This window comes from Flavobacterium sp. Root901, from assembly GCF_001429765.1.
GTDB lineage: Bacteria > Bacteroidota > Bacteroidia > Flavobacteriales > Flavobacteriaceae > Flavobacterium.
Map to the genome: position 1 here is coordinate 461,372 of NZ_LMJB01000007.1, position 57,671 is coordinate 519,042.

Genomic DNA, 57,671 nt, shown 5'->3' on the forward strand with positions numbered 1-57,671 from the left:
AGAGATGTAAGGCTTGGTGTTAAATTCTTTGAGCTGGATTGGCTGAAAAGATCCCTTGCACTGCGAATACAGAAAGCAACCCCTTTAGACTTTTCAATTAATAAATCATTACTGATGTCTATATTCTTCAATTGGCATTCCTCGATGAGTTGATTTCTCACTCCGTTTAAGGTTGTCAGAATATCAATCCTATCCCAGATCGCAGTTTTTGGAGTTTCAGTAAAAATTCTTTCGTAATTCATATTAGCTTAAAATAATATCTACCGGCAATAAAGTTTATCCTTACATTTTGCTAATATAAAACTATTCTTCACAAATAAATACCGTTTCACTTAATATATTCTTCTGACTGGAAACGCAATATGGTTATGCATGCAAACTTATAGGACAGCTATTGGAAGACTACAAATTGAATAACTTCGTAAAAGCAAAACATCAATATCAAAATCAGGTAGTTACACCTGTTAAAGATTCAAATTTTAACAATATTTTTACAGGGAAAAACAACAAACTATGCTAATTAATAAAATCAACCTTGAAGTAAAATTGTGGGGCAGCATTCACAACGTAAAAGTATTATTGGAAGGAAACATCATCAATATGTGGGATTATGATCGAAAAAAAAAAATCAGTACCAGAGAATTAATTGATTATCCTATAGATGAACAATTAGATGTTCGAATTAAAACAAGAGGCATGAATGGTTCAAGCGCTGTCTTGACAATAAAATTTAATGGACAAATAGTCGGAACTATTGACTGACAAACGAAGACGGAAGAAACCAGAAAGAACTCAGCATATCCCTTAACACGCCAACAACATGAGAAAAGTATTTCTTTTTTTTCCTTTTTGCTTTATCTTACATCGGACACAGCCAAGCCATTATTGAAACTTTAGACGGCGAGGAACTTCAAATAAATTTCAGCAAATATGTACCTGATTTTTCAATAATCACAGCAATCAATACTTCGGCCGTAACAATACAGCTTAAAGGATACGTGCCTTTAAAACGTGGAGATATTGTTCCTGATCGATCTTTGATTCTCGGATATAAAATAAAACCTTCTGAAGGAGTAGGCAGCATTTTTTCTAAGGGACAAATTAATTCTAGCATGAATTTTAATGCAAGCTATGCGTTTATGAAAGAAATATCGGGAAAGGATTATTTTTTGAATTTTCAAAGTGCCTACAACATTGAAAAATCAACTATGTATTATCCTGACGAAATATATGAAGATCAAATTCATAATTTTAATTTTTCAGGTGCCGTGTTTAATGTATCTGTGAGCACACTTTTTAAAGGTTTTATTTTTCCTACATTAACATTTGGATACGCAAGAAAAAACAATTATGCAGATCTGGATAAAATTGAAATAACTGATTTTCAATTTATAGAAAATCCCTCAGAGAACAATATTATAAGAGGTTATGGTCCTGTAGTCAATGCCCACGTCGGCAATTATAAGAAATTTGATCGTTATCCATTAAAAATGACCGTTTCTTTTATTCCTGGCGAAGATAAAAAAAACAACAATAAATTATTACCTGGAGGAACTTTGTATTACAGTGCTGATTTTGGAAACACAAAACCAGTTCATAAATTAGGCTTAATTGCCTTTTTAACGAAACAAAACAACGAAACGGGAATAAGATCATCATTAATAGGCATAGGAATGCAGGTAAAAGATTTTACCAACAACCTTAATTCAGATAATTCAGTGGCAAAACGAACTGAGATAAATATAAGTGCTAGCATATCTCTGCTTTAAACTTATAAAAACATTCGATACTTATTCTTTCAAGATACCGAAATTTAATAAAGATTTCAGATGCTCAAAAAAAATAAAGAAATCAAAAGATTTCTAAAACAATCTATATCATGACATGGAAACCAAAATCATTTCCCCTATTCAAAAGCAGCAACACAAGTAGACCAACATATTACGAAGTGTATGGCACAAATTAAGTGGCGACTTTTAATTTAAATCCAGATGCCGCACACGAAAATATTATTTTTTAAGCTAAAAGTATGTTTTTTGTAAATAGCGGCCAGCTGCTCGACAAAACCACTGTTTTCGTTCATAAACCTGTCTATTCCATCTTCAATAAATCCCACTTCCTCAAATCTGTAATTTCTGAACACAAAATCCTTCCTTTGGTCATCTCTTACCTCGACCAAATAGCTCTCGAAAGAAAGCCCAAGCTCTTCCAAAACAGCATCATTGTTTCGATCAAATCCACCCCAGTTTAAAGTCATTATGAAATTTTCGGGATTTCCGTTAAAACATCTGTTCATGAGAGCATTCAGATGCGGTTTTTTTCCATTCCACTTAAAGGTGCCAAGAAAGAACTTCTCATGAGCATTTTTGTTCACTCTTATAATATACTTTGGCAGATGTTCGTTTCTCTTTCCTGATATGGCAATAAGGATAAAAGTCAGCAGAATATGGGTAGTATTGAGGATTTCAATCCCAAAATCGTACCCTTCAAGAGATTCAATATCGTCAAAGAAGATTCTCAGGTGGTTCTTCCATACCTCATTATACTTTAATGCTTTTGCCGAATTTTCTTTCATTTGGAGAAATTTGGCCCTGCCGCTGATGACAAAACTGTCTCTTAAGATAGCATTACTTGCCCCGCTGTCCCCCATCATCTCGCTTATTATCTTCTCATCCGTTAATAAGGTATTTGCTTTCAGAGAATCAGATCGGATGATCTCCAAGATTGTCCAATTTTCTGCTGTGAGTATTTTGACCAGTTTTGCAGGACTACCGCTTTCACATTCATCAGAATAGAAATAGGGCTTGAGCGTACCCAGAATATCGTTTTCCAATACCTCATCTACTGCCTCTTGATCCTTGATTTTAAAAAACTTGAGATAATCTTCAGTCTGCTTATAAATTTCAGGATCTGTTTTTAAGATTTCCCAATAATTCTTGGTAGGTAATCTATGAAAAGCAGAATATATCATAAATTTCGGAAGTATCATTGTTGCGAAATGCTCATAATCAGGTTCCGACCCTATCATTGCAGCAGACATTTCCGCTAGCCTTTTTTTATAATCGCTCTCATTGGTTTGTGGAGCAGCCATGACAAACAGCACATAATCCTCAAAACCTTTGAGTCTGTAATTCTGATGGTGGTTCTTCAAACCTTTTTTCAATTTTTTTTCATCGTTGTACAAATTGCATTTATGAACAGGACTTAACAGTCGTCCCTTGCTTGTCTTACAGGGAACAACCCTCTTGGCCGAAATTACCTTGTACTCTCCGTCGACCTCAAGATGGTACCCCTCAACAGTAATACCAGATTCATTGAAGAATGCTGAAAAAGGCACCAGAAGCTCCTCCCAGCTTGTAGAAGCAATGACCGCTTTTATTTCCCCCGCATTTGCCTTGTACTTCTCTTTTACGGCTTCGACATACTTGTAGATTTCATGGATGGCCTGGCGCTCGGCCTGATTGGACCTTTTAATTTCGATTATGATGTAGTTGTTCTCCCTGTCCTTGGCCAGTATGTCGATAAAACTTTTGGTTGTAGCTCCTTTGGCAATATAATGCTCCTTGCCTATTAATTCGTATTGCGGATTAAGGATCCCTAAATTTTCAGCTAGGCTGTCCCTGATGAGGGCTTCATAATTATTCATACAATCTGATATGCTTTCAATTATTTTTTTCTTATAAAAACCTGTAAGATATTGAAAATAATCAAAATGAAGCACTCAATATTTCAAATTTCAAGGCTTGATTAGAAAACAGTAAAAATGCACCTGTTTTCACTGGACGCAGCTGATAAAATTGAAAACATTTCCATGAGGAAAATCGTTTCTTATGAGTTATTTTAATATATATTTTCTTTCTTTCCACCTTGCTAGAATGCGGAATAGCTATAATTACAAAACACCTATTCTTATCTAAAACCAGCGCTAGTTTGAGAAACATTTATACATTATCAGGAAGATCTCATCTCTATATTTTTAATTGCACCAACAGCCGCTCTTCCCAATGAAGCATCGTTTACCATTGCTTTTAGTACAGCAAGGTCTTTGCTGTTTCCATATAGCCCGATCTGATCTGTGGCATACCTATAGATAAAGGCTGTATCATCCTTAAATTTTGAAACAGGAAATGCGTCCTTTGTCTGCAGGCATGTTCTGCACGCGTATAAGATATGCTCTGAAATAAAGGATTCCAATCTGTTGATGCTTTCATCGAAATATTCCCTAAAGTTTAAATGCATCAGTCCGTCATTAAAGACTTTCAGGCTGTCTACAAGGTATGGGGAGTAATTCTCGAAAAGCACTTTTATAGCAGGGGCACATTTTTCCATTATTCCCTTATTGTCCAGGTCTTTCCTGTTTACCCAGTAAAATATCTCCGTAAAAGCTGACAAAAATTTTTCTCCGACAGTGCTTCTGCGATCAATCAGGCTGACAAAATCAAATTTATGCTTGGCCAATATTATACAGGCAACAATATGATTTTTCATTCTCTCCTGTGACATTGTTGCTTCAAGAACTGGTTTCTCAAAAATTTTTGACAACTCGGAACAGCATTGCTCACCCAGTATTTTTTCTGCGGTCGAAATAAGCGGCGATAAAAAAAGGTCATATTCTTCTTCATGTTTCAATGCCATTAAATAGAACGCCTTTTGTTCGGCCTCGTCTAAGTTTTCAATCACATTTGTAAACGCAGAACAATAGGGATGATCAAACTGCGCATTGAACATGTAGGAAGCCTGCCTCCAAGATTCTTTGCTGTCCTGGTTCGCCAATGCATCACGCATATCGGAGAGCACGATCTGTTCATAATTTTCAGAATTGGATTCAAAAGCCCCCAGGGCATTAAGGGCTTCAAAAAGATTGGAAGAAAGAAATGGATCGGTGACACCCGTTTCTGATTTAGCCTTCTCTACGGCTTCAATCAGGCACTGCCTTTCGTTCTCATTACTATGGCAGAAGGGAACTGCTTCCACAATTTCATATTTTAGTGTCCTTGGCCAATGTAGCCAATGATTGGACAAACAATGTAGAATCATGCCATACAGAGCTTTCGCGCTCTCGCTGAATCGGCACAGGACCAGAAGCAGGTAAAACTGTCCTGTTTTTATCTTGCCTTTTCGGCTTAATTGTGCTATGGAATCTGCAGAAAAATTTTTCTCGCTTTTCATTAACATAAATCCCGACCCTAGACATGAAAAAAACCATGACAATCCCGTAACAGCCACTGATTTACCCTGAAACGGACTGTAGACAGCCTGAAAAGACCCGCTTCGCAGACTTATCTTTTTTTGTGCCGCTTCATCCTTCATTTTGTTGAAGATCACCTCCAGATGTGAATCCATTGTAAAGACTATAGAGAACATCTCTTCGAGCAACCTTCCATTGAATATTTCATAAATTACGATCTCTACAAAGGCAAGCTCATCGTATCTCCATTTCGGTACTGATCCCCTTTTTATAAGCACCTCGGGGTGACTTCCTTCTTCAAGCACAAATTGAATGCTGCTGATTTCATTTCGCATTTTCAAAAGGATCACCTTTAATTTATCAGCTGCCCAGCAACGGCTAAACTCTCCGGCTTCGCCATTCATGATCAAAATAAGCAGATCGATGTCTGAAATGTCGTCCAGTATCTTTTCCTTAAGCACATTATCTTCTATCGATCCTAAAATAAGAAGCCTTTTTTCATCATTCTTTGGGGCATTGAACTCTTCAATTACCATTTTGGGATCTTCGTAGAATCTTGCGATGCTCTCAGCAGTAAAAAACATCAGGAGCATTTCATGGCTGTAACTTATCCTAGCAAAATTACTAACTATTATTTTACTGCTCAAGCAACCCTCCAGAACAGCGACTTCGATTCTGTATTCCCGCATGATATTCTCTGCCTGGCTCAGGGAAATACTGAAAGAAATCTCTTGTGACATTTTTTTTGCAAATGCTGCAAGCAGAAAAATGCCTTCCTTCCCCAAGCTTCCTAGTTTTCTTCTCACATATAGCTCAAAAAGGCGATACCTACTTATCTTTTCGATCCCAAAAATGCCTATCTCCCCTACCATCCTAGCTTCCATGGCGGTAGTCACCATATCTAAAACAGGTTTAAGCTTGCCTACAGAATTCGAATATTTTGCCGCAATGTCGACCTTCAATCGGGCATCTGGCCTATATACTTGTATAATTTTGGCATCAAGCGATAGTAAACTTTCAGTCGCCTGCTGGGTACTTATTAAAAATAAAATTTTATGCTTATTGGAAAGTTCTCTTATCTCTGCAACAATTCTTTCTGCACCTCCCGCTGAACATTCATTTAGTCCGTCAAGCGCTAGAAGGATTTTCTTTCCTAAAGCCCTGCAAGCATCTATGAAAGACATGGCAGAATCAAAGCCGTAATCTGCCGCCAATTTCTCAATAGCGGCAGAAAGGCCCGAAGCGCAATATTTGGCCTCCAGGATTACCGGAACAATATCCTTATTGATCATGGCCATTGCCCAGCTTTTTATTATAAGCGATTTGCCATTACCTGACTCACCGGTAATTAATCTGCCTTCCTCTCCAATAGCCTCTTTGAACAATAACGCGGTGGAAATCTTCGACTGGCCAATTCCTACCTCCGAGTGAACGAGATATTCAAGGTCCGGTTGATTGCTTTTTTTTACGACTTCCAAATAATGCTTTATTTTTTCGTCGCTATCATTAAAAACAAGTATCGCTGCTTTTTTATCCGGATTTCCGAATTCGGATTTTAGAAATTCCTTAATCTCAGAGAAACGCTTCGGATCTTTTGCATAAATCGAGGCAATTTCACTTATAAGATCCGATAAGTAAAGAACGTCCCTCTGCATATCAAAAATATCCTGGTAGCCATCAATAACAGTCCGTCGCTTCCTCCTGACGGCATCCAGCAACAGGAATTTTATGCCCCCCGTAAAGCGCTTATGCAGGTCATGATCCTTGAATTTTTTCAGCGACTTTCTGATTTTGTCTAATGTTGTGTCGGAAGTTATCTGAAATGCGATTTTAGATGAATTGTCATCTCCAAGATCGACCGCAGGAAAATTGACCTGCTCTTTGCCAAGGTCTTTGAGTTGGTATTCATAGATCATATTCAGAAGCCTCTGGCAAATACCCTCGGAGACTTTATTAATATCGGTGTAGCAAAGAGCGGTGGAAAAGTTAATTTCGAGTAGCCATGCCTTTATGTATTTTTGAACTTCCTTGATTTCTTCGTACTGTTTGGGCATTGTTTAAAAATTTGATTATAAAATTAAAAAAATCTCTAAAACTTATCCAGTTTTATATTACAGTATTCGGATTTTATATTTTTTTGTGCATTTTTACCAAACTATCAAATGGCAGTTTATTTAACATGAACGGAGCTATAAGGCTCCGTCATCCACAAATGAATAATAGGTTTCAGGAGTAATAATCAGATGATCCAAAAGTGTGATATCCATAATTCTGCCTGCTTCTTTTACTTTTCGGGTTATCTGCTTATCCGCTTCGGAAGGCTTCACCTGGCCTGAGGGGTGGTTATGAATCATAATAAGCGATACGGCATTAGCTTTAAGAGCTGCGGCAAAAATCAGCCTAAGGTCTACAGAGGTGCCAGCAATTCCTCCCGAGGATACTTCATACATTCCCAATACCTTATTGGACTGGTTCAGAAGCAGGATCTTGAACTCCTCGAAAAACTCGATTGTATCGGGATTCCAGCATTGGAGCGCCAATTGGTAAACTGTTTTGGAAGATTTGATATAAGGTCTTTCCGAAGCTTTCACCTTTGTTTTGTAGATAAGCTGGATTTCTGATACGTGATTCCAGTTCTGAAGTGTTTTTGAAGTTTCCATGATTTCCAAGTTTTAAGATTAATAATGGAACCTGAACCGGGAATGAGAAAGCGAGCGAAAAAAGCAACGCAATAAAGCAGGTTTTTCTCCTGCATTTATGGGGGAATTTTTTTCGGCGAACCGCCTTTCCTTCCCGAACTTTGTTTCGGAATTAAGCCTGAACCCTGAGACATATCCCCGCCTACAAGTGTCTGCTCGCCGATAATGCACAAAAAAGCCGAAAACTAATTTTCGGCTCTCTCTTCTTTTTTTATTTTAAGTCGCTTCTTTATCTGATAGAGGTTCTGATTCAGAAGCTTCAAAATCTGCTTATGATGCGGAGAGTTCTTGTTTTTATCTCCCCTGCACTGCAGCACTTCGAGCGAGGGAAGCGCCACCTCTATGGTCTCCACAGGCCTGTTTTCAAATTTCGCAGAAAGGATAAGCGAGTTTCTCTTTTTGTAGTATTCATTGGCAAATACGCAGTGGCGGAGCATATCGCCCTGCTCAAGAAAATCTTGCACGCTTTCCATTACGCAGATGGAAAGATTCTCCTTATTGAACTCCAATCCGAAAAACTGCCTTTTCTGCTCTTCGTAGGCAATCTGCGCCTGCTGTATTTCTTGGCGAAGTTCTTTTATGTGCTTACGCCTTTGGATGATACGTTTTTTCTCCACAAGCCTGTCGTGGACTTCTTCCAAATTCTCAGGGCATACCAAATCAGAATTATTCAAATCCTTTTTGAACCATCTGAGAAGGCTAATGTAATCCTCCCAAATGGAAAAATCCTTTACCTTGTAATTGTTTTTAATGCAGGTTTTAACTGCCTGCCAGTTCTCCCTGATGCGCTGAGTGTGCGACACGAGATAATGGGCAAGAAAATCGGTCTGCCCAGTTTTGAGAAGCGTTTCTGCATGGGAATCTTTCAGAAGAGCCGTAAAAAGCACCTGTGGGGCAATGCCGTAGAAACTGCCCTTGAAACCGTTTCGTTTCAAAACTGAAATCGCTTTTGAACACGGATAAACCTTATAGGGATTGATGCGGTATTTGGGAGAGCTTTCGAAACTTTTCGGGCGGATTTCCAAAGGGGTGTAATATTTCCATGCATCATATGCCTGCGAAAAAATGTTGGTGCCGAGCGAGAGCGTGCGCACCTCCCCTTTTTCGTTTATCCAATGCTGCATCACTTCCTTATGGTAATAAGTGGGCATGAAATTCTTTTTCATATTCTTGTGCGAGCAGATAATTCGCACGACCTGAAATCCCCCGCAAATATCCAAAACAGCGAAGTATTCGATTTCCCTGAAATGCGCCTGATTGCATTGCTGCATTTTAAGCTTTCCTCTGCATGCCGTACAGCTGATATACTTTTGACAGGACGCTTTCTTGGCATCAGGCTTCCAGGAGTGGGCGCAGTCCAAGCAGTGGAATTTTCCTCTTGAGAGCACGCCCCATTTGATGAAAATGTTCTTCTCTGCCCAAACCTGCATCTTTTTCGATACAGGGGCAAGAGTTCCGCTAAGGGAAGTTATATGCTTTTCGATGATGGTTTTGGGTATCATAGGTCAAAAAGCGTTAAGGTTTTCGATTCAGGTTTTGGAGCGGTAACCGCCGTTTTTGCAACGGCGGTATTCTGCACAGCTTTGGGAGCGGAAGTGAACAGATCAGCCACAGCAGGCTCTTTCAATGCAACTCTGCAGTTTACGGGCTGAGGCTGTCCGATGCTGTCATCGGTGTAGTACTTGACCGCCATGTCAAATATTTCCTGATTGTCAAAGGCGCACAGCCCAGTTTTTTTCACCTCGCCGAAAATGTAATTTAGACAGCTTTCCAAGTTTTTTGATTCTTTAGAGAAGTCCTTTGCAAATACGGCATCTGCAAGGGCGGTCTGATTGAGGTAGTTTTCTATAGCGGTCTTGAAGTTTTCTGAAGCTTTCATAAGGGAAGATTTAAGATTATACAAATAGTCTTATTCAAAAGAGGTTCTGTAGATGTCATAGCAGTACTCTTCAAAACAGAGCCAGCACATAAAGGTGTAGTGAGGCAGACCGTATCTGTCTTTTACCGCTTCCCCAAGGGAATCTTCCATTTCTTTTCTGATGTCTTCCAAATCATCCAAATGCTCGATGTACAATTTCTTGCAGTCGGCGTGATAGATAAACTGGGATATCATACCGCTGATGCATCCGCCTCTCTGCATGTCTTCAAGGAATGCTTTCAGCTGCTGTTTTTTTGTTCCGACATAAGACTGCATTTCAGAAAGGATTATCTTTTTGAACGCATCGTGAACGTCATACTCGGCGTATATTGATTTTTCTAAGGCTTTCATAACTCATTTCTTTAGGCTTATATAATTGAAATAGGAATTAAAATGGCAGGTCGTCAGGCTGTTCCTTTCTGTTCTTTTTCGCAGGAGCTGACTGCTCCTGTACAGCTTGCGCATCTGAGACAAACACCAGTATTTTGATGTTGCTTGTATGAAAAGTGAGACTTGCCATAGCTTTGCCCTCAGAATTGAGATAGGCGTTCACTCCTATCCTCCCAAAAAGCTCCACCATCGCGCCTTTTTTGAGCCATTGCGCAACACCCGAACTGAGCCAGTACGAACAGTCGATATAGGTTACTATTTTTACCGCTTCGGCGCTTCCTTTGGCTTTGTAGCTGTCATTGACTGCAATTGAAAAATTTACCACCTCCCTGTCATTGGCTGTTTTGGCAACAACTGCATCTCTTGTTAATCGTCCTGTGATCTCCATGATTTCTAAATTTTAAATGATTACTGTTTTTAAAATTCTTTTCCACTGCCTTTCCCAAACAATTGTTTTCAAAAGAAAAAACGGAAAAAAAGAAAGCGGCAATAAAGCGGGCATCAAGGATACGGAGGGCTATAAGTCCCGAAGGGCGGCAGAGCCGTTATGCGCCTGCAGGATCCGGCGCACGCTAACTTGGCTTCCTTTTTATCCGTTTCGAATGAAAACTGTAATCTCTAAAAACTTTGATTATATTTGATTCAAAATCTTTCTATGAAACTGAAATTCGAAATCTGGACTGAAGAAAATTCTTTACTGGAAAACACAAAAAATTTATTTATAACTTCTGTCAACTGTTATAAAGCACAAGCTTATAATGCATCTTTGCTTATGGCATATCTGGGATTTTTGGTAACATTGAAAGAAAGAGTTATGAGTGCAGAAAAACCAGCTCTTTTTCCTGACGGCTTATGGAAGAATATTATCTGGAACTTAAAAAATGAAGATAAATGGGAAGAAAGCATTTTTGACGCTTCAATGCAGAGAGAAAAAATGAGTGGTGAGAAACCTCCTGTTAGAACCCAGGATCCCGTTTTTGCTATAAACGATAATATTAGAACGCAAATCAGATACTGGAAAGACAGAAGAAATGACTGTGTCCATTATAAGGACAACATTATTACCAATTTTCATGTTGAAAATTTCTGGACGTTCCTACAGTCAAACCTTCAAAAAATCACCATCGAGGGAGGTAGAATAACGCTACTCAATAAGTTTAGCAGGCATTACGACAGATCTTATACATCAGCTGATGAAGATGTTATGCCTCTGATCAAAGAAATAAAGGGGGCAGTAAATAAAGCTGAAATGCACGATTTCTGGAAAGATCTTCTTTTTAGAGTTTCTGACCTGTGGGACTACAATAACGAACTTACATTGATGCAGAAAATAATACAAATGAATGATCCAGACATCACGCAATCTCTCATTACTTACTTAAAGTCTGACGAGACTTATACGGAGGCTTATATAAATGAATATCCTGCTATCATTGCAATGTTGGGTTACAGCGAGCAGGAAATCAGAAACTTCTGGAATACCAAAATAAAGAGAATGTCCAATGCCATGGGAGTATACGCGTCAATGTTACGCAATAACTTAATCCCCATAAACCAAATAGAGGAAGCCAACCAAAAACTTGTCTCTTTATATAAGTACTGCCAGAGTACAGATGATCATTATGTCCTATCTTCAAATGGATACGGAGAAGCTTTATTCGAGCAACTTTTTATCGTAAAAAACCCAAATCAGCGGGAGTACTGGAAATTCATGAATAAACATTATCTGCTATACACCAAATATTTGGAATTATACCCACTTAAAGGAGAGGCCGTCAGAATATTATGCGAAGAGTTTAATAAAGAGCATTACAAGTCCTATTTCCTAAGAGACAGTATTGACCGCCTCTTTATGCGAAATCAAACAAAAATGAAGGAATTTAAACAGATTGCAGAGAATCTTGATTTAGAATTGCCGACAGAAATAAGCTCACTATATGTTTAAAATTAGAACTAGCAATATCTGTATTCCTCACTTATTAGTTACTAATTCGGTTATAATTGAAAATATTTTTTTAATAGCTATGAGTTAAAAATTGTAAACAAAAGACAATTCTTAAACAAGTCTAAAGATTTTTTATTAATTCATTTTTAGTATTTCTCTGATATTTCAAATCTGAATTTTGCAAGTTCATTAGATTCTTCCCTTGGCAATGCAATCATATCAAATTTAATCGCAATTAGAAAAGTTTTAGATAACACATTAGAATGTATATCGGTATAATTTACATTAAGTTCCAATTGGGGAAATTCATGTTCATTTAATCCGCGATGATTTTCAGTACTTATCTGATTGACCATAAAAAGCCAGTATAGATTAATAAAGTAGTCTGGTATTACGATTTCGGTTTCTCTATTTTCATTAACGTAAGGCAGTATAAAGTTAAAACTTCCTCCCCTGTTGTCCTCTTCAATGTCAAGGGCCCAGGAAATGTTCAGCGGAAGTGAGTCGATTATAATAAAATCGTCATTTTCTTCCCAATTAACATCACTGTCTCTACATATTATCTTCTTAGCATCTTCAATATTAAAATACCAATTCCATTTTACATTTTTCGCGACTCCAAAACCGATATTATCAATACCAATTTTTAGCTCATTAAATCCTGAAATACTTGTATTCTCCTCTTTTCTATCTCTGAAAGTATAAAGGAAAACAGTTTCGGTCTGCTGGTCGTAATCTCCCCGGTATATATAGAAGGAAAAATCAGCCATATTCAGATCAGGAAAATAGCTATGTACACGCTGGGTACGCATTTCATTGATTGTCAGCAGTGCAATAATTGCTGTCAGCAATGTTACACATGCTATAAAAATGTTAATCCAGTCAGCCGTTGTAATACTTTGTAAAATTTCCAAATGATATCTAGTTTATAGTTTGATTATGATTACCTGCGATTTCAAATACAAATCTTTTTTCACTTTATAACACATTACTATTGCAGTAGGCTAGTTATCCGCAGGATCATGTGTAGAAATAAATTCACCAACTGTCAATATGCTAACCTTATTATCAGGATGATTGTACAGCAATTTACCGTCACCGATGTCGAAGTAAATCGGTGCGGCAGCTGATAACCAGCTTTTTCTTGCATGTTTCCAAGTGAGCTTCAGCTTGTTTTTATCCTGAATAATTTCATTTCTCTCTTCAAGAAAATCAGCTTCCAATATTTTCAAATTCGCGTTGATGTAATTGTCGATTTCGGCTTTCAGATCCTTCATCTGCTTATCGTCTGCAGCATCCTTACCCTCCAAAAATGAAATAATTCTTTGTAGCTGTGCAATTTCGTCTTCCAAATATAAGTACTTTGAAGCAACAAATTTCAATTCTTCCTTCACAACCGGCTTTAAACTTTCAAGCTCAGCCAATATTTCCTTACGCTCAAAATCAAGTTTCTCAATTTCGCATGTGGTATTTCCTCGCAAATCCAGATAATGCTTATTGCGTTTAAGATCAGCTAGTAGCCTGAAAAACATCTTCTTGCTAACAAGTGCATCATCATTAGTAATCTCGATAAGGGACGGATCTACAGCTAAATTATCGCTCTGCCAGATATTTATAATCTGCTCTGCAAAAGTTTCCGCATTTTTATTACAGCTTTTAAAAATATCGGTCACTGACATCAACTGTCTCAATTCATATTCCCTGGATTGGATTTCTGAAGCCCTTGCGTTTTGGTTCTGCTTTAAATTAAGCAGTGCCTGGGAGTTGTGCTTACTCAGCAGCCTTTTCTTTTCAGCATAACGGTTATCAATCTCTGCCAGCTGTTTTCCTGCTACATCTTCGGTAATCAGATTGTTTTTAAAACTCTGCGCATTTATTACCCAGATCATTTTTTCGTAAAATCTTTCCCGTATTGAAATAGTTGATGAAGAAATAGCAGAATTTTGAAATTCGATAACAATCCCATCTGATGTAAGAATGTCTGCGATGTGTCTCTCATCGTTTTTTTCTATGATGGTCTCCTGCCAGTCAAATGGAAACTGGCTCTTCCAAACCCGATGCCATTCGGTTTCACCCTCTTTCCACACATCACAATCGGCGTTAGAGACATGCTGCCAATGCCAGATGTTAATTTCACCGCATCTTCCACGCACTTTCTCTCCGCAGAAACCGCAGACGGCAATCTGCCCCGAAGAAGAAGGACTAATTTTTTTCCCATCGATGTCTATCGCATGCTGCATAATCGTAATAGTGAAAATTCTATTATTGACGTTAGAAAATCATTAATTAATATTCCCAAATATATCCTTTTTTTCTTTATGAAATGCATCAGGCATAGCCCAGACAAATGCCAAGAAACTAATTAATAAGCACTTATAAATGCGCCATCAGATATGCGATGCTAATATTTCGTAATAGTGCTGACGGCTTGATTAAGAATGTCTTTATGAGCAGTATTATACTTTTAAATACTGCTGAACAATCAACATTTTTACTTCTCTATTTCTGCTCTTTTTTTAACACCAAATAAACCTGCGCAGGATCGTTCAAGAGGCGTTCTATTTCAGAATGAATAATATCTTGGACATCCTGTTTAATCTGCAGATAATTCCGCTGAATCATAGACTCATCAATTTTGCGGACCGGCGGGATTTCTTTAAAACTTTCTTCTTCTTTTCTTAAAGAATCATGATCATTAATAATCTCGCTGTGAAAAGTTTTAAGTTCAATTTTACAGTCGGGATTATCGGCTACCATGCCCACAAATTCTCCCGAACTGAGCGCTGAAATTTTAGAAGGAGGCACTGCCGATTCCAGCTGCTTGGAACGGCTGATGGAGGTGTCGTTGCTGCTGATTGAAAGGCTTTCCCTATCCTGCAGAATTTTGCCAAAACGCTCCGATAACTGTTTGGAGGTATCACCTGTTACCTGTCCGGAAATGATGTTTCCTGTGATATTCATTATGACATCTGCCTGCTCCCTTCCATAGTCCTTTCGAAGCTGGCTGAAATCCTGGATGCCTAAACACGTCGCCACTTTATTGCTTCTTGCCGTAGCAATAAGGCTGTCCATGTTGTTGAGATAAATGGTTGGAAATTCATCGAAAATCAGACTGGATTTGAGCCTGCCTTTTTTATTTACCAACTTTACCAGCCTATTAACATACAGTGACAAAACTGCTCCGTAAATCTGTATCTTCTGCGGATTGTTTCCCATGCAGACAATCTTGGGCTGGTCTGGATTATTAATATCCAAAGTAAAATCATTACCTGACAGCACATAATACAACTGGGGAGAGGACAAACGTGCCATAGCAATTTTAGCTGTGCCAATCTGCCCCTCCAGCTGGTCATTTGCCTCCTGCAGGTAAGCACTGACAAAAGGATTAATCAGCACCTCAATTTCCTTTTCTGTTCTGAGCAATGTAAAAAGATTATCGTAGTCTACCTGCATAAGTTCAATGACATGAGGCAGGGTACAGAATTCCCCATCACTATACTTTCTGAGATACCAGATGACAGCGGAAAGAAAGTTAATGGGAGACTCTACAAAAAAGTCTCCCTGCTTTCTAATCCATTCCCTGTTGAGCCCCATCAAAATAGTGCGGGCAGATTCCGATGCGTCTGTAATATCTTGCATTCCTTTTGGATCTAAAGGATTGCATCTGTGCATAATTTTATCAAAATTTATAAAGTAGCATTGGGGAATTATTTTATAGGCCCCTTTATTTTTTTCAAATGTATTGTAGACAATTTTGGAGAGATCATCATACTTGAAATCATACACAAACATGGTGAATCCTTTCTTTATATGCTGGGTTATAACATGCCTGATGACAAAATAGGATTTTCCGGAACCGGGGCTTCCTAAAACCAGCAGTCCCCGAAACGGATTTATAATATTAATCCAGCTTTTTCGGATCTTATTTTTCAAATAATAGCGGGCAGGAAGGTTAATGGAGTATTCATTTTCCAAAAGCCTTTCTTCCTGAGGAAAAGTTTCATTCTCTTTATTAAAAACATCGCCATTCTGAAATTTTGTTTTTATTATTCTGGATAACAAAGTTCCTCCTGAAAGCATCAACAGAAACCCCAGAGATGTTAGGCTAATATAGATTCCAGCTTTGTATACTCCGTTAATTGGAAAATAAAAAACAGCCGCTGCAGCAAAGTAAACTAATAGACCGTTGAAAATATAAACTAAAGCAGTTCTATAATTCATTTTCTGGTCTTTTTTCCCTTTCGCTCCTATGAGAGAAACTGCCAATAGCAACAGTGAAAAAAGTTTTGATTTATGGAAATCATCAAAAAGTCCAGTTCTGGAAATCCTGTCTACTATTTTCTCCATGATTTCACCTGCAAGATGCCAGCGCTCAAAAGCTTCATAGCAGAAAAAATAAAAATGCAATACCAGTATAATGACACTGATTAATCTTGTCATATCCAGTATTTTTCTCAGTGCTTGTTCATTCTCTCCTGTCTGCATAGCCATTGTCTTTAAATTTATAAATTATTAGAACGTCTTCTTACTCTTTTCTTTTTTGATGCTTTTTTAAGCTGATTTGGAACATAAAAAACATCATTCTCAACCTTGGTTATTAACTCTATCATCTTTTCAACAGCAGATTCGAAATCAAGGGATTTCAAATCCTGCTGCAGGTCTTTGAAAAAACTTTCATTATTTTTTTCCTGACCAATAGCTTTATTAGATTTAGGTATCTCAGAAAGAACTGAAATAGGCTTTTCTTTTTCATTTTCAAAAGATAATCGACATCGGCGCTCTATCAATTTAGCACTGTAGGACTTTCCTAAATCGCTGCCGTTAAATACGCATTTTGAAGTGTGGTCCACATAAGTGATCCCATAAAGCTGTCCCCCGGCACTTTTTCTGAAAACCACGTTTATTCCTTCCTTTCTCAGCTCCAATTCCAAATCAGAAAGCGAAACGCTTCTGCTTAAAAGTATAAGGTCAACAGCATTAGCAATTCTCTTCTTATGGGATGCCGTGTTAGCATTCTGCAGAAACTTCATCTGTAGAAACTTTAAAGTCGGTTTACTATAAAATCCGCTTGATTTCAAAGGAACACCAACTGGTTTTCGATTCTCGTCCAGCGTTCTGTACAACAGACCATTTGTTTTGAATATTCTTGAATTTTCCTCTCCCCTGTCCGCCATTACATTATACAGCCCCAGCACTGCATTCAGCTCGGAGAGGCTTTTGTATTTATATGCCGGAAGCACATGATCAAGAACCGACTGTACGGCGCTTTTTGATTCTGTTTTGCCGTATTTAATCTTTGAAAGTACAATAGGTTTGATAAGCTCATGTCTGGTATTTTTCTTTTCCTGAGCCTGAACCAAACCGAACATTTTTTCAATCTCCTTTCGCGCTGCTTCAGACTGGTTTCTTCCTATATTCTGCATATCAATCCTGCTGCCGTTTTCTCTAACTTTTATAGAAACCAAATGCAGATGCGGATGTCCCGCATCATAATGCCTGTAAATTAAATAAGGCTGGTTTCCAAAACCTATTTTCTGCATGTACTGCGATGCTATTTCAAGCATCTTTTCATTTGATAATGCAGATTCAGAAGGATCAAAATTCAGTGAAATATGTACGCTGTTCCTCTTTACATTTTCATTAAGTGCATTCTGTTTCAGAAGCCTGTTTAGCTTCATCACATCCGTTAATTTTGTAGCTTCAAGAGGATAATTTCCTTCTCCTATGCATTCGGCAATTCCTTCTTTCACTTTATTTTCATTGTAATTAAAAATATTATGCACAGAATTCCCCGTCTTAATTACTGCAACCATTTTTCAGTAATTCTTTGGAAGTGGATTTTAATTTCCTCGACCTTGTCCAAAAGCATTTTGCGCTCTAATTCCGAGTTTAAAATCCATGCTTTAAACTCCGGAATCTGCCTCAGGGTATGGAGTTTTTTTACAGACTGATTGAAGTTGTTTCCAAGAGAATGAAGTTCGCTTTTCAGCTTTATAACTTCAGCCATAAATTCATCAAGAGACTCACTTCTATACTTCACTGTAATGGGCTTATTGAATAAATGCATACGGATGTAATCGCTGAGTTTTCTGCAGGTGCTGGCTTTCCATTTCCGTTCTATTTTCTGATATTCTTCAGGGGTAAAACGAAGCCCTACAATCCGTGTTCTGTTTGAAGTTTCTTTTTCCATCATTTATCTTTTTCATTATTTCTTCACATATTTTTAAACTTGCAGTTTCACTGCCTACGAGTTCCGAGTAAAGGGCAGCAAGATTCGGTTGTTTAACAAACGGACATCTTGCCGATTGCAGAAACGTGGCAATCTTTCCGATTTTCAACATCATTTTAAAAGCTGGCTGCAAAAATATTGATGATGCATCAATAAGGAAGCAGTTGTTTTTACAAGACGAAATTACATAATGGGTTTGGATTTCACTTATCATGGACATATTATGTACATGAGAATTTAAAGGCTCCTTTATAACTTTACAGGAATTAATTATTAATCTAAAACGTGAAAATTATGCTGACAACAAATGATGTAGCCAAAGTTTTTGATACTATCTTGAGTATCCCAGGCATGAATGAAGTAGTGAAAATTGATCTGAAGATTTCACGCAAGAATGTACTGCTTTTAAAGCATGTAGTTGAACGCGGATCGGCCGTGCAGGATGATTTCAAATCCTCCGCTTTTTTAGGAAGCATACCCGCCGACAGCCTTGAAGAATTAAAGATTTTAAGCGACGAATGCCTTCAAAAAGCAGGCCTGAATGAGCTGCATGAAAAATTGCAGATCTTCAATCAGCCGGCCAAGTAAGATTTTATCAGATTAAAGCAAAAGGCACCTTTTAAATTTATTTTATGGGTGTCTTTTTTTATTGCTCCATATCAATTTAAACAGATGATTTTCAACTTTTAACTTAGATTGAATGTTATTCAAAAATCTCAGCCTGTTTTTGGTAACAATACAGCCAGCCAGCCTGCGTAATTTTGCTTCATACTTTCCGAAGGCGATTCAAAGCATTACACTCCAAGCCAAAAACAAAAAACAAAGAAACAGACTTAAATAATCAATAAGAATCAAATTTTTGTCTGCGTATCTGAAACCTCAAATCTAATTGGTCAAAACTATGAAAGCACCCGGCAAAATAAGCAGCCTATTTATCGAAATTGTATGTCTATTGTATATGCTGCTGCTGGTTTATGCGGCTATGAACAAAGGGCTTGATTTCGAAAATTTTCAAGTGGAACTTGCACAGTCACCATTGCTGAGCGCTTTTGCATCCTGGATATCGTGGACTGTGCTGATCATAGAATTTGGCATTGCGATATTCCTTCTTTTTCGAAAGACCAGAATAAAGGCTCTTTATGCCGGATTCTGTTTGATGAGCATGTTTACTGCGTACATTTTTATAATGCTCAACTACAGTTCTTTTCTCCCTTGTTCATGCGGCGGCATTTTAGAGAAGATGAGCTGGAAACAGCATTTGATTTTCAACCTGTTTTTTGTTGCACTGGGAGCAACAGCCCTATTGCTGGATTATCGTCTCCGCACAAAAACAGATGCTTTAAGACTGACTCTGGCAAGTCCGCTAAAACTAATGATAAGCTTTGCTGTATGCATTTCAGCAGTACTTATTTTGTTTGTGTCTTCGGAAGAAATCATGCAGCATAAAAATCCATTTATCAGACGATATCCGCATCACCCCGTAACATTGATCAAAACTGTTGATTTAAAATATAATTCATACTACTTGGCCGGTCATGGAAATGGAAAGATATATCTTGGAAATCCAACTGCTGCCTTAAGCATATTAATGATTGACAGCAGATTCCGCCAGCATATGATAAGAGCATCGCTGGACAGAGGAGGCTTCTTCTTCAAATCTATCAAGCTGACCGTCACTCCTCCTTATTTTTTCATCCTTGATGGCGGATCTCCTGCAGTTTTCCGTGGAAAAATTAAGGACTGGAAAGCCAGTTTGCTCACTCCTCCCCCTCCCTATTTTAATATTGGATTTCCTATTGACAGCAGCACAATTGTATTTAGGGGTATTAGTTCCAAAACCAGCAATAATATCATCGGCCTATTCCGCTTTGGAAAAAAAGCAAATGCAAAAACACTTCCCCAGCTTCTGGAGAAACAGATTGACGGAGTATTTGATACAGATGGAATGCTGCATTACAGTCCTGAAATGAAACGGATAATTTACATCTATACGTACCGTAACCAATATATAGCAGCGGATGAAAACGGAGTCTTGAATTTTCGTGCCCATACGATCGATACATTTTCCCGTGCGCAGATAAAAGTCGCCTATCTGAAAGAAAAAACAGAGCGCGTTATGGCGGCACCTGGTGTAAATGTAAATAAAGCCAGCAGTGTCTGCGGCCCTCTTTGGTTAATTGAATAATATTTTGATTGATATTTAATTTGTAAGCTTGATTTGTATAACTTTCTATGAAACGGTGACAGCACATTTTACAGTAGTACTGCTGTTTATAGTTTTTAGTTCTACCATTTCTAATAACCTTTTTCTCTTTGCATTTAGGACAGTTTAGATCATCACTAATTCTGGAACACCATGTCGCATTTTTATTCATATTAGCACGTTTAAGGCAATATTAAAACAAAAAAGATGAGCAGTAATGCTCATCTTTAAATTATTTTTAATGATATTTATTCTATTTCAACAGGTTAAAAATCTAAAATATCATATCACTAACTTTGAAACAATACCCAACATTAACCAAATTCCAAGGTGCTGTCTAGCATCTTCTCATCCTCCACCATACATGTAAATGTCGTTAGCTTTTATATTTTTCTCCTTAATAAATTCAACTTTATTATTCCTACTACTTAATACAAAAGTTCCTAAATAGTTTTCAGGGGGAGCTTTCATCCAAAATTTCCCTATCAAAGTAACTTGTCCGTCACTTTTATTAATAGTATACCAACTACTATCACAATCAATTAAAGTAAAAAAATTACTATTATCATACAAATAACTCTTTGCACCAACACCTATATCTCCTTGTATTTTAATTTCGTCAATATCCCCTTTACTACAATTTATTGTTAAGTAACGATCGTATTCTCTTAAAATAGGATTACTTTTTTCAATTCTAATTGTAATATTATTTACACTAATATTGTCCTCACATTCAATCTTCTTGCCACAAGAAATGAGAATAAATATCAAAAATATAATGTTCCTTTTCATTTTTTTTAGTTTAAATAATTCTATTTTTTATCTTGTATTCCTCTGAAAACGGCATAATCTAATCCTGCTGCGTACCAGCTCCAATTTGTTAAATTTATTTTCCACTTGGAATCCAAATCAAAGTCAGCAGCTTGATTATTTTCTACTAATTCACTAAAATCATCGTCACTAGTATAACCAAGACCTGGTACGTAATCACCTTTACCAGGATCCCAATTGTATTCATCGTGATAACTAACCTCAATAGAACCTGAAATTGTATACCCATTGAAAACTGAAGTATTACCCCTACTAACCTTAAACGAAACATTTGTTTTAATTATGTATCCTCCACTTCCATATAATAAATCAGGTTCGTCATGTCGTGCATAATAAGAATTATTCCATGTACCTTTTAAAGTTATTGTCTCTCCTAATTTCATCTTACTAATTTGATCATTAAATTTTACACTAAATAAGTTCAGTATATTTTCTGCAATTCCTTTTCTAACGCTTAAATTAGACATAAGAAACGAAGACGAAACATTTTTCCCTTTTGATTTTCCTCCTTTACCTTGTAAAAAATACTCCATATTGTTAGCTGCAAAATTCATCCCCACTGCTCTAGCATTCTTTATCATACTTCTACCATGTGCAATAGTTATAGGACATTTATCGCAAGTACTTCCATCTTGATTTAATCCTTGACTAGCCATAGTTTCTCCAAATGATACTTGATCACCCTGACTATTAACATACATATTTTTATTCCAATCATAATGTTCTCCATCAGCACCGCTAGGATCCTTCCAATATGCTGGATTATTGTCAAATGCAGAGTATGGAGATTGACTATGATGTAAAATTGGATCTTGAACTATCCATCTTGCTATAGCAGGATCATATTGTCTTGCGTCCATTGCGAACATCCCAAGCCCAAGCTCGTCTTGAAGCTCTTTTCCATTGTATTTATACTGCTCTGCAGCTGAACTTCCATATGCAAATTTAGGGATATTATTATACCCTTGGTGCTCGAGTCCAAAAGCATAATAATTATTCTCCTCAATGATATCGGTAAGTCCAGAACTAACATTTTTAGCATAACTCAGCCTTACGTTCCCAAGATGATCTTTGTACTGGAAAACATATGAAAGCGTTCCTGCATTGTTAGCCACATAACCTTCCTGCGTTGGAAAAAACTGAAGGTCAAATGTTCCTGTGTTAACTTTTTTATATTGAAAACCGCCCAAATACTCCGTTGTTGTTGTATTGGAAGGGGAAGTTTCTAAAACTGTTTTCTGGATCTTCTCCCCGGCGGCATTGTAAAGATAAGTAATATTACCACCCGGTAGTGTTATTTTTACTGGCAGGTTTAAATGATTATAAGAAATACTGGTTGTGATTCCCTTATTGGTATCAGTAAGCATATTTCCATTGGCATCATATGAGTAATCATCCACAGTATCGGAAACCGTATTCACCGCATCGTCCTTGAACCCAAATTGGTCAATCGCAGCTGCATCGGAGACTTTCATTAATCGGTTTCCAGAATCATAATCATATTTTAGATCATCCATCATCCCGTAATTGGACGCTAACGCTGCAGATGGATTAGCAGTTATTGCTCCCCTTCTCTGCAATTTGAGAATATTACCGTTCTTATCATATTGTATATTATCCTCACTGAACAGCCCCGCATTATCCACCGCACTCTTGAGCCTGTTCAGGGCATCATAGCTGTAAACATAGTTTCTGACGCTTTTATCATTATTATCACTTGCCCACAGCGTCTGGCTGATGTTCCCATTGTATAATTTTTTGGATGCGTCAGCAATCCCGTCGTAATTGATCTGAAAAGCGAACAAATCTTTTGGATCCGATCCGTTAGTTAACTGGTTTATGTTATTAATTCCCTTGAGCCAGCCTCTGATATTATAACTATAATCCACTTTCTGAAGCGGTGCAGACTGGGTGTTTCCTACTTTTTTAGAGGTCAGCTGTCCAAGTGCATCATATTCATTGAAAGCCAGCAGCTGTGTATTTCCTGCTGTGGTCTGTCTGACAGATTCTAACCGGTCCTGATCAGTATAAGAATAATCGTCACGAATCGAAATTACCGTACCGCCCGAAACCCTCTGGTGCGTGGTTATCGCATAAATAGTTTTTCCTGTGAAATCAAAATTAGTCTCAACCTGCTTATTTCCTCCTTGGAAATTGGATGTATAACTGCGTATGGCTCTGGCTTTTTCATCATAAAGTGCATAAGCTGTTTCAGCTCTTAGCGGAGCGGTGCTCCCTTCCAATACTCGGGTCCAGCTGCCTGTAGCAAGACCGGTGGGTTTTGAAGTCGAATTATTAAAAAATACAGTCTGCCCCGCCGCCGCCGTAAAGGAAACAGGCGCCCCCGGATAATCATAGTTATCATAATAATTTACTGTCAGGATATGGTAAACGCTCGCTGGCGCAGCCGCAGAGTTAGTCGGCCATGCCAGATTGGTGTAGCGGATATCAACATTGTTAACTGTAATTAATGCCGCAGATTTTGTTTCGCTAAAATTTGCTGCAGTATTATTTCTAGCTTTCTGGATATCAGTCCTGTCCAGGGCCGTGACAGAAACTGCAGGCATCCATCCTGTTATTACCGGCCTGCTGAAGGCATCGTATTTTGTTACTACCCAGCCTGAAGACGTTAAATTGCTGAATGGCGAATTTGCAGGTCCTGTAGCTACTACACGATCCAGTTTATCATAAACAATAAACTCCCATTGTTTCCCCGGAAGTTTTTTTTCCACCAGACGATTAAGATGGTCGTATTTATACTGATAACATAGGTCGTTCAAAACTTGTCCGGTAATAACACCATCAGCTTTAGGAGTGATCACATAAGTAAGGTTGCCGTAGATATCATACACATAGTAAGTATCATGTTTTTCATTAACTGCACCGGCACCGACTTTTCCATAAGTTCTTTTCAGTACCAGCTGACCTTCTTTATTCTTAAATTCTATAATGCATCCTGAAGTTTCTGATAAAGGGACAGCGGCATTCTCATCATATACTAAATTTTTATATAATTCACCTTCCGCATACGTTCCGGCATCAGAAAGACTTATATCATACAATTCATTGGCCGTATTCCAAACAGTCACAGCTTTAAAAAAACGAACTTCAGCAGCTACATTAGACTGGTAGTCCAATTTTATCTCGTGGCCTTTACCCATTTCCCATGATGTACCGGGAGCAGCCTGTTTCAGAACCCGGTTTAACGGAGAAGCCTCCAATTGCTGTTCCGAATATGGGTTCGTAGTATATTCATATTTAGCAGTATTATAAAGAGTTCCAAGCGAAGATAATGAAGCTGTCATGCTCATAAGAGGATAAGATAATGTAGAGTTTGAAAGAGTATAAGGAAGATATTCCTTTATCTGTCTTCCGTAATTATCATATTCTACAGGAGTTATAATATCTGAGCCATCCCCCCCCGTGCCGATAGCGGTAGTTTGTATTGGACGGCCAAGGCCGTCAAAATAGGTAACTTTCTGAACCTTTTCCTCTTTTTTAAGTGCATTCAAAGCACTTGCGGAAACAGGTTTCTTTGGAGAAACAACATAAATGAAGTTATCATCGCTGAAGCTCTGAGCTGTTATCCACTGTCCAGCAGCAGATAACAAAAACAGTAAGAGTAAATATTTTTTTATCACGATTATCTTCTTTTTTTACTAGTGATTATTAATTTTTCCATATTGTAACCAGCTGAACACTCTGGACAGGAGCCGGCAGTACGAAAGAGCCGGTTTTAGAAAGCTGTCCAGGGGCCATATTGATCTCAACAATTCTAGGCTCCACATTATAACCATCTGCAAATACAAGATTAAAACGAAGCGTATAACCCGTAGGATTAGAAACCGCTTTAGCCACAATAGCGAGAGTTTTACTCGCCGATATCCATCCATACTGATAGGTAATCACCTGGGTACAGGTACCGTTCAGATTAGCATTTGCCAGACCGTCAGCATTAAATTTGGCAAGTCCCGCCTCATCTGCCGCTGCCTGGGTATTCCCGGTTGCCGCACCTGCAGGCTGGCTGTAAAATACTCCCGAACCATATTGTCCTTCAGGACAATTTTGTCTGTAAAAGGTATTACTGTAGGCAATACTGTTATATAAGCAGGCTCCCATTAAATTTGCATATTGACGGCCGGCCGACAAGAATTTATCATGACCTAGTTTATCGGCGTCAGCCTGTGAAATGGTTGATGTTACCGCTCCTGCAGCCTGACTGTATACCACGCTCGAACCGACTGCACCTGAAGGACAGCCCCCTTTTGTAAAGCTGCCGCTTTCAGCGGGACTGCTGTAGGTACAGCTTCCCAAATTATTGGCATTGGCCTGTCCGCTGGTATTAAACAGCGCAAGACCTTTTGCATCTGCATCTGCCTGAGAAATGGTTGAAGTAGCAGCACCTGCAGCCTGGCTGTAAGCCACAACAGATCCAGTTCCTGTACCGCAATTGTTTCTTGTGAAAGATCCGCTTCTGGCCGCACTGTTAAAAAAACATGTCCCAGCTGCATTGGCATTGGCCTGGCCGTTAGTGTTAAACAGCGTAAGACCTTTTGCATCTGCATCTGCCTGGGAAATAGTCGAAGTAACAGCACCTGAAGCCTGGCTGTAAGCCACACTGGATCCCACTGCACCTGCGGCGCAGTTGTTTTTTATGAAAGATGCGCTTCTGGCTGCACTTTTATATATTACTGCATATGGATCAGCAGCAGAGCAGTCAACCAGTCTGTCCTTAAATCCATAGCAGTATCTCTGAAGAACATTTAAATTACTGTCTTTTACCAATGAAAGTCTTCCAAAAATATCATACTCATAATACGTAGTAAGACCTTTTGGATCAGTTATGCTCGTCACACCTACAAGAGGAAGATATGTATAACTGTACATCATCGCATCTGACATCAAAACACTGCCCCTTAATCCATTAACAGCAGGCAAATTTACCTCACTGTAACTGTCTAAAGCTGTGGTCGATATTCCGAGTGCTGAAGCAGTCTGTAAGTAAGTAGCATTTTCAATCTTGGCAATTATTCTAGTTTTATTATATCCCCATAAAAAAGTCGTATAAGCTCCATATTTATTGTGATATTGTATAATATTGCCTCTGCTGTCATATAAATCCACAACTTTATCCAGTTCATACTGATTTGTGGATTTTGCTTTTTGGGAACTGACCATCATTTCTCGAAACTGTCCATTTAACTGCTGTAATGCATAGACACTCTTCTGACTGGAAATAATTTCATTATCTCTTGACACAATTGTTTCCAGCACCGGTATGAAATTTTTAGCAAGCATACCAGTTTCTAAACTTCCTGAATAATCAAAGGGATATTTAAAATTAACTGATTTTGTATAATCTCCGAGTGTACTTTTTTCACTCTGAAGATAAGTGCTTCCAAAAAATGCAGAATTTTCAGGATAAGTTTTATATTCCCATGTGGTTCCAATACTCAGGTTTTTATTCAAATAATTTATTTCCTGCGAAGAAGTCATCTTAAAATCTGAGTATTCTTTTTCATATGCATTTCCAGCATACACCATTTCAAAAATATTGGGACAGCATGGACAAATGAAGTTATAATCAAATCCTCTTGATTTGCCGCTGCCAATACTTTGATAAACATTTATCTGCTCTTTAAGTTTTGTTTTCTGTTCGTTAAAGAAAATCAGTCTTTTTAGTTTCCCCCTTTTAAAATCGTTTGAGTTCTTTTCATCAAAAATACTATGGCTGTATGATAATGTCTTGGTATAAGGCATATCTGGATATTCATTGTATGAATTATACTGATATTCTTTATAGCCGTTTCCGTTTTCAATTTCAAAAACCTTTGAATAAGCAATGTGGCCTCCTGAGAAATTCGATAAAGGCACCAGGTTATTGATGCTAAAATTTTTTTCCAAATAAACACTCTGATCCTCTGTATAAGTACGCCACTCAACATAATACCTGTTTTTTAGCGAAAGAATTCCACTTGATACACTAGAAGCAATATCTGTTGTATACTTAAAAGTTTTTACATTATTTTTTACACCGTCAAAATTTGTGACCTGCTGAATTCTCAAACCGCCGGCAATATCATTTTCAGAAGCCAGTTCTAATTTATCGTTAACGTAAGATGAGTACGAATGGGGTTCAAATTTAAATTCTGTATATCCGCCTGTAGGATAGACAACCTTTTTCAGGCTTCCAATCTGTAGAAAATCCGCATCAGGTTTTCTTGTGTCATAATGCAGTGCATACTTATCAGATTCATTAACACTGAAAAAAGAATTACTGTATTTGGTCCCTTTATAGTAGCCCCAGTGGTCTATTGCCCTTGAAAGATAATAAGGAAGCTCGTCAAAGCTGTTGTATTCAAATTTATAAGAATTCTCAGGCCTCCAGCTGCCATTTACATAAGTCCCGTTTTCTACCGCTAAAAGGTTTAAACGTTCATTAAGGTTAGTATTTCTAATTAGTTTTGTATATTTTGTAGATGCCTTGTCACTAATCGTTATTGCATCTAACTGGGCTAGCTTTACCTTATTCAATAAATAGGCAAGCCCAAATCCATTGCCTTTTTCGTCCGTTAAAGGCAGCATCTTATCGTTTGCATCATGCACAAGCAGATAAAAATCCCTTTCATAAGAATTTGATGACGGATCATAGGCCGAGGACCATTCAAACATCTTATCTCTTAGGACATTATCTTCATCGTCTGGCGTATAATATTTAAAATTGGAGGTACTTCGGGAAAAATTTACTGTTACACCACCCAAAGTAGTTATTTTCTTTAAATAACTAGGAACTAAAAGACTGGCACCAACAGTATTTGATCTCACAGATGCATTGACACATTCATTAAGGAAAGTTAAAAAGCTGTCATTTTTATATTTCTGCCGTTTGGAGAACATCTGATTTAAATAAAAATATGCCTGATAGTCGCCTCTATCATATTCAAATGTATATACCTGATTCCCTAGCCTGTCTATAACACCAGTTAAATACCATGCAGTAGCGGCTGTTAAAGATCCTGAATAATCAAAGAGATTATTGTGTGTATATTCAATAGAATTAGCAGTATTTCCAAAAACATATTTATTCCCCTGCTCATCGGTAATAGTAATTTTTCCTATAGATTTAGGCGGTACAGCATTATTGTAGCAGGACATACAGTGTGTTGTTCTTCCCAGCGTGAGAACATTATCAGACATATTGATTTCTACTGTTAAATTACTGTCGGACTTAACCTTCCAAGTCCCATCATGATTTAAAAAGAATGTACCGGTATTTCCTAAAAAATTAAAAGTAAATACATCAGGTTCAAAATCATGCTGTGTATTTGGAACTAAATTTTTCAGATAATTTGTATCAGTCCAGTTAGCTGCGTTCAGCGCATTAAAATTATACAAATAACCTTTTTGCGCTAAAGGGAAATTTGCCCAGGACGAGTCAAAAAATAATTCGTCTACCGCTTTACCTTTCATCGTCCTTACAATGACACCTCCCGCTTCCATATTCCAGTTCTGTCCGATCCAGCTCGGCAGCTCATTAACTTTAACACCCCCTGTATCATAATTTAAGGAGAGGTTTAATGGTATATTATTCTCATTTAGTGAAAAAATTGGGACGCTGACGTTAACTTTTCCTGTATAATTACTTACTGGCACGTCGCCAAATTTTCCCAGTGAAGCTGCATTTGGAGTGGCGACGTTCTGCGGGATTTTTACATTTTGTCCATGGAGTAAAATACCATAGACACTCAGTAAAATGAGTAGTGGTTTCTTCATGTTTTAACTTTTCTTTTTTTAATCAGCTGATTAACAGCAATTATAAAAAGCGCTTAGTACGCTTTAATTTTGCGCAATATTATAACAAAAAACCGCTGGAATATTATAAATATTAACAAATATTAACTTTATAAAATTAAGAACAATTAAGTACTTCATGATGAATAGGTTGCCAGAAAAAAAAATATGTATTAAAAAAAACTCTGCTCATTTTTAGCTCAGATACAATCAACAAACCATTTTTTGCAGTCATAGAAATTACCATGAAGCATAAAGCTTTCTCTTCAATAAAAAAAATTGTTATATCTCCAAATAAGTCAACTTATTTTAGCACGAGATAATTGGACTTGATACCTTTTTTGCCACCAAAAATCCAAGGCGAATTTTATTGATGTTTCACGTGTTTAAGTTTTGTGGCAGAATCATGGCACATCGAATTTTAAAAATTAAAAACTCAGCGAAATCAAGGCCTGACATTTTTAGGTTCGAATGGGGATGTAATCTATAAAGATTATGAATATTTGTTAAACCAGATAAAAACTGTGGCACATTTTACAAAAAGCCCAATATCTTATTTTATGATATAGGGCTTAACTTCAAAAAACACATCTATTCGAAGCAATCGAATAATATGAATGTTTAATTCGAGAACAAAAATTAAATTTTAATCCCCAATACTAAATTTTCAATTTTAGAATATGGAATTTCCGGGCTTGCTCCTGGAGCTTCGGCTACCAATGCTCCAACTGCACAAGCAAAATCAATTGCTTTTTGCGGTTCTTTTCCAGTAAGTAATGAAGTGATTAAAGCTGCTAAAAATGAATCTCCTGCTCCTACTGTATCGGCAACTTCAACAGGATACCCTGCATTTTCAAAGATCTGGCCATTCCACATCAATAATGCTCCATGTTTGCCTCTCGTGACGCACATATCCGTTATTTTTGTTCTTTCTGCAATGAAGTTCATATTCTCTTCTAAACTTGTAAAGGGTGAATCCATAGCTGCCGTAATTTCTAACAATTCTTCATCATTAAACTTTACAAAATCTGCCGAGAACATTAATTGCTCCAGCATTTCATACGAATAATACGGTTTTCTTAAATTAACATCAAAAACTTTATAGGCTTTTGTCTGCAGTAATTCTTTCAAAGATTCCGTTGAAACCTTATCTCTGCAAGCTAGACTTCCATAAATTAGGACATCGGCATCCAATGCTTTTTTCTTTGCAAAATCATTTAGTACGATCTTATCCCAAGCCGATGGATAACTGATTTCATAACTTGCAGATCCGCGTTCGTTTACGGTTACGTTTACCAAACCCGTTGGAAATTCCTCGGATTTAATAATTGCAGCTGTTTCAAGACCTAAACTTTTTACCTGATCTATAATTGCCTTTCCATCTTCATCATTCCCTACACAGCTAATCATTGCTACTTCGCAGCCTAGTGTTTTCATGCGCAGTGCTACATTGAGTGGTGCGCCGCCAATCTTTTTTTTATTGGCAAAAACATCCCAAAGCACTTCTCCGTAGGCCGCCGCCTTAAGGTTTTTTCCGTTATTCATTCTAAAAGTATTTTATATTAATGTTATTCTTGTTTTGTAATCTGAAGATTAGAAAAAGTACTATTTTGACCTTCCGCAATCAATCCCCATTTGTTTTGATCTCTTCCGTAAATTCGATTTGTTAAAGCAGTTTTTCCGTTAAAGTAAAGTACTACAACGCTTCCTTCGATAATTATTTCAATATTATATTTGGTATTGGTCTGAAATTGAAATGGTATGCTCGTTACTTCTTGTGCAGCAGAATTATAGCCTGTAACTATACCTTTTGCTAGATCAAAAACAATCTTATAATAACTACCGGTATCATTGGTATGGAAAACAAATCCTGTAGTTCCTGCATCATTTGAGAATGTAACTTCTACTTTTAGTTTGGCTTTTTTACCTAAAGCCTTAAAAGTCGCCATTGCTTTATCTGTTGTGCTTGATAAAGTATAACTTCCATTATTTGCTGTCACATTTGCTGTCATTGCATCAACTTCGAGATTAACGCTTTTTTTAGAAAATAAATCTTTAACAGACTGCGGTGCCTGAGCTAATAATGTTCCATCGATATTTTGACTGAGTTCATGAATCACCATATTGCCCGCCCAATCTTTATTCCCTAAATCATTTTCGGGTGTTTTTCTGGCATTCCATCCAAAAACATATCTTTTATTTCCATCTGAAGCGGTTTTACCTGCGTAAAAATATTCTCCGTCGATCCTATCATTTTCAGGCTTGATCCAAGGTCCGTTCATAGAAGCAGCCATTCTGTAATGTGTTCCTTTATTAGCACTCCAGTTTTCAGAAAAAATCAGATACCAATAATTCCCCATTTTAAAGATATCGGCACATTCCATCATCAAATAATTATCTTGTGGTGTTGTCGTATAAATTGGGGTTTGAACATCCCATTTTCCTGATGCCGGATCAGCAGTTGTAAAATGAAGTAAAACGGCTTTTCTGCCTGGCTCTGTCTGTGTACTAACCAACATTGAGTACTTTTTTAACTCATCATTATAAAAAACATGCGGATCTCTGAAATCATAATTATAATATCCTGCCGGTGCTGTAATTTTAAAAGCAGGCAGTTTAGTCCAATTTTTCAAATCAGAACTTGTAGCACACAAAACACTTTCCCTGGCATTTGATTGTACAAAAGCCGGAGTTTCATTATGTCCTGTGTAATAAAAATAATAAAGAGAACCCGCTTTTACAACTGATCCTGTGCCAATGGCAAAATCAGGATCGTTAGTTTTTCCGTATGGAATCATTTGCCCTTCGTAGGTAAAATGAGCCAAATCAGTACTTAAATATTCATGGATATCATGAAAACCTTTCCCTGCAGGTTTATTCTGTGCGTCGTGAAGGAAATAAATATGGAATTTTCCACTATCGAAAAAAGGCATAATATCTCCTGTATAGCCCGCGCTGTAATACGGATCATTTGCCCCCATCCATTGTGAGGGCGGAACAGGAAAAATGCTTGTTATCTCAGCATTTCCTCCTGAAATAGAACCTCCAATATAGGTATCATCCTGACTGCAGGAAATAAGCGAAAAGAAAAGGGAAACTATGGTTATTATATTGCTATATTTCATTTTTGTTGATTTCATGATAGATTAATTTTTAGCCAAATAGTTGATACTATTTTGCGTTAAAAGCTTGATATTACCTATAAATCCATTTGACTGGCTTGGAACACCGCTACTGCTGGTTTCATTATACCAATCATAAGCCCCCATCGAAATCACGATTACGTTTTTATTAGTTCCTGTATTTGGGAATTCGGCAATGGTAACTCTTCCATCAAGATTATTATCCCAAGCTTCACTCGCTAAGTTGGTTCCTCCTGTTTGATTTCTCCAGCCTTCTCCATTAACATAGCCACCCCATTCTGGTACAAACCACCATGCAGTATGATTTAATCTAAAAGTGCCGCTTTGCAATAAATTTGCTTTTCCTGTTTCATAGGTTGTCAATCCTTCAAAAATTGGATGATTCTCATGTCCTAAAAAAGACATTCCCCAAGAGTTTCCATCTACAAATCCATTTGGCGGGAAATCTCCAAAAACATTATTCGGCCCTTTTCCTGAAGGAACAATTCCTAATGCATCTACATATTGTGAAGCAAAAGAAGTTAAAAGTAAATTTCCTCCGTTAGTTCTAAAATTCTTTAAAGCCGCAGTAACTGCAGGTTTATAGGCAATTGCTGGTAAATTAGCTGCAGAATCAAAATGCCACCAAATTACATCAACATCACTTAGATAAGCACCATTTTGAATATTGTCAAACGAAATGTATCTCGCTCCGCTAAAAGTGGAGAAGAACCAATCGGCAGCAGTAATTTCATCCAGATTTGTAATTTCGGATCTTGTTGCGGCAGTTCCTAAAAAAGCAACAACTAAACCTGTTACCGGAACCCCGACATTAGCAGTGTAATTCACACTTTTTCCATTAGAGGTTATTACAAAAGTCACTGCGTTTGTAAAATCAACTACCGCACCGGAGGCAGGCGAAATAGCAACACCTTCTGTTACTTCGATAATCGGTTTTAAAGCGGTTAAATTAGTGCCTTCCGGTAAGGTCATGGTAATGGTTTTATTACCATCGTTTACCGTTGCTGCAACTCCATTAATAGTAAAACTCTTAATTGGGCTCAAAACTACTGTCGTAACGGTGTAGTCTTTGTACAAATTGCCATTTGTAACTCTAAACTTTACAGGATTTGTAAAATTAGCCGGAGCTGTCACATCCAGATTTGATGTTGCACCTTGTTCAAGTATCATTTCAGGTTTTACTGCTGTGATGTCAGATCCATAAGGCAACGTGATATTAATCTTTCCTGTTTTCTGATCAATTTGACCCGCTGCCCCATTTATTTTAAAAGAAGTAACATTTGATGGTGAATTCACATCAAAACCGTCATTTTCAAAGCTGTTTTCGCAGGCCGTAATTGTAAAAAGCGCCGCCAGTATCAAAGACACTCTGGTCCAATTTTTATATATAAATTTTCTCATGTTGATGTTCTTAAAATAGATTAATAGCCTGGATTTTGTTTGTATAATCCCTGACTGAAATTAATTTGTTTCAACGGAATTGGACAATACTCTTCTTTATGTGCATCAAAAAAGGCATCCTGATAATAGGTGCGTTTTGTTTTTTCCTCTGCATAAAAATCATTCATTACCTGATCTGTAACGCCCCATCGAACAAGGTCAAAAAAACGGTTTCCTTCCATAGCGAGTTCTAAACGACGCTCCCAACGCAAGGCTTTACGGGCAAAATCCTGTGTCCAATTACAATTAACTCCGTCAACATAAGTGTTGATTTTAAAATTCTTCACATAAGGAAGTCTTCCAGTACTCTGAGCCGCTCTTTCTCTAATTTGATTGATTAATGGCAACGCCTCTGAATGTCTTCCTAATTCAATTAAAGCTTCGGCGCGCATCAAAATCACATCAGCATAACGAATCTGGATTCTGTTTTTTGAATTCCCGTAAAACGGATCAATATTTACCACACAGCTGCAGCTTGGCGCCACATTTTCTTTTAATGAAGCAAAATAACCGTAGGTTCCCGGAGATCTAACCCAAGCCTCGACGTATAGAAATTCAGGATCATATTTATATGGTAATCCCGGCATTGCAACGGTGTGATACAATCTTGGGTCAACTGTATTGGCGTCAATATTTTTATAATCAAAATCATTGTCGTTATAAGTATCAAATTCCGGTAAACCATTTGTGCTTGTTTTAAAAGCATTCACTAAATTTTGACTTGGTTTATGAAAATCACAGCATCCTAAACCTTGTGGAGTTGAAAGTACATCTGAAAAATTCAATCTTCCGTATAAAGTTCCGTCATTGTCTGAGAACTGAATTGAGAAAATAGATTCAGGCCCGTTTTCATATGTTCCAGGTAAAAAATTATTGGCAAAATCAGGCTCCAGACTTGCTTTTCCAATTACTTTGTCTGTCGCTGCAATTACTTCCTGTAAATGCTGCTGGTTGATTCCTGTAACTTTATAAGTTTCATCTTGCGTATAAGCCTGATACAAGCGTGTTTTTGCCAGATAAGCGTATGCTGCTTTTTTAGTCGCACGGCCTACTTGTGGTTGAGCTTCCGGCAAACCATCGGCTGCGGCTTGAAAATCTTCTGCAATTTTGTTCCAAAGCTCTTCGTTTGAAAGTGCTTTGTTGGAAATCGTTTTATATTCTTCTACCGGAATATCTTCTGTGATATAAGGAACATTTCTGAACATAATTTTTAGCATAAAATAAAAATGTCCTCTTAAAAAACGCATTTCAGCAATACGTGTTTTCTTTAGCGGATAATCTGCATCTGAAATTTGTTCTAATGCTTTCAAAGCTTTATTGGCTCTGGAAATGCCCACATAACTGATGTACCAAAAAGAGTCCAATTCGCCAAAATCAGATCTGATATTGTTTGAAACTTCAAAAAAGTGAAAATCCTGAATATCATTGGTACCGCTTCCGCCTTTGTAAGCATCATCAGATCGTACGTTTCCAAACGGCCACAAGCTGTATGGGGAATCGTAGTGGTCGTTTCCTAATTGTGCGTAAGCCGCATTCATAAATCCTTCTATTGATTGTGGTGTTACAATATCTTCTTCTGATAACACACCTCGAGGATCATTTTCAAGAAAATCTGAGCAGGAAGCAAATATCCCCAGTACCAAAAACCCTGTTATATATAGTATCTTTTTCATGTTTTTTGATTTAATCTTTTATTATAAAGTAAAATTAAGACCTGCTGTAAAAGTCGTTGGCTGCGGATATCCAAATCCTGCATTCTCAGGATCAACCCCTGTGAAACTCTTAGCATCAATGATCAATAAATTTTGTCCGCTGATGTAGAATCTAAAGCTTTCAAAATTGATTTTTTTCAATAAATCTTTTGGTAAACTGTATCCAAATTGCAAAACACGCAGTTTAAGATAATCTCCTTTTTCTACATAATAAGTTGAAAATCTTGATTCGGCATTTCTATCAACAGTCGTTAAGGCCGGAATAGTAGAATTTGGATTATCCAATGACCATGCATTAAGCAAACGGGTCCCTTTATTAGATCCTACATCGTCAACACTCCAAAAATCAGTCTGATACTTGGTATTATTGATTACATCAACATCACTAGCTCCTTCCCAGAAAGTAGTAAAATCCCAATTTTTGTATCCTAAACTTAGATTAATTCCATATGTCAATCCCGGATTTGGATTTCCTATCCACGTACGATCTTTGTCTGTAATGACTCCATCTCCATTTAAATCTTTATAACGAATTCTGCCAAGGCCTTTTCCTTCCTGAGCAGCCGAGCTGCTTACTTCGTCCTGACTTTTGAACAATCCGTCAGTAACATAACCGTACATAGAGTTAATGGGACGTCCCAGAATATTATCGTTTAGTCCGTCTCCTCCATAATTATTTTTTACCTCATCCGGTAATTGTGTAATCTTATTTTTATTTGCCGAAATATTTCCAGAGATATCATATTTCAATCCAAATGAGGTTTCATCGTGGTATCCTAAAGAAAATTCCCATCCTTTATTTTCCATTGAAGCTCCGTTTACCCAGCGATTTCCGCCCTCTCCGATAACTCCTAAATAAGGTGGCAATACCAAAATATCATCTGTTTTTTTGATGTAATAATCTACAGATCCGCTTAGTTTTTGTTTGAATAAACCAAAGTCTAAACCAATGTTGGTTTGCGTTGTAGTTTCCCATTTCAAATCATCATTTCCTGATTGTGTTGCAATAAACCCAGACGGAAGCAGTCCATTTCCGTTTCCTGCAATATCGTAAGCCGTTCCGTAAGAAGTTGCCCAAGTTGGACTTCCGCCAGCATAACTTGCCAGATAAAGGGAGTAAACTGCTGTATTGCTGATTTCCTGATTCCCAGTTTGTCCCCAACCTGCTCTTAATTTTAAATCAGAAAAGACAGGAGCATTATTTTTAATAAAGTTCTCGTTGCTTATCCTCCATCCGGCCGAAACAGCAGGAAAAGTTCCAAATTGATTGTTTTTTCCAAATCTTGAAGAGCCATCACGGCGAATTGTAGCCGAAACCAAATAACGATTGTCAAACTCATAATCTGCTTTTCCAAAATAAGAAAGCAGTGAATATACCGTTGAAGTTCCGCTTGTAAACGATTCACCTGTTCCTGCATCAGGATACATATAATCCGGTGTTTCGATCAAAAAGTCATTTTTACGCAAAGTTGTTGTGTCAAAAACGTCTTTATACATCTCGGTTCCTGCCATTAAATTCAAGTTGCTTTTTCCGAAATTCAAGCTATATATTGCCGTATTAGTCCACGTCCATCTGTCACTTAGCGATTGATCAATCGTAACAGAGGTCTGATCGTTTTGCAGATATCCTGACTTATAACTTCTTTGCAGCGTACGTTTTTTATAAGATCCATAATCAATACCAAAACTACTTTTAATATGGAGGTTTTTAATGATTTCCAAATCTGCGTACGCATTACCAAACAGACGCAAATAATCGTATTTATTGTCTTTGTTATATTCTAAAAGACGTACCGGATTCTGTCTGTCGTTCATTCCTCCAACAGGTCCTCCCCAACCTATTCCGTCCACAGTATGCACGGGAATAATTGGCAAAGCTCTCAATGCAGGATCTAAAACGCCCGGGTCTGTTACTTCGTTTGTGCGGTTTAAACTGAAATTTTCTCCAATAACTAATTTTCCGTCGAAGTATTTATATGAACTGTTCATTCTCGCTGAAATTCTCTCAAAATCGGTAGTTTTTATAACACCTTCATTTCCGTAATAGCCCAATGAAAAAACATAATTTCCTTTATCAGAAGCATTTGAAACCGATAAGTCATAAGAATTGGCAATTCCGGTTTGAGAGACAGCATCGTACCAATCGGTATTTGAAGCTTTTAACGTTTGTTCTATATCCAAATATTCAGGAACTAGAACTTTATTCAGTTGCGGTTTATTGTTATTTACTGACCAATCAAACTGATAACGTAAATTATTGTTATTCGGATTTAGACCGTCGTTAATATTTGCCTGCCAAAGAGCCTGTCCAAACTGATTAGCATTTAAAACATTTAGTTTTCTCGAGTAGTCAGAAAAAGAAGCATACGTACTAAAATTGATTCTCATTTTACCTTCTTTTCCTTTTTTGGTTGTAATGATAATTACACCGTTTGAAGCTCGTGAACCATAAATACTAGCTGATGAAGCATCTTTCAGAACCTGGATTGTTTCAATATCATTTGGATTCAATTCATGCATTCCTGATTTTGTCGGCATTCCGTCAATTACATAAAGCGGATCAGTGTTGTTTAAAGTTCCTACACCGCGAATTACCACTTTTGTATTTCCTCCGCTTGGCGAACCATCTGAAGTCACTTTTACACCAGCAATTCTACCCTGTAACGCTTTTATTAGGTTTGGTTCCGGCTGTTTCATGACTTCCTTCATGTTTACAACAGCAACTGCTCCGGTAATATCTGTTTTCTTTTGTTTTGAATATCCTGTTACGACAACTTCATTAAGCTGATTGTTATCAGCTTTTAAAGTTACATTTAATGTTTTTTGGCCTTTTACGGAAATGGATTGTGGTGCATATCCAATAAAAGAAACAACAATTACAGCATCTGAATTTATATTCCCGAAAGAAAAATTTCCATCAAAATCTGTTACTGTACTGGTATTTGTACCCGAAATAAGTACGGTTGCTCCCGGAAGCGGCATTCCGTCGTCTGACGAAATTACCGTTCCTTTAATCCCACCTTCCTGCGCTGTCATTACCAGCATTGGAAAGAAGAAAAATAGAAAATAAATAATTTTACTTTTCATGAGGTTAGTGGTTTTTAGTTAGTTTATATTTAATTGGTTAATTACGAGGGTGCTCAGTTCAACTTCTTCATTTGAAGAAACTGAAAGAGAAGTAAATGGCTGGTTTGTAAAATAGATTTCGGTTATTACTTTTTCGCCATTATTGTAAAATATTTCTATAGATGTTTTGTCTAAAATGATTTTAAAAACAGCTTCTTTTTGATTTCCATCTAAAATTGCTTTGGTAATTGATGAAGCAAATTTTTCAGAGAAATCATTTTTTCCTGCTTTCGAACGGTCTACAAATAAATAATGCTCTGAATTATTAATCCCAAAAGTCAAAGATTCTCCAATTGCGTTTGAAAGTGTAAAAGTGTATGTATCCTGTTTTAAATTTTTTAAATTAAAATTGACAATTGCCTGAGTCAAATCGATTTTTCCTGCTTCAGGAATTGAAATTTTTCCTTTTCCTTTCAGACTCTTTTCTTTGATTGTCTTAGAAACATATTTATTGATTTCTTTTACAGGATTACTGATCAGACTATAATCATTTCCTTTTTTTATCAACTGAATTTCGCGGGCAATTGTAGTGCTGCTTCTCCATGCAAATGTTGGAACATCTTGCGCATATTCCCAATTAGACATCCATCCGATAAATAATCGGCGTCCGTCGGCATTGGGAACATTATTCCAGGTTACTCCGGCATAATTGTCTTTTCCGTAATCAATCCAAACCGCTTTTTCCTGTTCTACTCTTTTGGCAAAATTGGAATCTAATTTAAAAGTCGTTCCATCAAAATCTCCAATAAAATATTGCGTTCCTGAACCTCTGTTAGCGCCACCCGGATTTAAACTCTGAATTAACACCCATTTGGTTTCATTGGTTCCTTTAACTTTTATCGGAAAGAAATCCGGACATTCCCAAACACCTCCGTGAGCTCCGATATTATTTCCGAAATCAGATAAATATTCCCAGTTTTTAAGATCTTTAGATTTGTAAAACTGAGATCGGTCCTGAGCTGCTAAAACCAATATCCATTGTTTATGGGTTTCGTCCCAAGTTGCTTTTGGATCACGAAAATCACGAATTCCAGGGTTTTTCACGACAGGATTTCCTTCCTTAAATTTCTGCCATGTAAAACCATCGTCGTTCGAATAGGCAATATCCTGCTGCTCAACATCGATTTTGTTTTCTTTTTCTTTTGTCATATCATGCAGCGTATAAATCGCTACAATTGGAGCTGTTTTACCAGTACCTAAACCTGAAGTATTATTTACATCAACAACAGCACTGCCGGAAAAAATATATTTGTCATTTTCCGGATAAATGGCAATAGACTGCTCTTCCCATTTTACCAAGTCTTTGCTAATTGCATGTCCCCAATGCATTGGTCCCCATTTATTTCCGTCAGGATAATACTGATAGAATAAATGATAATATCCGTTTGCATAAAACATTCCGTTTGGATCATTCATCCAGCCTTTTTTTGGCGTAAAATGAAAATGAGGACGGTACATTTTTTCTTCTGCAGCTGTTGAAACTGCCGCTTCTGTTTTTTGAGCCACAGCCGAATATGGTTTACAGCCTGCTATTGAAAGTACGAGTGCACTATAAAATGTCAGCGATAGATGTTTCTTTGATTTCATTTTTTTTGATATTTTTTTTGGTTAGATTTTCACTTAATACTTCCAAAGAAATTCCTTTAGTTTCCGGCATTATAAAAATTACAAACAGTAATTGTAATACCATCATAAGCGTAAAAATTAAGAACACAACATCAGGTCCAATTTCTGAGAATAACATTGGAATTAAAGATGGAATAATTGCTGCCAAAACCCAATGTACCGAACTGCCAAAAGCTTGTCCTGATGCACGAATGTGATTTGGAAAAATTTCTGAGATAAAAACCCAGATTACAGCTCCCTGGCCAATGGCGTGCGAAGCAATGAATAAGAAAAGGAAAATAGGCACAGATAATCCTCCCCAATTGAAATAAAACGAAGCCGAGACTAACCCCAAAGAAATAATATATCCGACAGAACCTATGTACATTAACAACTTTCTTCCTAATTTGTCAATTAATGCAACTCCGATTAAAGTAAATATAAGGTTTGTAATCCCGATTCCGATACTGCTTAATAAAGCTGTATTTTGTCCTAAACCTGCCTCTTCAAAAATTCTTGGGGCATAATACAAGAAGGCATTGATTCCAGAAAACTGATTAAAAAATGCAATTAAAAAAGCCAATATCAATGGAAAACGGTGTTTTTTCATGAAGATATTTTCATGTTTGGTGATTCCGTTTTCTCTTGAATCATCCATAATATCACTAAGATCTGCACTTGGATCGATTTTAAACAATACTTCACGCGCTTCTTCATCTCTGTTTTTAGATAATAGCCATCTTGGGCTTTCAGGAATTGTAAGTATGAAAAGAATATAAATAAAAGATGGAACAGCCTGAACTCCAATCATCCATCGCCAGGCATTTTCGCCAATGTCTTTTAAGAAGTAATTGGATATAAAGGCAATTAAAATTCCAAGTACTATATTAAACTGGTACAAAGCCACTAAGCGTCCTCGTTTGTCTGCCGGAGCAATTTCAGAGACATACGCCGGAGCAGCAATAGTTGAAGCCCCAACACCTAAACCTCCAATAAATCTAAAAGCAGCAAATACAAATGGATTATTTGCAAAAGCAGCACCTACAGCCGAAATGAAATACAAAATCCCAATCCAGAACAGTGTTTTTTTACGTCCCATTTTATTAGTTGGTATTCCTCCAAATATAGCACCTACAACTGTTCCCCATAGTGCCATTGCCATAACAACAGATCCATGAAAAGCATCAGATGAATGCCAGAGAAGCTGTAATTGTTTATCAGCTCCAGAAATAACTACGGTATCAAAACCGAATAGAAAACCTGCCAGTGCGGCAGTAACAGACCAAATCAATATCTTGTTCATTGTAGATGTATTAAAAACTTATCGCTAAGATATCCGCAAAAAAAACAACTTATTTTTAATGATGTTACAATTTAATTCTATAAATATTGATAGTTTGACATTCACATAACAAAAGCCTTATTTACAAGGCTTTGGATGATTTAAAATTTATTTACGAAAACCGTGTAGTTTCGATTTTGTTACATTAGGTTTAAAATTGATACCTGGTTTGTATCCATTTTAAACCAACATTAAGTAGACGATTTGTATTCCTTTGGTGAAATTCCAAATTTATTCTTAAAAGCTGTAGAAAAATAGTTTGGAGAAGAGAATCCAAGCGAGTATGCAATTTCTGAAATATTCATGTTGTTGGACTTTAAAAGCTCTGCCGCTTTCTCCAATTTTACATTATTAATATGATCACTGATATTGATTCCAATGATTGCTTTTACTTTTCGATACAACTGAACTCGTGAAACTCCCAATTTATCTGCTAAATCCTCAACAGAAAATTTAGGATTTTCAACATTCCTTGTAATGATATCATTCATTTTAGTAATAAATGACTGTTCTTGATTGCCAAATTTAGATTCTGGTTCGACGCGGTAAATATTATTGGTATAATAATAACGCAGCTTTTCTCTGTTGAAAAGCAAACTGGAAATAGATTGTTTTAAAATCGAAAGACTAAAGGGTTTTGTCAAATATTGATCAACACCACTCTGTAAACCTTTTAAAACAGATTCTTTAGTACTTTGTGCTGTTAAAATAATGATGGGAATATGTGATGAACGCAAATCCTTTTTCAGTTCTCTGCTAATTTCATATCCGTCTTTGTCAACCAGATTAATATCGCATATAATAATATCCGGAATGATTTCCATTGTTTTCTTAACAGCATCGCTTCCATCTGAAGTATAAACTACGTACTCACTGGATAATTTGGCTTTTAAAAAAGCAACCAAATCTATATTGTCTTCTATAACTAAAAGTGTATGCTTTTCTGACTTAGAGGTTACAATTTCCTGATTTAAATCTGTTTCTATATCTAAATTATCCGATATTAGATTTGGCGTTTTATTTAAATTTTCCGCTTTATTTATGATTTCAGAAGGCTGTAAATGACTGTTTCCTTTTAATAACGTAATTACAAACTCACTTCCTTGCTTTGATTTTAATTCTAGTGTTCCCTGATGCAAAAGCACAAATTCTTTTGAGAGATGAAGTCCAATTCCTGAACTGTTTTTGTTGTTATTTGAAGCTCTGAAAAAAGGATTAAATACATTCGACAATTCATTTTCAGGTATTCCGATTCCGGAATCTTTGAAACTAATCCGCACTGTATTATCTTGATTTTCAAAAATCGAAATACTAATTTTACCGTTATCAGGAGTAAATTTGAATGCATTTGAAAGCAAATTGAAATATACTTTATCCATCAATCCCTTATCGATAAATAATTCCAGATTTTTGTTTTTACAAATAAGCTGAAAATCAATATTCCTTCGGGCAGCTTCGCCTTTAAAGTTGGTCATTACTTCGTTTGTAAAATCATAGATTTTAGTATTTGAAGCTCTTAGTGTAAATTTTTGTTCTTCAATTTTTCTAAAATCCAGCAATTGATTTATTAATCTGAGTAATCGGTTTGAATTTTTATGAATTATTTTTACTTCATCAATAAGTGCCGTTCCTTTAATTTTTTCATTTTCAATCAGCGATTCTACATAACTCATAATAAGTGTTATGGGCGTTTTAAATTCATGTGAAAGTCCGGTAAAGAAATTCAATTTTGCTTCGTTGCTTCTTTGGGCAATTTGAGCCATTTCCTGAATTTCATTATTCTGATCAATTACAGTTTGATTGATTCTTTCGAGTTGTTTTTTCTTTCTTGAGATAGAAATAGTCGAATAAATACTGTAAATCGTCAAACTCAAAATAATTACCAGAAAAAAACTCAGCAGCCGAACCAGATTATTCTGCGAAGCATATTCTCTTTCCTGTACTTTTATTGCTCCTTGCTGTGATTCAATAACAGATTGCTGCTGATCAACTTTATCCATCTGGTTTTCGATAATCTCAGCATTGTTCTTGTCTATCACAATGGTACTGAGAATATTATTTTTTGAGACTGGTTCTTTATTATACATTTTCAAAGCCAGTTTTAAGGCTTCATTTCCTCCTGTAGGATATAGAATAGTTCCGTCCAGAACACCGCTTTTTACTAATTCTATACCTCCGTTAACAGTATTTAATCCGTCAACACCAATAAATTTAATTTTCTTTTCTAAGCCTAACGTTTTCGCAGTTTCCCAGGCACTTAAAGCCATACGATCATTATGGGCAAAAATGTATTCAATATTGGGATTTTGTTGAAGAACAGCTTTTAAAGGTATTTTTACTGATTCTTTTTCCCAATCGCCCTGAATTGTATTTACAATCTTAAAACGTTTGTTTTCGTTTACAATTTGATTAAAGCCCATGCTTCTTTCATAAGCCGGAGAAGATCCGTATGCGCCGGTAATTTCTATAATTTTACCAGAATTTTTACTGTGCGAAATGATATAACGCGCGGCTATCCGACCGATTTCTATATTATCAGCTCCAAGATAAGCAGTGTAATTTTCGCCATCAATTTTTCGATCTACAATAAGTACTGGTATTCCTGCTTTTAGTGATTTTTCAACAACGGCAGTTAAAGGTTTAGATTGAATTGGAGATACAATAATAATATCTGCTTTATTAGAAATAAATCGTTCAATATCTTCAATCTGTTTGTTTATATTATTATTGGCATCACTAATTTTTAAATCAACTTCAGGTCGTAAAGAAGCTTCAATCTTTATAGAACTGTTCATTTGCTTACGCCAGTCGTCAGTTGTCATAGCCTGAGAAAATCCTACTTTTATTTTATCTCCCTGTTTTTGTTTACAAGAAACCAGACTAAATGATGCAAAAAAAAGCACCATAATATATTTTACAGATTTATGCATAAAATTTTTAGTTATGTAAATAAAAAAATAAGCACCCAAAAATGCCTCTTTAATCAAACTTGTCTAAATAATAAGGAAGGATTATTTTGTAATGACAACAAAAAAACTATGTAAAGTTTAAAAAGTAAAATTAAACTTTTATTTCATTTACACAAACCCATAAGAATATACTTCCTATTTTGATTTTTTATTAACTAATCATTGGACCTGATACTATTTTCCGTCACAAAAAGTGAAGGCGAATTTTACTAATGTTTCACTAGTTTCAGTTTTATGGCAGAATCGTGGCATATTGCATTCTAGAAAATCAAAAACGCACAAAAATCAAGACCTTCCGAATTTAGGTTCGAATCGTGGAGAACAAACAATCGTCCTAATTGTACTTACTGTTTTATTGCTCAAATCCAAAAATAAATCTTCAGAACAGCAGTAAAAATCACTAAACTTTTACTGAAGCAGATTGTCCTGCGGTTGAGTCGTTTCAGATGAGTTTTAAGTGTGAGATTCTTCCTTTCAATATGGTTTGTACCGAAACGTTTTACCGAATGCAGTTTCTCGTCAATCAAATATCTGTAGTTTTTCAATCTGTCCGTAAATATCTTTTTAGCATCAGATAATTTTAAAGTTTCCAGAACACCGTTAAGCGTTTTATTGGTTCGCTTCCCAACATTAAAACTCACAACTGTTTTAGAATTCTTTTCCAAAGCATAAACCAGCCAGATATAATTTTTCTTGTCTTGGATATAAGTACACAGTTCATCTACTACATAAGTATTGCCTTTGCTGATAATGGGTTTGGAAATACTTCCTGCAATAGAAACAATCCTTTTCAATAATGTTGTAGTAGAAATTTTTAATATTCTTGCTGTGCTTCTTATTCCCAAACCTTCTTTGGTTAATTGAATAATATTTTGATTGATAAAAGAGACTGAGAAACAATATGACTATAAAAGCTGGAAAAGTTAACTCCAAAATGTACAAATGATAAGTATTGATAATAAAACCGCTGTTTATAACAGTCCCGGCGGATCAAAAATAAATCTAATTGATGATTGTGCTTTAAAAGTAACAGATGTTCAAAATGAATGGGCTTAAATTAAACCTGCCGAAAATATTTTTGGAAATGAAAAAACACAAAGGTATTAATGGATCGATAAAATGGCGCGATAAGGATATAATTAAAGTTAGAATAATTGCAAGAACTATTGACTATAGATAATACATTAAAACAATAATTGGCTATCGAACCGGAAAAGAACTTATTTTCTTTTTAAGTTGACACTAGTGTAATAATGTATATATTTATAGAATTGAAAACAAAAAAAATCTATCCATAACTAAAAATACTTATGAGATTAAAACTAGTTGGTAAAAAAAAACTTACCTACATACTATTTCTTTTTATTACCGTGAATTATGCCCAAAATGGAACATTTAAAAAAAATAAAACCACACCGAGCATTAAAACCAAATTAGAGACATTAGCATCAATTGAAAAAGTCTGTCAAACCATAATAGACGATTATTACGTTAATCCAAGTAGTATTACTTTAACTGAAAGTAATATTAGCGGCACTTCCACAGATAAAAATTTGCTTGAAGTATTCAATGATATTTCGGTTGAATTTAAAAAAAACAAAAATAGTACTACCGAAAGTACTCGAACTGAAACTAAAGTAAGTAATGCAATGTCATTTAACGAAGTGTACCCGAAGGAAAAATATGATGCTTTGATAGCTCATGGCGCTGCTTTTGTCAAAAAATCTGAATTGCTTTCACAATCGTTGCAAAAGAAAGGAACCGAATTTGACACAGCTGCTAAAGCAAATAATATTGAAGAAGTTAAAAAGGCGTACACTAAAATGGGATTGGCATTTAATGTTATGTGTACTAAGCTTGATAGCGCAATACTGGAATTGAGAAGAACACAACCGTATATAGTTGAAACCTATACAAAAATGACGGCTGTTAGCAACGAAACAGATACTTTAAAAAAAGTAGAAACTACCGTTGATGCCACAAGCAGTATGGTTGGAATCCTATATTATTTATCGGCTATTAAAAATTGTAATACTGTTGTCTCTAAAATTCAAGAACATTTGGCACAATTATCTAAGGCATCAGCTACCCAAAAAGGTTGATTTGTATAGCGGTCCATACAAATTGTTTAATATTATTTTGAAGTCTGAATACATCATAAATTAACCATACAGGTCGAATATAAATATCACTTAAAATGCATAAAATAAAAATCCTACTACTATTTCTTTCCCTTTCACTAAGCTGCTTTTCACAACTTAAAACCAATAATCAAAACGAAATTAATAAAGATTTGTATCGTTTAAATTTAAATGATTCGGTCAAATCAGTCGTTTATGACCGTACCTTTTACAAAGAAGATCTTACAGCATATGAAATAGATGATATCACAGATATAGTAATATTACGCCAAAACTCATACGAATCATATGAATTTAATAAATATGGTTTGATATCAAGACATTTTTCCGATTCGCTAGTATATGACCCAAAAGATCTTCAAAATAATTTCAAATATGAATTGGATAAAAAGGTGTATCGGGTACCTGATTGGACGGGAATGGCTAATTTAAATATGCAAAATGTGAATAAAACTACGTTTAAAAGGTCTAACTGTTTTAAAAATTTAGACTCGGATTTTGCGTATAAATATAATTTCGACAAAAACGGTAAAATAACTGCTGAAAAAGAATATTTTGTAAACAAAGATGTTTCTAATAATATAATTGAAACTCAACTATACCAGACCAAAAAATATGTATATGATGTTAAAGGCAATTTAATCCAGCAACGCTTAATTAATGAAGGAGAATACAAGGAAAATAATTATTATACGGAAAAAGATGGGGCGCATGAAAAATGGATCTATGAATATGATGTTAAAAATCGCTTAATTAAAGTAACTGAAATGTATGCTGTAGAACCTCAGGAAGTACAAGAGCCACCTATAGTACAGAAATACAAATATCATCCTACCGAAAATTACGTTACTGAGGTTGAAATATTTTACGAGGATGGTTTTGGCAGTTATGGTAAATATAAAAAAGCTAAATTTTATTATAACAAAAATGCAGATATCATAGCATGTGAATACTTAAATGATAATTTACCTAAACAAGAAAAAGTCTTTTACGAATATGAGTATGATAGTCATAACAATTGGATAAAATGTAAACTTAGACGCAATTCAATGCAGGACGAGGTGATTAAAACTATAAAAAGAAAAATTTCATATTATGGAAATTAAATTGAATTTTAAAGAAGTTATTGTAGGTTTTGCATTGATATACTGTAGCCTTTGCGGTGCCCAGGAAAACAAATTAAAAGCAAACAGATCGTTAAATTTAAACGGCCCTGTGAAGACCGTAAATACAGTTTATTCCTTTTACAAACAAAGCATTACACCACTGGTAAAATACCGTGTTTTATTTGAAAATGATATTGCTAATGATGATTCTTACGAATTTAATAAAGAGGGACTTCCTATACAAAAAGCAATTACTCATAGAACCAAAGGTTATGAAGATCGTCCCGAGGGGGAATTATATAAATATCAATATGATGAGAAAGACTATATTTTAAAGAAAGATTTGTTGCCTTACCTAAGCATTTCGAAACCATTATCCATTGATTTGGATTTACAAATTCAGACGAATTTTGCCATTGAAAATAGATTTAAAAATGACAAAGACTATAAAATAGCCAAACTAGACAGCGCAAATATAGCACTAAATCAACATCAAGATCGATATAGCGATCTAAGACAGTTTCAATATCAATATAAAACTGAGGGAAATAAAATTATTGAAGAAAAGGTTTATTATAAACCTAAACCTGAGCAAAAAATATTTAAATCCCCTTCTGAAAACGAACTACTGTTAGTAAAGACATTTAAATACGATTCGAAAGGAAACCTAACAGAATGTAATTTTGATTCTAAGAACACAGGCCCATATCGCGACAGTAATGGAGACAATAAATTTAGCTATGCTTGTGACACTAAATTTAAATGTTACTACGATGACAAAAGCAAAATCGCCAAGATAACTTGGAGTAACTATTTAAGAACATTCCTTACCGCAATTTATACTTATGACTCTACCAATACTTATGTTCAAAAAATACATATTACAGGTCAACAAACTTATCCCTATCCAAGTGATGATCTGGTTTTCAACTATAATGAAAATAACGATTTAGTGGAAGTCAATTTTATTAGTGAAGATGAAATAAATCAGCCAGCAAACAGATATTATGAATATGAATACGATAATCATAAAAACTGGATTAAGTGTAAGATGTATTTAGAAGGGAATAAAAATGAACTAACAGCTACAATGGAACGAAAGATTCAATATTTTAAATAGCAGATTGTTGAAAATCTGAAACTGGACTTCATACGTCTTTTTACCATAAAAACTAAAGCTTATTTTTCTAATTTTTCAGCAATGTAAGTTTTATGGCGGAATCATTGCACAATAAAATTTGCAAAAGCATTACCTCAACAAAACATAGAATTCTTTATAAAAGGTTCGAATGGCGCAGTAGAAACAGATTCTGATTAATCAATGGTTCGAATCCTGTTCCCGCTACTATAAAAAAAGTAAAGCCCGCGATATATATCGCAGGCTTTTTTTGGTTCGATAATGACATCATACTTCTTTTGAATATAGAAAAAACTGAGTATCTACAAGCAAGATCGGTTTGAGTCCCGCTCTGGTAAATGATAGCATTCCATAATAAAACTGAAACATTAATTTTACCTAACAACCAGCGCTGAAATGTAAAATCATTAAAGTACTGCATTGCTATTTCACTAATTCCTTCCTAAATTTGCAGATATGGGAAAACTAATCAATCTAAAATGTCTTAAACATTTTTTTGCGTCATCTTCTGCAGGCGGCATTATTTTACTGGTATGTGTGATAGTATCTTTAATTATTGCGAACTCATCTCTGGCTGGGCAGTTTTCCAATATATTAAATTATGAACTGGGAACAGAATTCAAATCAATCAGTTTAAAATTCCCTGTTTTAATATGGATAAATGACGGGCTGATGGCGGTTTTCTTTCTTTTGGTTGGATTAGAAATCAAAAGGGAAATTACAGAAGGTGAGCTTTCTACCTTCAGGCAGGCATCCCTGCCGGTGCTTGCAGCTCTCGGCGGAGTGGCTGTTCCAGCACTCATATATGCGTCATTTAACTCATCTGATCCTCACACCAGTGCCGGCTGGGGTATTCCAATGGCGACTGATATTGCATTTGCTTTAGGAATACTTTCGCTTTTAGGCAATAAGGTTCCTGCGGGGCTTAAAATTTTACTGGCTGCGCTTGCTATTGTGGATGACCTGATTGCGATTCTGATAATTGCCGTGTTCTATTCCAGCGAAATTCATTTCAATTATCTGGGTTATGCGGCAGCGGTTTTTCTTCTTCAGATAGTTTTCAATAGAATGGGACTAAAAAACCTTTTCTTTTATATTATTCCCGGCATTCTTATGTGGTATTTAATACATCATTCGGGTATACATGCAACAATTTCAGGTGTTCTTACCGCACTGACGCTGCCTGTAAATGGAGAAAAAGGCGGGTCCCCGCTTGAAAAGCTTGAACATATGCTTACTAATCCGGTGAATTTTCTAATAATGCCGATTTTTGCAGCTGCCAATACTAACATAACCTTTGAAAGCGGAATGATCGAGGGACTTTTAGGAAGTCTGGGACTTGGAATTGTTTTAGGGTTATTTCTCGGTAAACCGGCAGGGATATTTTTCATGTCCTGGATCTCTGTTAAATTAAAAGTTTCGCAGCTGCCTGAAAATACGAATTGGCCGCATATATTGGGTCTTGGGCTTTTAGGAGGCATCGGTTTTACAATGTCCATATTTATAGCACTGCTCTCTTTTAAAAATCCTGAATTTCAGACAGAAGCAAAATTTGCTGTGCTTACCGCATCCATAGTATCTGGTATATGCGGTTTTATGGTGCTCAATATCTATAATAAAAAAAAGAGACATTATTCTTCCTGAATCAATGTGCTTTTTTTAAAAAGATTTATTCGACTATCAAACCTGAAGACATTTTTTAAAATACAGTTCCATTTTATTATCTATAAACTATTGTTTCCTGTAAAGTTCGACACTTTTTAAAGAAAGTCTCTGACCAAGCCATTTCCTGAACTTTTCCTTTTCTGCAGCGTTCAGATCCTTATCCGCCCCATACAGCACTGCAGTTATATTTACTACGGTACTGTCCTTCTCATTCACCAGTTTGTGGTTTGAAATAGAAAGCGCATTTAGGGAGGGATAAAGAATGCGGGACTCTTTTAAAATCCTTATATTGTCAAAACTATTTTCTGCAAGCTGTTTTTTAAGCTGGGCAATTTTTACATCTTTAGCGTTAATCTGATTTTCAGTTCCTTTAATCTGATTTAAAATATCTCCTTTCAACGCACTAAACCTATCGGATGTATCTTGTCGGATAACCAGTTCTGCTCCGGCAAGGAATCTATTTTTATCCATGACAGAATCTAAATGAACGATTTCTTTCTTTGAAAACCTTTTGGTAAGAAAAGCAAGTTCGAGTGCTTTTTTTGCAGGAGTGAAAGTACTCTTTTTATATATTACAGTATAACCCTTTGAGGAAAATTCATTTTCAATAAATAAATCTGCATTCTTTAAAAACTGCTGTTCTCGGTAAAGCGAAAACGCCAGGTAAGCACTTGGAATAAGCATAACGGCCGTAAGCAGTGTTATAATAATACGCACCTGCTTCTGCTGCTTCTCATCGACCTGTCTTTTTGCAGGATATTTGAGGTATTTAACAATCAGGAAAGTAGCAATTCCTATAAAAACACAATTGATGCAGTAAAGATAAAATGCACCGAAGAAAAAGGTCCATTGTCCAGTTGCGAGACCATAACCCGCTGTACATAAAGGCGGCATAAGTGCTGTAGCGATCGCAACGCCTGGTATAGGATTGCCCTTCTCCGTTCTGGTTACCGCAATCACTCCAACAATACCTCCAAAAAAAGCAATCAAAATATCATATATGTTTGGTGAGGTACGCGCCAGAAGTTCAGACTGCACCTCTTTAAACGGACTCACTGCAAAATAGATCGTAGAAACCGTTAAACTCACAAGTGTAGCGGTAAGCAGATTACGAAGGGATTTCTTGAGAAGAGTAAAATCGTAAATGCCAAGAGCAAAACCAGCCCCCACAATAGGCCCCATAAGCGGCGAGATAAGCATCGCTCCAATAATGACAGCCGTGGAATTTACATTGAGCCCGACAGAAGCTATTAATATTGCGCATGCAAGTATCCAAAGGTTAGCGCCTTTAAAACTGATATTTTTAATAACACTTTCCAGTATTTTTTCTTTATTGTCTTCCCCTTCACGGAGATTCAGCAGATCGGTAATTCTATTCATTTTTAGGCCTTTTATTTTACTAATTTAAGTATTATCGTTTTGGAAAGCAAGATTTAAATGTAGAGGATTAAAAACTTTCCATTCAAAATAATACAGAATTAACTAATCAGATTAGGTTAGATGATTCCCCAGATACCGATAATGATCAAAAGTATCTTACTTCCCACAACCTGCCATTATTGAAATCAGTTTTTAATTGTTTTTATAGTCGAATTTTATTTTTATTCTATCTTAAATTTTTCGTTTTTACAATCTAGAATTAGTTTATGATTTAAGAAAAGTTTATTTCCTATCATTCCCTGCATTCCCGAACGTTTCATTAAAAATTTCTGCAGCTCGGATATTCCTTCAATGTAGGTAACTTCAGAAAGATGTAATGTTTTGTTATTAAATTGTATTTTCTTTCTCGCGGAAGTAGAATAAATGCTCAGCGTTGTGCCCCATGAATTTCCTTTTTCCTTCTCTACGGGGCTGTTTTTTATTCGGTAGTTCTGCCAGTTCTCTTTTGTCGTAATTAATTCATAACCACTGGTTCCCGAATCGTAAAGTAATTTTAGATTTTCATTTTCAACATCTGCCGAAATTAGAATTTTACGTTTTTTGAATTCAAAATCGGAGAAATCACTTTCTTTAAATGTTTCAGCAAAATTACACAGGTTGTTTTTAAAGTCGAGAACCATAATTCTTTTTTCTAATAAATCAGTTCCGATTGTGCCAATTATATGCACTGCTTCTGGATTCTCAAAGTCAATCTTGCTGCCATAATCCAGAACTTTAAATGTATTAGAAATAACTTTGAGATCCCCGATTCTAAAAGCTGCTTGAACCTGATTGCGGTCATTTACCCTAATAGGATTATGGAATTTTTCTTTAATTGATTTTAAAGAATTTCTGTAAAAAACAGTAACAGGCGAACCTGTGTCAAACTGCATATAGAAAGTCTGGTCAATTCCATTGATTTTTACAGGTAAAAGCAAGGCAGAATGTGAATTTTCTTCGCTTGAAATCCATTTCATAGGAATATTTTCTGCAGCTCCGCAGACATTTAAATAGTTTTCCGGCGGAGAGAATTTATTTTGAAAATAAAGATATCCTCCTAAGAACAATAAAATGATAACAGCTAAAACTGCGGCGCCGATTTTCTTAAATAATTTCATGTTTTTTTTCAGCAAGATTCGGTTTTAATTTCCGATTTTCGATTAAAAACAATACGACATTTTTACGTCAGTTTTATGACTTTGGCTATAAGAAACTGGTTTTAAGCTTTATAGACAGCTGCTGTTTTTGGTTTAAACTGATCCCGTTTATAATAACTATCAATAATTTTAAACCCAAAATGATAAGCAACGGAATAAGAAAAAGCGGGAACTGCAGCGAAAACAAGCTTTGAACAAACGGACTTACAATCATTAAAACGGAAAGAATAAGACTTAAGAGAATTTGAAGGCCTGCGATTTGTTTTCCAAATTCTTTATTTATTGAATCTTCGGTTTTATGAGTTAAAATTAAAGGAAAAATAACGCTTCCAAATGGGATAATAAGTCCGGATAACACAGAAAGATTAATTAGTTTGGCTCTTTCGATTGTGATATTTTCATTTTTAACAAGCAGGTTATCAGGTTTGGTTTCTAAAGTCTGCGCCACTTTTTTTAACGTAAATCCTTTAAGAATATGTCCGGCTTCAACCCGCTGAATGGTACGCAGCGAAAGGCCTGATTTTTCGGCAAGTTCATTTTGAGTCATGTTTTTTTCTTCTCTCAGAATTTTGACTTTATTCTTCATGGTTTTTGGATTTAGTGCTAAGGCGAAATTATAAAAAAACTTTGATTCTGATTGTTTGACCTGCTTCTGACTCTATAGTTATTAAAGAATAGTCTAAACAAAAAGCTCGAGATTTGTCTAATGCTTTTATCCTGGGGAGCCCTGAGGGGTCAATTTCAGCTGTCTGACGGAAGACTGCACATAAAAAAACTCCCATAAAAGGGAGTTCTTAGGCGGCCGGCGGTTGCCTGAAAAGTATATGGTAATTAACTAAATCATTTGGGACAGAACCTCCAGACGAACCCCGCCGGTCCCCTGTTTTTTCTGACTGACTCTATAGTACCATTACCAGTATAAGACAAATTTACGGCAGTTTAAACAGTCCTCCCTTACAGCATCTTCCGATAATCTTACAGTATTTCTAGCCCTTACAGGATCCAGCTTAAGAGGGCGAAAACCTTCTTCAATTCAAAACGGGCTGAAAGGGCAGCCAAAGTAGTGCCCGTCCTCACCTGCATGCGCATAACGGCTCTGCGCCGCCCTTCGGGACTTATAGCACTCCGGCCTGCAGCCGGCACTCTCCTTCTGCTTTCTTTTTTCCCGTTTTTTCTTTTGAAAATTTTCTTGCAGGGCATGGGAAAAGAAAACTCAAAACAAGTATTCACTAAAAATCAAACATCATGGAAATCACAGGACGAATTGTAAAGGATGCCTCAGCAGTTAAAGTAAAAGAAAACCGCCAGGTGGTAAACTTCTCCATAGCAGCCAATGACAGTTACAAACCCAAAGCAGGCACCGAAGTTAAAAAGATGGTAACTATTGATAAAAGAGCGCATGAAAAAGAAGGACTAAAAAAGCAAACCGATAATCCTATCGGCTTTTTTTATTTCAGGCAGGAAACTTTGGAAGCCCGCCAGCCTTAAGGCCGGCGGGCTCCGGATTGTAAAGGACTTTTAATTGTTTGATGCTCACGGCCTGCAGAAGGCAATTAAAAAAGCCCTTAACTTAATAAGGGCTTTACCGTATGATTTAAAAGGCTTATAATGATTTCAGTAACAAATATAAGAAATAAAAAAGTTTCTATTATTAAAAGCCACGTTTTTAACTCTCTGCCTCACCTGATACAAACATCCAATGCCTTCTGGTATTTCAAAGCCAGCCCGGGCATCTGGAAATAAAAGCTTCAGCATTCCGCAAAACCAGCACAGAAAAAAAACCAAAAAAAGAGAGAAAAATAATCCGCTGGCTTTCAAAAGGGTGCGGACCAAAAAGGCGTAAATCCAGGGCCAATCAGGCATAAGCAAGATTCTCTGCCTTGTCTCATGTCTGCTTTATATGTAATTTTGCAGCATGAATTACGAAGAAATAAAGCGATATTTTGAGACCAGTCCTCCACCGGCGCAGGTCGAATGGACACCCTGGGCAAAGATCACCGATACGCAGGTTTTTTTAAGAAGCTGTTATATCGGCATCCGAAACTTTAACGGTCCTGTGGACCGCTGTCCGGCCTGGTGGCACCTGAGGGATTTTTATTTACTGATCAAAAAAACGACACAGCAGGCACCTGTGGAAAAAACAGACCAGACTGCTATTGAAGAACCTGCGGACAGCACGCCTGCAGCTCAAGCAGCCCTATAGCACTATCCGTATTTTCATAAAAGCCCTTCATAATCCATGAGGGCTTTTTTAAAATCTAAGTTTATTAAATTTCAAGCCAGAAGAAATTTCTCTTTATTGGTTTTGGAAATACTCCAGTCCAAGCTCATGATCGATGCCAGCAGTCTTTTCAGCCCTTGAAAGGTACTGGGCTTAACGGCATAAAAGTCAGCTCCTAATTCATACGAGAGCTCAATATTTTCAGGACTGCTGCTGGTGGAAAGCATAATTATCCTCAGATGTTTCAAACGATTTTCTGCATTTCGTATTTCCTTAAGACATTCAAATCCGTTTTTCACTGGCATATTAATATCCAAAAATACAATTTCCGGGATTTCTGACGGATTTCTATAAAGATAATCAAGGAGTTTCTGGCCGTCTTCTGCCTGGTGCACTTCAAGCTGTAAATCAAGTTCAGCTGCGGCCTCCAGAAATAACAATCGATCGTCCTGGTCATCATCTGCATGAAAAATAATTTTATGGGAATTATGTTCTAACATAGTTTAGACATTTATGCCGTTATTAAAGAAAATAATCTAAAACCTGCAATGCCTTTGCAGGTAAACATTTGAACACACTAGTAGGTAGTTAATATCTTACAAAGATAACTCTTTTTCTTATAATCATCATAACATATTTCACCGCAGAATTGCAGCTTCTGAAAACAGCTGAGCTGAAAATTTTACAAAAACACTTTTAAATTGATTTTACGTAAATTCTGAATAAACATTTTTTCAATCAAAAATCCCCATTTCAAATCCCCAGCAAAATAAGAACTTTATAAAATTGTTATCATTTGTAACATAATATTTTTTAAAAATGTTCTTATACGTTACTAATTTTGATCTGTATAAAATGAATAGCACTATGAACCGGGCAGTTGTACACATCGATATGAATACGTTTTTCGTTTCCTGCGAAAGACTGGCTAATTCAGAGCTTAACGGTATCCCGCTGATCATCGGCGGCGGGGAAAGAGGTGTCGTGGCCTCCTGCTCTTACGAAGCCAGAAAATTTGGCGTGCGGTCCGCTATGCCGATCCAGATGGCCCTTAGGTTATGCCCTAATGCCAAAATCATGAAAGGCGATATGGAGCTTTATTCCAGGCTCTCCCATGACATTACCGAAATCATTCAGGAAAAAGCTCCTGTGGTCGAGAAAGCCAGCATTGATGAATTTTATCTTGATATTACAGGCATGGACCGCTTCTATGGAAGTTACAAATGGACTGATGAACTGGCACAGCGCATCACAAAAGAAACCGGCCTTCCGCTCAGCTTTGCGCTTTCCATCAACAAGACTGTCTCTAAAATCGGAACGGGCGAAGCAAAGCAGAAGCAGAATCTGGACATCCCCGAGCACATGGTCCGGCCTTTTTTAAATCCGCTCTCCATACAAAAAATTCCAATGGTTGGGGAGAAAACTTTCCAGCTGCTCTCGCGCATCGGGATCCGCACCATAAGGACCCTTTCTGAAATGCCTGCCGAAGCCCTGCAGCAGATGATCGGAAAAAACGGACTGGAACTCTGGAAAAAAGCCAACGGTATTGACACCGCTGCGGTAGAACCTTATTCGGAAAGAAAATCAATTTCGACCGAACACACTTTTTCGCAGGACACTATTGACATTCCCAAATTAAACAGGGTGCTGCTGGGCATGGTAGAGAAGCTTTCCTATCAGCTTCGATCCGAGCAGTGGCTTACTTCAACGGTTACCGTTAAGGTGCGTTATGCCAATTTTGACACGGAGACCAAACAGTGCAGGGTTCAGTATACTTCGGCAGATCATATCCTCACTAAAACAGTGCAGGAACTCTTTGACAAGCTCTACCAGCGCAGGATGCGGCTGCGTCTTATCGGGGTGCGTTTCAGCGGACTGGTAAGGGGCACTTACCAGATTGACCTCTTCAATGATACTGAAGAAATGCTTGCCCTTTACCAGGCCATGGACAGGATGAAAACCCGCTACGGTTTTGATGCTGTGATGCGCTGTGCGGGGGCCTCCTTTAAACCCAACAGCAAGAATGAAATTTTAAAACGCAAACCCTGATCCCATGTACCTCAACTGCCATTCCTTCCACTCCCTGCGCTACGGCACTATCCCTGTATCAGAACTGGTGCAGCTGGCCGTTTCCTGCGGTGTTAAGGCCATGGCGCTGACCGACATTAATACCGTTACAGGGATTTATGAATTCATCAAAGAATGTGAGGCGTCAGCCATAAAGCCCTTAGCGGGCATGGAATTCCGCTGCGGGCATGAACTGCGTTATATCGGCCTGGCTAAAAATGCCCGG

43 protein-coding genes (2 of these 43 running past the window's edge) are annotated in these 57,671 nt (G+C 36.7%); 13 read left to right on the forward strand and 30 right to left on the reverse strand.

Annotated features, from left to right (window positions below):
• On the reverse strand, positions 1 to 242 hold the 5' portion of the coding sequence (locus ASE21_RS15195) for a YaaC family protein (protein WP_057123535.1). It extends 868 nt beyond the left edge of the window; 242 of the gene's 1,110 nt are visible here — the first part of the coding sequence; its start codon is at positions 240 to 242; its stop codon lies off the left edge, out of view.
• 271 nt (positions 243 to 513) lie between these two features.
• On the opposite strand from ASE21_RS15195, the gene ASE21_RS15200 reads away from it, so the two are divergent.
• Positions 514 to 762 carry a hypothetical protein gene (locus ASE21_RS15200; protein ID WP_057123536.1) on the forward strand — a complete coding sequence of 83 codons (249 nt, stop codon included), beginning with the start codon at positions 514 to 516 and terminating at the stop codon, positions 760 to 762.
• A 148-nt stretch (positions 763 to 910) separates the two neighbouring features.
• On the opposite strand, the gene ASE21_RS15205 is transcribed toward ASE21_RS15200, so the two are convergent.
• A complete protein-coding gene (locus ASE21_RS15205) occupies positions 911 to 1,114 on the reverse strand; it encodes a hypothetical protein (RefSeq protein WP_057123537.1) in 204 nt (67 codons plus the stop codon).
• A gap of 25 nt (positions 1,115 to 1,139) precedes the next feature.
• Here ASE21_RS15205 and ASE21_RS15210 point away from each other — a divergent pair, with 25 nt between their 5' ends.
• On the forward strand, positions 1,140 to 1,769 hold the full coding sequence (locus ASE21_RS15210; RefSeq protein ID WP_206779252.1) for a hypothetical protein: 630 nt from the start codon (positions 1,140 to 1,142) through the stop codon (positions 1,767 to 1,769).
• A gap of 212 nt (positions 1,770 to 1,981) precedes the next feature.
• Here ASE21_RS15210 and ASE21_RS15215 read toward each other — a convergent pair whose 3' ends face one another.
• The 7 genes from ASE21_RS15215 to ASE21_RS15250 form a co-directional block, all read right to left on the reverse strand.
• Entirely contained in the window at positions 1,982 to 3,646 is a 1,665-nt protein-coding gene (locus ASE21_RS15215) for an endonuclease NucS domain-containing protein (protein ID WP_128414703.1), read from the reverse strand.
• Between the two features lie 305 nt (positions 3,647 to 3,951).
• The gene (locus ASE21_RS15225; RefSeq protein ID WP_057123541.1) at positions 3,952 to 7,242 is read right to left on the reverse strand and encodes an SMEK domain-containing protein; all 3,291 of its coding nucleotides are present in this window, start codon (positions 7,240 to 7,242) and stop codon (positions 3,952 to 3,954) included.
• Between the two features lie 135 nt (positions 7,243 to 7,377).
• Positions 7,378 to 7,848 carry a JAB domain-containing protein gene (locus ASE21_RS15230; RefSeq protein WP_057123542.1) on the reverse strand — a complete coding sequence of 157 codons (471 nt, stop codon included), beginning with the start codon at positions 7,846 to 7,848 and terminating at the stop codon, positions 7,378 to 7,380.
• Between the two features lie 224 nt (positions 7,849 to 8,072).
• A complete protein-coding gene (locus ASE21_RS15235) occupies positions 8,073 to 9,389 on the reverse strand; it encodes a PcfJ domain-containing protein (RefSeq protein ID WP_057123543.1) in 1,317 nt (438 codons plus the stop codon).
• Positions 9,386 to 9,766 carry a PcfK-like family protein gene (locus ASE21_RS15240; protein WP_057123544.1) on the reverse strand — a complete coding sequence of 127 codons (381 nt, stop codon included), beginning with the start codon at positions 9,764 to 9,766 and terminating at the stop codon, positions 9,386 to 9,388. The genes ASE21_RS15235 and ASE21_RS15240 overlap by 4 nt, the downstream gene beginning before the upstream one ends.
• A gap of 30 nt (positions 9,767 to 9,796) precedes the next feature.
• Positions 9,797 to 10,081 (reverse strand): hypothetical protein, encoded by a 285-nt coding sequence (locus ASE21_RS15245; protein ID WP_242410285.1) that lies wholly within the window; start codon positions 10,079 to 10,081, stop codon positions 9,797 to 9,799.
• Positions 10,082 to 10,193: 112 nt separating this feature from the next.
• Positions 10,194 to 10,583: a single-stranded DNA-binding protein gene (locus tag ASE21_RS15250; RefSeq protein WP_057123546.1), complete on the reverse strand. Its 390-nt coding sequence runs from the start codon at positions 10,581 to 10,583 to the stop codon at positions 10,194 to 10,196.
• Between the two features lie 267 nt (positions 10,584 to 10,850).
• Between ASE21_RS15250 and ASE21_RS15255 the strand changes: the two genes are divergently transcribed.
• Positions 10,851 to 12,140: a hypothetical protein gene (locus tag ASE21_RS15255; protein WP_057123547.1), complete on the forward strand. Its 1,290-nt coding sequence runs from the start codon at positions 10,851 to 10,853 to the stop codon at positions 12,138 to 12,140.
• A 146-nt stretch (positions 12,141 to 12,286) separates the two neighbouring features.
• Here ASE21_RS15255 and ASE21_RS15260 read toward each other — a convergent pair whose 3' ends face one another.
• From ASE21_RS15260 to ASE21_RS15280, 5 genes are all read right to left on the reverse strand, one after another.
• Positions 12,287 to 13,054, reverse strand: coding sequence for a hypothetical protein (locus ASE21_RS15260; RefSeq protein ID WP_057123548.1), 768 nt, complete (start codon positions 13,052 to 13,054; stop codon positions 12,287 to 12,289).
• A gap of 90 nt (positions 13,055 to 13,144) precedes the next feature.
• Positions 13,145 to 14,380: a competence protein CoiA gene (locus ASE21_RS15265; protein ID WP_057123549.1), complete on the reverse strand. Its 1,236-nt coding sequence runs from the start codon at positions 14,378 to 14,380 to the stop codon at positions 13,145 to 13,147.
• Positions 14,381 to 14,639: 259 nt separating this feature from the next.
• Entirely contained in the window at positions 14,640 to 16,625 is a 1,986-nt protein-coding gene (mobC, locus tag ASE21_RS15270; RefSeq protein WP_057123599.1) for a conjugal transfer protein MobC, read from the reverse strand.
• Between the two features lie 17 nt (positions 16,626 to 16,642).
• Positions 16,643 to 17,953: a relaxase/mobilization nuclease domain-containing protein gene (locus ASE21_RS15275; RefSeq protein WP_057123550.1), complete on the reverse strand. Its 1,311-nt coding sequence runs from the start codon at positions 17,951 to 17,953 to the stop codon at positions 16,643 to 16,645.
• Complete coding sequence (locus ASE21_RS15280) at positions 17,941 to 18,333, reverse strand: plasmid mobilization protein (RefSeq protein WP_082603487.1); 393 nt, start codon at positions 18,331 to 18,333, stop codon at positions 17,941 to 17,943. The genes ASE21_RS15275 and ASE21_RS15280 overlap by 13 nt, the downstream gene beginning before the upstream one ends.
• Before the next feature lie 330 nt (positions 18,334 to 18,663).
• On the opposite strand from ASE21_RS15280, the gene ASE21_RS15285 reads away from it, so the two are divergent.
• Entirely contained in the window at positions 18,664 to 18,957 is a 294-nt protein-coding gene (locus ASE21_RS15285; RefSeq protein WP_057123551.1) for a hypothetical protein, read from the forward strand.
• A 313-nt stretch (positions 18,958 to 19,270) separates the two neighbouring features.
• Positions 19,271 to 20,554: a MauE/DoxX family redox-associated membrane protein gene (locus tag ASE21_RS15290; RefSeq protein WP_057123552.1), complete on the forward strand. Its 1,284-nt coding sequence runs from the start codon at positions 19,271 to 19,273 to the stop codon at positions 20,552 to 20,554.
• A 366-nt stretch (positions 20,555 to 20,920) separates the two neighbouring features.
• On the opposite strand, the gene ASE21_RS15295 is transcribed toward ASE21_RS15290, so the two are convergent.
• The 12 genes from ASE21_RS15295 to ASE21_RS15350 all read right to left on the reverse strand — a co-directional run bounded on the left by ASE21_RS15295 (position 20,921) and on the right by ASE21_RS15350 (position 45,412).
• Positions 20,921 to 21,364 carry a hypothetical protein gene (locus tag ASE21_RS15295; protein WP_057123553.1) on the reverse strand — a complete coding sequence of 148 codons (444 nt, stop codon included), beginning with the start codon at positions 21,362 to 21,364 and terminating at the stop codon, positions 20,921 to 20,923.
• Positions 21,365 to 21,384: 20 nt separating this feature from the next.
• Entirely contained in the window at positions 21,385 to 25,044 is a 3,660-nt protein-coding gene (locus ASE21_RS15300; RefSeq protein WP_128414704.1) for a DUF6443 domain-containing protein, read from the reverse strand.
• Between the two features lie 28 nt (positions 25,045 to 25,072).
• Entirely contained in the window at positions 25,073 to 29,176 is a 4,104-nt protein-coding gene (locus tag ASE21_RS15305; protein ID WP_057123555.1) for a DUF5977 domain-containing protein, read from the reverse strand.
• Between the two features lie 657 nt (positions 29,177 to 29,833).
• Positions 29,834 to 30,739 carry a carbohydrate kinase family protein gene (locus tag ASE21_RS15310; RefSeq protein ID WP_057123556.1) on the reverse strand — a complete coding sequence of 302 codons (906 nt, stop codon included), beginning with the start codon at positions 30,737 to 30,739 and terminating at the stop codon, positions 29,834 to 29,836.
• A 23-nt stretch (positions 30,740 to 30,762) separates the two neighbouring features.
• Positions 30,763 to 32,334 (reverse strand): glycoside hydrolase family 32 protein, encoded by a 1,572-nt coding sequence (locus tag ASE21_RS15315; RefSeq protein ID WP_057123557.1) that lies wholly within the window; start codon positions 32,332 to 32,334, stop codon positions 30,763 to 30,765.
• Between the two features lie 6 nt (positions 32,335 to 32,340).
• The gene (locus ASE21_RS15320) at positions 32,341 to 33,738 is read right to left on the reverse strand and encodes a DUF4960 domain-containing protein (RefSeq protein WP_057123558.1); all 1,398 of its coding nucleotides are present in this window, start codon (positions 33,736 to 33,738) and stop codon (positions 32,341 to 32,343) included.
• Between the two features lie 20 nt (positions 33,739 to 33,758).
• Positions 33,759 to 35,450, reverse strand: a complete 1,692-nt coding sequence (locus ASE21_RS15325; RefSeq protein WP_057123559.1) for a RagB/SusD family nutrient uptake outer membrane protein — start codon at positions 35,448 to 35,450, stop codon at positions 33,759 to 33,761.
• Positions 35,451 to 35,471: 21 nt separating this feature from the next.
• Positions 35,472 to 38,576, reverse strand: coding sequence for a SusC/RagA family TonB-linked outer membrane protein (locus tag ASE21_RS15330; protein WP_057123560.1), 3,105 nt, complete (start codon positions 38,574 to 38,576; stop codon positions 35,472 to 35,474).
• Between the two features lie 18 nt (positions 38,577 to 38,594).
• Positions 38,595 to 40,202, reverse strand: a complete 1,608-nt coding sequence (locus ASE21_RS15335; protein WP_057123561.1) for a glycoside hydrolase family 32 protein — start codon at positions 40,200 to 40,202, stop codon at positions 38,595 to 38,597.
• Complete coding sequence (locus tag ASE21_RS15340) at positions 40,165 to 41,523, reverse strand: sugar porter family MFS transporter (protein WP_057123562.1); 1,359 nt, start codon at positions 41,521 to 41,523, stop codon at positions 40,165 to 40,167. The genes ASE21_RS15335 and ASE21_RS15340 overlap by 38 nt, the downstream gene beginning before the upstream one ends.
• A gap of 230 nt (positions 41,524 to 41,753) precedes the next feature.
• Positions 41,754 to 44,492, reverse strand: a complete 2,739-nt coding sequence (locus tag ASE21_RS15345) for a substrate-binding domain-containing protein (RefSeq protein ID WP_057123601.1) — start codon at positions 44,490 to 44,492, stop codon at positions 41,754 to 41,756.
• Between the two features lie 398 nt (positions 44,493 to 44,890).
• Positions 44,891 to 45,412, reverse strand: a complete 522-nt coding sequence (locus ASE21_RS15350) for an IS1 family transposase (protein WP_317039151.1) — start codon at positions 45,410 to 45,412, stop codon at positions 44,891 to 44,893.
• Positions 45,413 to 45,841: 429 nt separating this feature from the next.
• Between ASE21_RS15350 and ASE21_RS15355 the strand changes: the two genes are divergently transcribed.
• From ASE21_RS15355 to nhaA, 4 genes are all read left to right on the forward strand, one after another.
• Complete coding sequence (locus ASE21_RS15355; RefSeq protein WP_128414705.1) at positions 45,842 to 46,633, forward strand: hypothetical protein; 792 nt, start codon at positions 45,842 to 45,844, stop codon at positions 46,631 to 46,633.
• Between the two features lie 95 nt (positions 46,634 to 46,728).
• Positions 46,729 to 47,778, forward strand: coding sequence for a hypothetical protein (locus tag ASE21_RS15360; RefSeq protein WP_057123564.1), 1,050 nt, complete (start codon positions 46,729 to 46,731; stop codon positions 47,776 to 47,778).
• The gene (locus ASE21_RS15365) at positions 47,768 to 48,898 is read left to right on the forward strand and encodes a hypothetical protein (protein ID WP_057123565.1); all 1,131 of its coding nucleotides are present in this window, start codon (positions 47,768 to 47,770) and stop codon (positions 48,896 to 48,898) included. Before ASE21_RS15360 ends, ASE21_RS15365 begins: the two co-directional genes overlap by 11 nt.
• A 474-nt stretch (positions 48,899 to 49,372) precedes the next feature.
• Positions 49,373 to 50,560, forward strand: a complete 1,188-nt coding sequence (gene nhaA / locus ASE21_RS15375) for a Na+/H+ antiporter NhaA (protein WP_057123567.1) — start codon at positions 49,373 to 49,375, stop codon at positions 50,558 to 50,560.
• An 87-nt stretch (positions 50,561 to 50,647) separates the two neighbouring features.
• Here the strand turns inward: nhaA and ASE21_RS15380 are convergent, their stop codons facing one another.
• From ASE21_RS15380 to ASE21_RS15390, 3 genes are all read right to left on the reverse strand, one after another.
• Positions 50,648 to 51,961, reverse strand: a complete 1,314-nt coding sequence (locus ASE21_RS15380) for a DUF389 domain-containing protein (protein ID WP_057123568.1) — start codon at positions 51,959 to 51,961, stop codon at positions 50,648 to 50,650.
• A gap of 221 nt (positions 51,962 to 52,182) precedes the next feature.
• On the reverse strand, positions 52,183 to 53,118 hold the full coding sequence (locus ASE21_RS15385) for a hypothetical protein (protein WP_057123602.1): 936 nt from the start codon (positions 53,116 to 53,118) through the stop codon (positions 52,183 to 52,185).
• Positions 53,119 to 53,203: 85 nt separating this feature from the next.
• Entirely contained in the window at positions 53,204 to 53,743 is a 540-nt protein-coding gene (locus tag ASE21_RS15390) for a helix-turn-helix domain-containing protein (RefSeq protein ID WP_057123569.1), read from the reverse strand.
• 659 nt (positions 53,744 to 54,402) lie between these two features.
• Here ASE21_RS15390 and ASE21_RS21770 point away from each other — a divergent pair.
• Both ASE21_RS21770 and ASE21_RS15405 read left to right on the forward strand, forming a co-directional pair.
• Positions 54,403 to 54,645, forward strand: coding sequence for a single-stranded DNA-binding protein (locus ASE21_RS21770; protein ID WP_128414706.1), 243 nt, complete (start codon positions 54,403 to 54,405; stop codon positions 54,643 to 54,645).
• A 427-nt stretch (positions 54,646 to 55,072) separates the two neighbouring features.
• A complete protein-coding gene (locus tag ASE21_RS15405; protein WP_057123571.1) occupies positions 55,073 to 55,360 on the forward strand; it encodes a DUF6965 family protein in 288 nt (95 codons plus the stop codon).
• Between the two features lie 71 nt (positions 55,361 to 55,431).
• Here ASE21_RS15405 and ASE21_RS15410 read toward each other — a convergent pair whose 3' ends face one another.
• The gene (locus ASE21_RS15410; protein ID WP_057123572.1) at positions 55,432 to 55,878 is read right to left on the reverse strand and encodes a response regulator; all 447 of its coding nucleotides are present in this window, start codon (positions 55,876 to 55,878) and stop codon (positions 55,432 to 55,434) included.
• A 367-nt stretch (positions 55,879 to 56,245) separates the two neighbouring features.
• Between ASE21_RS15410 and dinB the strand changes: the two genes are divergently transcribed.
• A complete protein-coding gene (dinB, locus tag ASE21_RS15415; protein ID WP_082603488.1) occupies positions 56,246 to 57,427 on the forward strand; it encodes a DNA polymerase IV in 1,182 nt (393 codons plus the stop codon).
• A 4-nt stretch (positions 57,428 to 57,431) separates the two neighbouring features.
• A protein-coding gene (locus tag ASE21_RS15420; protein ID WP_057123574.1) for a DNA polymerase III subunit alpha crosses the window boundary here: on the forward strand, positions 57,432 to 57,671 show its beginning. Its footprint extends 2,817 nt past the window's final position; the window shows 240 of its 3,057 coding nt (coding positions 1-240); the start codon lies at positions 57,432 to 57,434; its stop codon lies beyond the right edge, outside the window.

Coding starts and splice junctions, on each gene's coding strand:
- ASE21_RS15200 (WP_057123536.1), top strand. CDS start 514: ATGCTAATTAATAAAATCAACCTTGAAGTAAAATTGTGGGGCAGCATT.
- ASE21_RS15205 (WP_057123537.1), bottom strand. CDS start 1,114: ATGCTAGAATTAATTTGTCCCTTAGAAAAAATGCTGCCTACTCCTTCA.
- ASE21_RS15210 (WP_206779252.1), top strand. CDS start 1,140: ATGAAAGAAATATCGGGAAAGGATTATTTTTTGAATTTTCAAAGTGCC.
- ASE21_RS15215 (WP_128414703.1), bottom strand. CDS start 3,646: ATGAATAATTATGAAGCCCTCATCAGGGACAGCCTAGCTGAAAATTTA.
- ASE21_RS15225 (WP_057123541.1), bottom strand. CDS start 7,242: ATGCCCAAACAGTACGAAGAAATCAAGGAAGTTCAAAAATACATAAAG.
- ASE21_RS15230 (WP_057123542.1), bottom strand. CDS start 7,848: ATGGAAACTTCAAAAACACTTCAGAACTGGAATCACGTATCAGAAATC.
- ASE21_RS15235 (WP_057123543.1), bottom strand. CDS start 9,389: ATGATACCCAAAACCATCATCGAAAAGCATATAACTTCCCTTAGCGGA.
- ASE21_RS15240 (WP_057123544.1), bottom strand. CDS start 9,766: ATGAAAGCTTCAGAAAACTTCAAGACCGCTATAGAAAACTACCTCAAT.
- ASE21_RS15245 (WP_242410285.1), bottom strand. CDS start 10,081: ATGCAGTCTTATGTCGGAACAAAAAAACAGCAGCTGAAAGCATTCCTT.
- ASE21_RS15250 (WP_057123546.1), bottom strand. CDS start 10,583: ATGGAGATCACAGGACGATTAACAAGAGATGCAGTTGTTGCCAAAACA.
- ASE21_RS15255 (WP_057123547.1), top strand. CDS start 10,851: ATGAAACTGAAATTCGAAATCTGGACTGAAGAAAATTCTTTACTGGAA.
- ASE21_RS15265 (WP_057123549.1), bottom strand. CDS start 14,380: ATGCAGCATGCGATAGACATCGATGGGAAAAAAATTAGTCCTTCTTCT.
- mobC (WP_057123599.1), bottom strand. CDS start 16,625: ATGCAGACAGGAGAGAATGAACAAGCACTGAGAAAAATACTGGATATG.
- ASE21_RS15275 (WP_057123550.1), bottom strand. CDS start 17,953: ATGGTTGCAGTAATTAAGACGGGGAATTCTGTGCATAATATTTTTAAT.
- ASE21_RS15280 (WP_082603487.1), bottom strand. CDS start 18,333: ATGATGGAAAAAGAAACTTCAAACAGAACACGGATTGTAGGGCTTCGT.
- ASE21_RS15285 (WP_057123551.1), top strand. CDS start 18,664: ATGCTGACAACAAATGATGTAGCCAAAGTTTTTGATACTATCTTGAGT.
- ASE21_RS15290 (WP_057123552.1), top strand. CDS start 19,271: ATGAAAGCACCCGGCAAAATAAGCAGCCTATTTATCGAAATTGTATGT.
- ASE21_RS15295 (WP_057123553.1), bottom strand. CDS start 21,364: ATGAAAAGGAACATTATATTTTTGATATTTATTCTCATTTCTTGTGGC.
- ASE21_RS15305 (WP_057123555.1), bottom strand. CDS start 29,176: ATGAAGAAACCACTACTCATTTTACTGAGTGTCTATGGTATTTTACTC.
- ASE21_RS15310 (WP_057123556.1), bottom strand. CDS start 30,739: ATGAATAACGGAAAAAACCTTAAGGCGGCGGCCTACGGAGAAGTGCTT.
- ASE21_RS15315 (WP_057123557.1), bottom strand. CDS start 32,334: ATGAAATCAACAAAAATGAAATATAGCAATATAATAACCATAGTTTCC.
- ASE21_RS15320 (WP_057123558.1), bottom strand. CDS start 33,738: ATGAGAAAATTTATATATAAAAATTGGACCAGAGTGTCTTTGATACTG.
- ASE21_RS15325 (WP_057123559.1), bottom strand. CDS start 35,450: ATGAAAAAGATACTATATATAACAGGGTTTTTGGTACTGGGGATATTT.
- ASE21_RS15330 (WP_057123560.1), bottom strand. CDS start 38,576: ATGAAAAGTAAAATTATTTATTTTCTATTTTTCTTCTTTCCAATGCTG.
- ASE21_RS15335 (WP_057123561.1), bottom strand. CDS start 40,202: ATGAAATCAAAGAAACATCTATCGCTGACATTTTATAGTGCACTCGTA.
- ASE21_RS15340 (WP_057123562.1), bottom strand. CDS start 41,523: ATGAACAAGATATTGATTTGGTCTGTTACTGCCGCACTGGCAGGTTTT.
- ASE21_RS15345 (WP_057123601.1), bottom strand. CDS start 44,492: ATGCATAAATCTGTAAAATATATTATGGTGCTTTTTTTTGCATCATTT.
- ASE21_RS15355 (WP_128414705.1), top strand. CDS start 45,842: ATGAGATTAAAACTAGTTGGTAAAAAAAAACTTACCTACATACTATTT.
- ASE21_RS15360 (WP_057123564.1), top strand. CDS start 46,729: ATGCATAAAATAAAAATCCTACTACTATTTCTTTCCCTTTCACTAAGC.
- ASE21_RS15365 (WP_057123565.1), top strand. CDS start 47,768: ATGGAAATTAAATTGAATTTTAAAGAAGTTATTGTAGGTTTTGCATTG.
- nhaA (WP_057123567.1), top strand. CDS start 49,373: ATGGGAAAACTAATCAATCTAAAATGTCTTAAACATTTTTTTGCGTCA.
- ASE21_RS15380 (WP_057123568.1), bottom strand. CDS start 51,961: ATGAATAGAATTACCGATCTGCTGAATCTCCGTGAAGGGGAAGACAAT.
- ASE21_RS15385 (WP_057123602.1), bottom strand. CDS start 53,118: ATGAAATTATTTAAGAAAATCGGCGCCGCAGTTTTAGCTGTTATCATT.
- ASE21_RS15390 (WP_057123569.1), bottom strand. CDS start 53,743: ATGAAGAATAAAGTCAAAATTCTGAGAGAAGAAAAAAACATGACTCAA.
- ASE21_RS21770 (WP_128414706.1), top strand. CDS start 54,403: ATGGAAATCACAGGACGAATTGTAAAGGATGCCTCAGCAGTTAAAGTA.
- ASE21_RS15405 (WP_057123571.1), top strand. CDS start 55,073: ATGAATTACGAAGAAATAAAGCGATATTTTGAGACCAGTCCTCCACCG.
- ASE21_RS15410 (WP_057123572.1), bottom strand. CDS start 55,878: ATGTTAGAACATAATTCCCATAAAATTATTTTTCATGCAGATGATGAC.
- dinB (WP_082603488.1), top strand. CDS start 56,246: ATGAACCGGGCAGTTGTACACATCGATATGAATACGTTTTTCGTTTCC.